The sequence below is a fragment of the Cellulophaga fucicola genome (genome assembly GCF_900119145.1).
In the GTDB taxonomy this organism is placed as follows: Bacteria; Bacteroidota; Bacteroidia; order Flavobacteriales; family Flavobacteriaceae; genus Cellulophaga; species Cellulophaga fucicola.
Genome location: NZ_FPIY01000003.1, coordinates 162,299 through 219,969, shown reverse-complemented (window position 1 = coordinate 219,969; position 57,671 = coordinate 162,299). Strand labels below are relative to the sequence as shown.

The 57,671-nt window shown below is 32.7% G+C and carries 44 protein-coding genes and 1 pseudogene (1 of these 45 cut by a window edge); 24 read left to right on the top strand and 21 right to left on the bottom strand.

Features of this window, described 5'->3' with window-relative positions; genetic code table 11:
- The 3 genes in view from BT107_RS11655 to BT107_RS11645 are tightly spaced (at most 45 nt apart) and all read left to right on the top strand, a layout consistent with a single transcriptional unit that may run on beyond the window.
- On the top strand, positions 1–699 hold the end of the coding sequence (locus BT107_RS11655) for a hypothetical protein (protein ID WP_072303987.1). It extends 705 nt beyond the left edge of the window; the window shows 699 of its 1,404 coding nt (coding positions 706–1,404); its start codon lies beyond the left edge, outside the window; it ends in the stop codon at positions 697–699.
- Positions 700–744: 45 nt separating this feature from the next.
- Positions 745–1,863 (top strand): NAD(P)/FAD-dependent oxidoreductase, encoded by a 1,119-nt coding sequence (locus tag BT107_RS11650; RefSeq protein WP_072303986.1) that lies wholly within the window; start codon positions 745–747, stop codon positions 1,861–1,863.
- A complete protein-coding gene (locus BT107_RS11645; protein ID WP_072303985.1) occupies positions 1,857–2,306 on the top strand; it encodes a 3-oxoacyl-ACP synthase in 450 nt (149 codons plus the stop codon). The genes BT107_RS11650 and BT107_RS11645 overlap by 7 nt, the downstream gene beginning before the upstream one ends.
- Positions 2,307–2,372: 66 nt before the next feature.
- On the opposite strand, the gene BT107_RS11640 is transcribed toward BT107_RS11645, so the two are convergent.
- The 9 genes from BT107_RS11640 to BT107_RS11605 form a co-directional block, all read right to left on the bottom strand.
- Entirely contained in the window at positions 2,373–2,771 is a 399-nt protein-coding gene (locus BT107_RS11640) for a plastocyanin/azurin family copper-binding protein (RefSeq protein ID WP_072303984.1), read from the bottom strand.
- Positions 2,772–2,814: 43 nt separating this feature from the next.
- The gene (locus tag BT107_RS11635; protein WP_072303983.1) at positions 2,815–3,351 is read right to left on the bottom strand and encodes a carboxymuconolactone decarboxylase family protein; all 537 of its coding nucleotides are present in this window, start codon (positions 3,349–3,351) and stop codon (positions 2,815–2,817) included.
- A gap of 48 nt (positions 3,352–3,399) precedes the next feature.
- Positions 3,400–3,561 carry a hypothetical protein gene (locus BT107_RS17535; RefSeq protein ID WP_170854732.1) on the bottom strand — a complete coding sequence of 54 codons (162 nt, stop codon included), beginning with the start codon at positions 3,559–3,561 and terminating at the stop codon, positions 3,400–3,402.
- A gap of 98 nt (positions 3,562–3,659) precedes the next feature.
- On the bottom strand, positions 3,660–4,502 hold the full coding sequence (locus tag BT107_RS11630) for a helix-turn-helix domain-containing protein (RefSeq protein WP_072303982.1): 843 nt from the start codon (positions 4,500–4,502) through the stop codon (positions 3,660–3,662).
- Between the two features lie 132 nt (positions 4,503–4,634).
- Complete coding sequence (gene pyk, locus BT107_RS11625; protein ID WP_072303981.1) at positions 4,635–6,080, bottom strand: pyruvate kinase; 1,446 nt, start codon at positions 6,078–6,080, stop codon at positions 4,635–4,637.
- Between the two features lie 2 nt (positions 6,081–6,082).
- Positions 6,083–6,547, bottom strand: a complete 465-nt coding sequence (locus tag BT107_RS11620) for an IPExxxVDY family protein (protein ID WP_072303980.1) — start codon at positions 6,545–6,547, stop codon at positions 6,083–6,085.
- A 110-nt stretch (positions 6,548–6,657) separates the two neighbouring features.
- A complete protein-coding gene (gene rnc, locus BT107_RS11615) occupies positions 6,658–7,398 on the bottom strand; it encodes a ribonuclease III (protein WP_072303979.1) in 741 nt (246 codons plus the stop codon).
- A gap of 4 nt (positions 7,399–7,402) precedes the next feature.
- Positions 7,403–8,653, bottom strand: coding sequence for a beta-ketoacyl-ACP synthase II (gene fabF, locus BT107_RS11610; protein WP_072303978.1), 1,251 nt, complete (start codon positions 8,651–8,653; stop codon positions 7,403–7,405).
- Between the two features lie 115 nt (positions 8,654–8,768).
- Positions 8,769–9,002, bottom strand: coding sequence for an acyl carrier protein (locus BT107_RS11605; protein WP_008269813.1), 234 nt, complete (start codon positions 9,000–9,002; stop codon positions 8,769–8,771).
- Positions 9,003–9,165: 163 nt separating this feature from the next.
- Between BT107_RS11605 and purN the strand changes: the two genes are divergently transcribed.
- The 5 genes from purN (at position 9,166) to BT107_RS11580 (ending at position 14,990) form a co-directional block, all read left to right on the top strand.
- Positions 9,166–9,732 (top strand): phosphoribosylglycinamide formyltransferase, encoded by a 567-nt coding sequence (gene purN / locus BT107_RS11600; RefSeq protein ID WP_072303977.1) that lies wholly within the window; start codon positions 9,166–9,168, stop codon positions 9,730–9,732.
- Complete coding sequence (locus BT107_RS11595) at positions 9,733–10,365, top strand: ribonuclease H1 domain-containing protein (RefSeq protein ID WP_072303976.1); 633 nt, start codon at positions 9,733–9,735, stop codon at positions 10,363–10,365.
- Between the two features lie 85 nt (positions 10,366–10,450).
- Positions 10,451–11,377, top strand: a complete 927-nt coding sequence (locus BT107_RS11590) for a PfkB family carbohydrate kinase (RefSeq protein ID WP_072303975.1) — start codon at positions 10,451–10,453, stop codon at positions 11,375–11,377.
- A 45-nt stretch (positions 11,378–11,422) separates the two neighbouring features.
- Entirely contained in the window at positions 11,423–13,321 is a 1,899-nt protein-coding gene (locus tag BT107_RS11585) for an amidophosphoribosyltransferase (protein WP_072303974.1), read from the top strand.
- A 778-nt stretch (positions 13,322–14,099) separates the two neighbouring features.
- Positions 14,100–14,990: a neutral zinc metallopeptidase gene (locus tag BT107_RS11580; RefSeq protein ID WP_072303973.1), complete on the top strand. Its 891-nt coding sequence runs from the start codon at positions 14,100–14,102 to the stop codon at positions 14,988–14,990.
- Between the two features lie 407 nt (positions 14,991–15,397).
- On the opposite strand, the gene BT107_RS11575 is transcribed toward BT107_RS11580, so the two are convergent.
- Positions 15,398–16,006 carry a superoxide dismutase gene (locus tag BT107_RS11575; RefSeq protein WP_072304249.1) on the bottom strand — a complete coding sequence of 203 codons (609 nt, stop codon included), beginning with the start codon at positions 16,004–16,006 and terminating at the stop codon, positions 15,398–15,400.
- Between the two features lie 122 nt (positions 16,007–16,128).
- Here BT107_RS11575 and BT107_RS11570 point away from each other — a divergent pair, with 122 nt between their 5' ends.
- The 11 genes from BT107_RS11570 to BT107_RS11520 all read left to right on the top strand — a co-directional run bounded on the left by BT107_RS11570 (position 16,129) and on the right by BT107_RS11520 (position 31,138).
- Positions 16,129–19,248, top strand: coding sequence for a UvrD-helicase domain-containing protein (locus tag BT107_RS11570; protein ID WP_072303972.1), 3,120 nt, complete (start codon positions 16,129–16,131; stop codon positions 19,246–19,248).
- Positions 19,249–19,252: 4 nt separating this feature from the next.
- Positions 19,253–20,446 (top strand): glycine C-acetyltransferase, encoded by a 1,194-nt coding sequence (gene kbl / locus BT107_RS11565; protein ID WP_072303971.1) that lies wholly within the window; start codon positions 19,253–19,255, stop codon positions 20,444–20,446.
- A gap of 114 nt (positions 20,447–20,560) precedes the next feature.
- Positions 20,561–21,919: an OmpA family protein gene (locus BT107_RS11560; RefSeq protein WP_072303970.1), complete on the top strand. Its 1,359-nt coding sequence runs from the start codon at positions 20,561–20,563 to the stop codon at positions 21,917–21,919.
- Between the two features lie 68 nt (positions 21,920–21,987).
- The gene (locus BT107_RS11555; protein WP_072303969.1) at positions 21,988–24,723 is read left to right on the top strand and encodes a PD-(D/E)XK nuclease family protein; all 2,736 of its coding nucleotides are present in this window, start codon (positions 21,988–21,990) and stop codon (positions 24,721–24,723) included.
- 180 nt (positions 24,724–24,903) lie between these two features.
- The gene (locus BT107_RS11550) at positions 24,904–25,305 is read left to right on the top strand and encodes a response regulator (RefSeq protein ID WP_072303968.1); all 402 of its coding nucleotides are present in this window, start codon (positions 24,904–24,906) and stop codon (positions 25,303–25,305) included.
- A 77-nt stretch (positions 25,306–25,382) separates the two neighbouring features.
- Entirely contained in the window at positions 25,383–25,925 is a 543-nt protein-coding gene (locus BT107_RS11545) for a heme NO-binding domain-containing protein (RefSeq protein WP_072303967.1), read from the top strand.
- On the top strand, positions 25,918–27,897 hold the full coding sequence (locus BT107_RS11540) for a PAS domain-containing sensor histidine kinase (protein WP_072303966.1): 1,980 nt from the start codon (positions 25,918–25,920) through the stop codon (positions 27,895–27,897). Before BT107_RS11545 ends, BT107_RS11540 begins: the two co-directional genes overlap by 8 nt.
- 4 nt (positions 27,898–27,901) lie before the next feature.
- A complete protein-coding gene (locus tag BT107_RS11535; RefSeq protein WP_072303965.1) occupies positions 27,902–29,035 on the top strand; it encodes an FIST signal transduction protein in 1,134 nt (377 codons plus the stop codon).
- Complete coding sequence (locus BT107_RS11530; RefSeq protein ID WP_072303964.1) at positions 29,035–30,111, top strand: sensor histidine kinase; 1,077 nt, start codon at positions 29,035–29,037, stop codon at positions 30,109–30,111. Before BT107_RS11535 ends, BT107_RS11530 begins: the two co-directional genes overlap by 1 nt.
- Complete coding sequence (locus tag BT107_RS11525) at positions 30,098–30,415, top strand: Hpt domain-containing protein (RefSeq protein WP_072303963.1); 318 nt, start codon at positions 30,098–30,100, stop codon at positions 30,413–30,415. The genes BT107_RS11530 and BT107_RS11525 overlap by 14 nt, the downstream gene beginning before the upstream one ends.
- A gap of 3 nt (positions 30,416–30,418) precedes the next feature.
- Positions 30,419–31,138 (top strand): LytR/AlgR family response regulator transcription factor, encoded by a 720-nt coding sequence (locus tag BT107_RS11520; protein ID WP_072303962.1) that lies wholly within the window; start codon positions 30,419–30,421, stop codon positions 31,136–31,138.
- 49 nt (positions 31,139–31,187) lie between these two features.
- Here the strand turns inward: BT107_RS11520 and BT107_RS11515 are convergent, their stop codons facing one another.
- Entirely contained in the window at positions 31,188–33,263 is a 2,076-nt protein-coding gene (locus tag BT107_RS11515) for a tetratricopeptide repeat protein (RefSeq protein ID WP_072303961.1), read from the bottom strand.
- Between the two features lie 271 nt (positions 33,264–33,534).
- Here BT107_RS11515 and BT107_RS11510 point away from each other — a divergent pair.
- From BT107_RS11510 to BT107_RS11500, 3 genes and pseudogenes are all read left to right on the top strand, one after another.
- Positions 33,535–33,792, top strand: a pseudogene (locus tag BT107_RS11510) (hypothetical protein); the annotation flags it as partial.
- Positions 33,779–35,014 (top strand): MATE family efflux transporter, encoded by a 1,236-nt coding sequence (locus BT107_RS11505; protein ID WP_072303959.1) that lies wholly within the window; start codon positions 33,779–33,781, stop codon positions 35,012–35,014. The pseudogene BT107_RS11510 and the gene BT107_RS11505, both read left to right, overlap by 14 nt.
- A gap of 302 nt (positions 35,015–35,316) precedes the next feature.
- Entirely contained in the window at positions 35,317–36,591 is a 1,275-nt protein-coding gene (locus tag BT107_RS11500; RefSeq protein WP_072303958.1) for a glycosyltransferase, read from the top strand.
- Between the two features lie 55 nt (positions 36,592–36,646).
- Here the strand turns inward: BT107_RS11500 and BT107_RS11495 are convergent, their stop codons facing one another.
- Genes BT107_RS11495 through BT107_RS11485 form a run of 3 tightly spaced genes read right to left on the bottom strand, consistent with a single transcriptional unit; the run spans position 36,647 to position 42,483 of the window.
- Positions 36,647–38,167 (bottom strand): glycoside hydrolase family 2 TIM barrel-domain containing protein, encoded by a 1,521-nt coding sequence (locus tag BT107_RS11495; RefSeq protein ID WP_072303957.1) that lies wholly within the window; start codon positions 38,165–38,167, stop codon positions 36,647–36,649.
- A complete protein-coding gene (locus tag BT107_RS11490; RefSeq protein WP_084639224.1) occupies positions 38,164–39,393 on the bottom strand; it encodes an Ig-like domain-containing protein in 1,230 nt (409 codons plus the stop codon). Before BT107_RS11490 ends, BT107_RS11495 begins: the two co-directional genes overlap by 4 nt.
- A 3-nt stretch (positions 39,394–39,396) precedes the next feature.
- The gene (locus BT107_RS11485; RefSeq protein WP_072303955.1) at positions 39,397–42,483 is read right to left on the bottom strand and encodes a hypothetical protein; all 3,087 of its coding nucleotides are present in this window, start codon (positions 42,481–42,483) and stop codon (positions 39,397–39,399) included.
- 217 nt (positions 42,484–42,700) lie between these two features.
- Between BT107_RS11485 and BT107_RS11480 the strand changes: the two genes are divergently transcribed.
- Positions 42,701–43,852 (top strand): response regulator, encoded by a 1,152-nt coding sequence (locus tag BT107_RS11480; protein WP_072303954.1) that lies wholly within the window; start codon positions 42,701–42,703, stop codon positions 43,850–43,852.
- 75 nt (positions 43,853–43,927) lie between these two features.
- Here the strand turns inward: BT107_RS11480 and BT107_RS11475 are convergent, their stop codons facing one another.
- The 7 genes from BT107_RS11475 to BT107_RS11445 form a co-directional block, all read right to left on the bottom strand.
- Positions 43,928–45,565: a sodium:solute symporter gene (locus tag BT107_RS11475; protein ID WP_072303953.1), complete on the bottom strand. Its 1,638-nt coding sequence runs from the start codon at positions 45,563–45,565 to the stop codon at positions 43,928–43,930.
- Between the two features lie 3 nt (positions 45,566–45,568).
- A complete protein-coding gene (locus BT107_RS11470) occupies positions 45,569–47,113 on the bottom strand; it encodes a hypothetical protein (protein WP_072303952.1) in 1,545 nt (514 codons plus the stop codon).
- The gene (locus BT107_RS11465) at positions 47,106–48,152 is read right to left on the bottom strand and encodes a glycoside hydrolase family 130 protein (protein ID WP_029450091.1); all 1,047 of its coding nucleotides are present in this window, start codon (positions 48,150–48,152) and stop codon (positions 47,106–47,108) included. The genes BT107_RS11470 and BT107_RS11465 overlap by 8 nt, the downstream gene beginning before the upstream one ends.
- Before the next feature lie 61 nt (positions 48,153–48,213).
- Positions 48,214–49,731 (bottom strand): glycoside hydrolase family protein, encoded by a 1,518-nt coding sequence (locus BT107_RS11460; RefSeq protein ID WP_072303951.1) that lies wholly within the window; start codon positions 49,729–49,731, stop codon positions 48,214–48,216.
- A gap of 73 nt (positions 49,732–49,804) precedes the next feature.
- A complete protein-coding gene (locus BT107_RS11455; RefSeq protein ID WP_072303950.1) occupies positions 49,805–51,472 on the bottom strand; it encodes a hypothetical protein in 1,668 nt (555 codons plus the stop codon).
- A gap of 11 nt (positions 51,473–51,483) precedes the next feature.
- The gene (locus BT107_RS11450; RefSeq protein ID WP_244543121.1) at positions 51,484–53,019 is read right to left on the bottom strand and encodes a RagB/SusD family nutrient uptake outer membrane protein; all 1,536 of its coding nucleotides are present in this window, start codon (positions 53,017–53,019) and stop codon (positions 51,484–51,486) included.
- A 16-nt stretch (positions 53,020–53,035) separates the two neighbouring features.
- Positions 53,036–56,119, bottom strand: a complete 3,084-nt coding sequence (locus BT107_RS11445) for a SusC/RagA family TonB-linked outer membrane protein (protein ID WP_072303948.1) — start codon at positions 56,117–56,119, stop codon at positions 53,036–53,038.
- Between the two features lie 221 nt (positions 56,120–56,340).
- Here BT107_RS11445 and BT107_RS11440 point away from each other — a divergent pair, with 221 nt between their 5' ends.
- A complete protein-coding gene (locus BT107_RS11440) occupies positions 56,341–57,252 on the top strand; it encodes an AraC family transcriptional regulator (RefSeq protein WP_244543120.1) in 912 nt (303 codons plus the stop codon).
- The last annotated feature ends 419 nt before the right edge of the window (positions 57,253–57,671 follow it).

Below are 57,671 nucleotides of genomic sequence, written 5' to 3'. Positions count from 1 at the left end.
ACAACTGGTTTTGCTAAAGAAATTTCGGTAAGTAGTATTACAGACGCGTCTTTTCAATTGTATATGGATTATAGTTTTACAGATCCAAAGCATACATCTAATTTTGTGTCGACCTTTAAAAACAGTTCTTTTTTAGAAAAAAGTAATTTAAAAATAGATTCTATAGTAGCCCATAGTAATGGCTTTTTTAGCTTAGCTATAAATGGTAAAACAATGCAACAAGATACTATTGTAAGTTATACTTATGATGACAATTTTAATAAGGTTGCAGCCAAGACGATTCAAGAAAAAGAAGTTCCAAAAATATACCTTAATATAGGATCTAAAAAGAAAGGTTTATCTACATATTTAAAAGAACAAGGGGCAATAGAACAAGATATCTTTACGGCATTCCCGTATTATAATCTTAAGGTGTCTAGCGCAAATAATACGACCTTGTTTTCTACTGATAAGAGTCTGCCTAAAACACAAACGTTTAAAACGGCTAATTTTTTTGAGTGTACCGCAGATTTTAAAAAATTAAACGAACAGTTAAGTTTTCCTAAGTCTGACTTAATATTTGGTCTTTTAAAAACCTTAGATGTTAATGCTAATTTGGTAGAAGAAGGTAAAGTTGGTTTAGAAGGTGTGCTAACGGCACAAAGAGAAGATGTAAATATAATTACACAATTATTTTTTGGTTTAGAAAACGCCAAATAGCAGACAAACATACAATAGCTTAGTTTTAGTTCTTATTTTAGTAGAATGAATTTTAGTTATTGGGAACATAAAACGTGGTTGTCTGCTGTAGATTTTACCATAATTGGTAGTGGTATTGTTGGACTAAACTGTGCTTTACATTTAAGGGCTCGTTTTCCTAAAGCAAAGATTTTAATTTTAGAAAAAGGAATGTTGCCCCAAGGCTCTAGTACTAAAAATGCTGGTTTTGCTTGCTTTGGTAGTATATCAGAAATACTTTCAGACTTAGAGCGGCATACAGAAACAGAAGTTGTTGCTTTGGTAAAAAAGAGGTTAGACGGTATTAATTTGTTGCGCACCAACTTGGGAGACTCAGCTATAGGTTATAAAAATTATGGCGGTCACGAACTGTTTTTAGAGACTAATGTCAATTTATATGAGCATTGCCTAGAGAAAATGACAAGTATAAATACGTTGCTTAAGTCAGTTTTTAAAGAGGAGCCATTTGTAGCAAGTCATAATAGTTTCAACTTTAAAAAAACACAAGAAAACTACATTACGCATAAGCACGAGTCTCAGATAGATACGGGTAAGATGATGCAAAGTTTACTGCAAAAAGTGTATCAACAAGGAATATTAATATTAAATAACACAACGGTAAAAACTTTTACTGCATTAGCTACTAGTGTAGCGGTACAAACAGATACATTTGCGCTACAAACAAAAAAGTTAATAGTAGCAACCAATGGTTTTGCTGCTCAGTTGTTAAATGAAAAAGTGAAGCCGGCTAGGGCGCAAGTATTAGTAACAGAGCCAATAGAGAATTTACATATAAGAGGAACTTTTCATTTGGATGAGGGTTACTATTATTTTAGAAATATAGATAATAGAATTTTATTTGGTGGTGGAAGAAACTTAGATTTTAAAGCAGAAGAAACCACAGAATTTGGACAAACACAATTAGTGCAACATCAACTTGAAAAAATACTTAAAGAAACTATTTTGCCTAATACACCTTTTAAAGTAGATCAAAGATGGAGTGGTGTTATGGGTGTTGGTAAACAGAAAAATCCTATTGTAAAGCAAGTCGCATCTAATGTCTATTGTGGCGTTCGTTTAGGTGGTATGGGTATAGCCATTGGTAGTTTAGTGGGTAAAGAATTAGCAGATTTAGTAGAATGGTAGATAAAGAAGAGCTTTTAAAATTTTGTGCTGGTTTTATAAACGATAGAGTTTCTAGAATACAAAAGAACATAGCGGGTGTGCAAGAATCGTTAACCTCTGAAACAAAAAGTAGTGCTGGCGATAAACACGAGACCGGTAGAGCTATGTTGCAGTTAGAGCGCGAAAAACTTGGTCAACAGTTATTAGAGGCAGAAAAAATGCAACAGTTGTTGTCTAAAGTAAAACCAACAAAGCAGGTAGCTGCCATTGGTTTAGGGAGTGTTGTTTTTACAGAGAAAAATAATTACTTTTTATCTATATCTGCAGGGGAGTATACGCTAAGTGCTAAAAATATATATTGCATATCTGCAAATACACCAATTGGTAAGTTGTTGTTTGGTAAAAGCAAAGGAGAAAATTTTATTTTTAATGGTGAAAGTATAGCTATAACAGACGTACTTTAAAATAAAAAAACCCTCTACCAGCATAGGTATGCCAGAAGAGGATTTTTACACAAAAAAAGATTACCCTTAATTTACTGTAATTGTATTGTCTGTAGCCGTTGGGTTTAAGGGGCAAAAGTATACGTACTCACCTTTTTCTAAAACCGTTGGGTTAGATTTTTCTTTTTTGCCATTAGCAACTGCTTTAGTAACGTAAGCTGTTTTAATGTGGTTTTCTGGCTTGCTAATATCTTGTCCTTTTTTTACGAGTACAAAACCAACATCATGACCAACATTGTTGTTTGCAATTTCAAAGACATAAGTACCTTGACTTAGAGTTAAGTTTTTCTTAGTAAACTCACCTTCAACTTGCTCTAAAGAAACTACTTTAGGAGCTTTTTTGTCCATTTTGTCCTGTGCGTTACTTGTAAATACAGAACCTACTGCTAGTGCTATTAATGCGATTGCGCTTTTTAAATTTTTCATCTTGTTTATTTAATTGTTTGTTATTTTTATTTTAAGCTTCTACTTAGTTTAATGGTTGTGCTAAAGGGAAATCTACAGGCACTTTTGTTGTGCTGTGTACATAGTTAGATATAGTTTTATCGCCAACTAAAACTATAGTGTCTATTAAGTTTTCTTTAGTGTAACCAGCGTTTAAAAAGTTATCTACAACAGTAGTGTTTGTTGCGCCTCTTTTTTCTGTAATGTTTTTAGCTAAAGCTGCTAAAGCATCTAGTTTAGAGTTAAAAGAAGCTTTGCCGGCTCTTAATTCTAATATTTCTGAATCTGTAAAACCATTCATTTTGCCAATTGCAGTATGTGCAGATAAACAGTAAATACATTTGTTAACCTCACTAACTGCTAAGTTTACTGCTTCTTTTTCTTTTGCAGACAAAGAGGTTTTTGCAGCACTTAAATTAAGGTAGTTTTCTAATGCGTTATTAGAATGTGCGTATGCTGCGTATAGGTTAGGTACAAAACCTACTTTTTTCTCTAGTGAATCAAAAATACCTTGATTTTTTTCACTTACTTCTGCTCTTGTTAATACGCTAAAATTGCTCATAATTATTTTTTTAATGTCATTTTTAAGAATGACGATTTGTGTTATTTTTTATTGAAAATTTTGGATAAAAGGTTTTTCTGCATCACAGTAGAAATCGTGATGGTATTTTTTTTCACAATGATCTGTTGCTAATACAGATTGTTGTTTACTTTTTTTCTCTGACCTAAATATTTCAATTAGGTTAAAAATAGATGTATGTATTAAGTTCATAATTGCGTTGTTTTATAATTACAATGCAAAGATGCGACCTATTAAAAGCTTTTTGTTAATAGCAATTTCCCGACGGCTTGTAGAAATTTCCCGAAAGGTTAGTTTTTGTGTAATTCGCGGTATTGAGTAGGAGAATGATTGGTCATTTTTTTAAAAAATGAACTGAAATGAGCTGGATCGTTAAAACCTAAATCGTATGCAATTTCTTGGTTTTGCTTATCTGTAAAATTCATAAGTCGTTTTGCTTCTAATGCAATTCTACTTAATATAATTTGTTGTGGAGTGTTTTGGTTGTAAAGCGCAAAAATATTAGAAAGGGTTTTGGGACTCTTAAAAAGTAGTTCTGCGTAGTCGCTTACTTTACGTTTGGTTTTATAATGCTCATCAACCAAGACATTAAATTTACGAACCAGGTCTATTTGCTCGTTATTTAATTTTTTTAGAGTAAGTTGATCTTTTGCTAAGCGTGTACAGATTATTATAAGCCTTTTTAAGAGCATCTGAAGCATATCTCCTTGTATCTTGTCAGATGTGCTAAATTCGTCTATAAAAATCTCGTATAGGGTGTTAAATTTACGTTGCTGCTCTTCTGGGATAGTTACAATAGGTAGTTCTTGAGTGCCAAAGAATAAGATTCCGTTACAAGACACTTCGCTATCATGGTCTCTAATACAATAAAAAGGTCTATTAAACATAAAAGCAGTTAAGGGCTGCTCTGCTTTTTGATAGGAGACGTAGTGTAAATAAGTAGTTGTTATTAATTGATTAGGCTGTAGTTCTATAGCTGTGTTGTCTATTTCTAAAGTTACGGCGGTGTTATTTTGGTTCCATAAAATGCTTATGGTGTCTTTATTGGTATTAAAATAAGTTAGATGTTTTTTAATGTCGTCTGTCATTCCAAAAACAGAATCAATTTTAGTATCAGTATATTTAAATTTCATAAAGACATTTTTAAGTCAACCTATATAATTAGTCTTTTGGTTGTTTGTATACTTACAATAATAAGGAAAACAATAAACAAAAAAATCCCAGACATTGCCTGGGATTTTTATATCTATTACTAGTTTTTTAAACTATTTCATTGTGCTAGCTTCTACTTCTGTAACGCGTAATGTGTTTACCATACCTTTATTTTTAATTGGCATAGCGGCAAGACTAATAAGCATATCCCCTACTTCTAAAAATCCTTTTTTACAAGCAATTGCATTTACATCGTCTATAGTTTCATCTGTAGACACGTACTTATCGTAATAAAAAGCTTTAACACCCCATAAAAGGTTTAGTTGTGTTAATATTCTTTTATTAGATGTAAATACTAATATGTGTGCACTTGGTCTCCATGCAGAAATCTGAAATGCGGTGTAACCACTATTTGTTAATGTAGAAATTGCTTTTGCTTTAATTTCATTAGCCATAATAGCCGCATGGTAACATACAGATTTTGTAATGTATCTGCTTGTTTTTACATGTGGTGGGTTATGTGGTACAGAAATTAAATCTGATCCTTCTACGCTTTTTAAAATGCTAGTCATTTTTTGTATTACTTGTACTGGGTAATTACCAACAGAAGTTTCTCCTGAAAGCATTACAGCATCTGCACCATCCATAACAGAGTTTGCAACGTCATTAACCTCTGCACGTGTTGGTGTAAGGCTTGTGATCATTGTTTCCATCATTTGTGTAGCAATAATTACAGGAATACGCGCTTTTTTAGCGGTAAGTACTAGTTGTTTCTGAATTAATGGTACCTCATGTGCAGGAACTTCTACTCCTAGATCTCCACGAGCAACCATTAGGCCATCGCAATAAGCAACAATTTTATCTATATTTTCTACAGCTTCAGGTTTTTCAATCTTAGCTATAATTGGAATTTTGTGATCTGTGTGCTTTTTAATTAGCGTTTGTAGGTCAATTAAATCTTGACTAAAACGTACAAAAGAAAGTGCTATCCAATCTACATTTTGTGATATGGCAAAAATTGCATCTTTAATATCTTTTTCTGTTAAAGCAGGTAAAGAGATGTTAGTGTTAGGTAAGTTTACTCCTTTTTTAGATTTTAAAGGGCCACCTTGTATAACTTCAGCTTTTACTTCGTCTTTTTTGTTTGTAGAAAGTACTTTAAACATTAATTTACCATCGTCTAAAAGAACTAATTCTCCTGGCTTAACATCTTTAGGGAAAGAAGCATAGTTCATGTATACTCTTTCTGCAGTACCTTCAAAAGGTTTACCTGTTATAAAAGATATTTTGTCTCCTGGTGAAACAACTACTTCGCCAGCCATTACACCAACTCTAAGTTTAGGTCCTTGTAAATCTCCTAATATAGAAGTGTTAGATCCTAATTCTTCACTTAGTTCACGTATCATTTTAACACGCTCAGTAACATCTGCATAATCTGCATGTGAAAAATTAATTCTAAAGACATCTACTCCAGAATTAATCATATCTCTTAAAACCTCTTTTGTGCTGGTAGCTGGTCCTAGTGTTGCTACTATTTTTGTTTTTTTGTTAGTTGGCATTCTTAAAAAATTAAGTTGTTTTTAGATTTTAGGTTATCAACATCAATACTATAAGCAGTTACAATTTTTGGTATACTTACAATTTGCTTTAAAATTGCAGCTACAATTTGTTTGTCTTCTTGCTCAATCTTTAAAAAATAATCTACGTCCTTATATTCGGGCACTAGATAATGTGTTGTGTATGATAGTTCACTACCAAACAGACCTCCTTGTTCCTCTTGTTCTTCTATTTTACTATGGTTGCTAATTAAAGTCCAGTTATTGTGATTGTCTACATCTTCCCATTCGAAAAAAGGAAATGAAATACGCTGGTTGACATCTAAATCTACTTTAGCTCTTTTAAAATTAGCTTTTAAAAATAAATTGAGATTATAGCCAATTGCATAATCTTCTAGACTGCTGTGTAGAGCAATTAATGAAAAAGAATCTTCAAAAAAATCTTCAGAAATTTTATGTATAGCTCCCATATTCTTTATGTCTGAAAGAGTAAATATAGGATTAAAACAAATACTAGCCTAGTATGTTTTAAGGTTTGAGCAAGGTATTTAGAGCGAAAACGTTTTAGTTAACAATTATTTTACTTAGACTTCTTAATTTTGTCTTGAAGTGCGAAAAAAGCACGCTTAGAAGCAAGCTCTTCTGCCTTCTTTTTAGATGTTGCTCTTGCTTTTGCTATAATATTATTGTCTATAGAAAGTTTTACGGCAAAGTGTTTTAGAGTATCATTACCTGTATCTTCATATACATTATAATTAAACTGCTTTTTTTGTTTTTGGCACCACTCAATAACCAAACTTTTGTAACTTATTACTTTACCTTCTAGTTGTTCTATATCTACATAAGGACCTATTACTCTTTCGCGAATAAATTTTTCGCAATAGTTATATCCTCTATCTAAATAAATAGCACCAACTAGAGCTTCAAAAACATTACCATGTATGTTTTCTCCAAAATGAGATTTGGAGATTCTGCTTTCTACGTATTTAATTAGGTTTAGATCTTTTCCTAATTCGTTTAAATGCTCTCTACTAACAATTTTGGAGCGCATTTTGGTTAGGTAACCTTCGTCTCCTAGAGGAACCTCGTTATATAAGTATTTAGAAATAATTGTGCCTAGCATAGAGTCTCCTAAAAATTCTAGACGCTCGTAGTTTAAAGGATTTCCGTCTTTGTCTTTTTTGTTTGCAGATCTATGCAAAAAAGCTTTCTGGTAAATACTTATATTTTTAGGTTTAAAACCTAAAATGTGTGTTATTCCTAAAAAAAAATCCCCATCTTTTTCTGGATGGGAATTAAATATTTTGGAGATAAAACTCATTATCTTAGTTTATTTTTTTAAAAATTACACAAGCATTGTGCCCTCCAAATCCAAACGTGTTGCTTAGTGCAACTTTCACGTCTCTTTTTTGAGCCTTATTAAGTGTAAGGTTTAACTTAGGATCTATATTCTCATCTACATTCTCATGATTAATAGTAGGCGGTACAATACCGTGTTCCATAGCTAGTATAGATGCAATTGCTTCTATTGCTCCGGCAGCACCAAGTAAGTGCCCTGTCATAGATTTAGTAGAGTTTATATTTATGTTATGTGCGTGCTCACCAAAAACTTTAGTAATAGCTTTTAATTCTGCAACGTCTCCTAATGGAGTAGAGGTACCATGTGTATTTATGGCATCTACATCTTCAGGGTTTAAGCCTGCATCTTTAAGACAGTTTTGCATAACACGTACAACACCAATACCCTCTGGATGTGGAGCTGTCATATGGTAAGCATCACTAGATAAACCGCCACCAGCAACTTCTGCATAAATTTTTGCACCTCTTGCTACTGCATGTTCGTATTCTTCTAATATAAGTGCGCCAGCTCCTTCTCCTAAAACAAAACCATCTCTGGTAGCGTCAAAAGGTCTAGATGCTGTTTTTGGGCTATCGTTTCTTGTAGATAATGCATGCATTGCTCCAAAACCACCCATACCAGCAATGGTTACGGCAGCTTCACTACCACCAGTAACAACAACGTCACAGTGACCTAAACGTATAGTGTTTAATGCATCTATAATTGCATTTGCAGAAGATGCACATGCAGATACAGTAGTATAGTTAGGTCCCATAAATCCATGTTTAATAGATATGTTACCTGGTGCTATATCAGCAATCATTTTTGGTATAAAGAAAGGGTTAAACCTTGGCGTGCCGTCACCAGCAGCAAAATTTAATACTTCGTTTTGGAATGTTTCTAAACCGCCAATACCAGCTCCCCAAATAACACCAACTCTAAATTTGTCTAATGTATCTAAGTCTAATTTAGAATCTGCGATAGCTTCATCTGCAGAAACCATAGCGTATTGAGCAAACTTATCTAGTTTACGTGCTTCTTTTCTGTCAAAAAAATCAGCTGGATTATAGTTTTTTAATTCGCAGGCAAATTTAGTTTTAAATTTTTCCGCGTCATAATAGGTAATAGGGGCGCATCCACTTCTTCCATTTATCAACCCATCCCAGTATTCTTCTATGTTATTGCCTATAGGCGTTAAAGCTCCAAGACCAGTAACTACAACTCGCTTTAATTGCATGAACTCAAATTTTGTTAAATCTATTTATTAGATACGTGTAAATTAAAAAAAAAAATCCATGCAGCAAGACTACCACATGGATATTTTTTTTAAATCTTGTTCAAGATATAATAAATTACTTTGCTTCTTCTATATAACTTATTGCTTGACCAACTGTTGCGATGTTCTCCGCTTGATCATCTGGAATTTGAATATCGAATTCTTTTTCGAACTCCATAATCAACTCAACAGTGTCCAATGAATCTGCTCCTAGGTCGTTTGTAAAGCTCGCTTCCGTAACAACTTCGTTCTCGTCAACTCCTAATTTGTCAACGATTATAGCTTTTACTCTTGATGCAATGTCTGACATAATAATTTTGTTTTAATAATTTTAATTGAAGGCAAAAATAAAAAACTTTGGTTTAAAAACACCAAATGTCGTTAAAATGTGTCAATTTTTAATTTAATTTAATATTGAAGTGTTAATTTTACGACCTTATTTTATCCTTTTATACTAACTTATTTGGCGCTTTATGAAACGTATTGTTCTGCTTGCTTCTGGTTCTGGTTCTAATGTAGAGAACATAGCAAATTATTTTAAAGACAACCCTTTGGTTACTATTGCCACTGTACTTACTAACAAAAGAGATGCCAAAGTTATTGACAGGTGTAATAGATTGAATGTTAATGCGTTGTATTTTAATAGGCAATCGTTTTCTAAGTCAGATTGCTTGCTAAATATTATAAAAGGTATGCAGCCAGACCTAATTATACTTGCTGGTTTTTTACTTAAAATACCTGAAAATTTTGTTGCTGCATTCCCTAATAAGATAGTTAATATACATCCTGCATTGTTGCCAAAATATGGAGGCAAAGGAATGTATGGAATGCATGTGCATAATGCAGTAAAAAATAATAATGAAACAGAAACTGGCATAACAATTCATTATGTAAATGAGAATTATGACGAAGGAGCAATAATTCATCAGGCAAAAACAGCAGTTATTAGCACAGATACGGCAGAAGATATTGCGCAAAAAATTCATGTATTAGAATACGAGCACTTTCCTAAAGTAATAGATCAACTTTTATCAAACTAAATGGGTAAAAAAGGAAAATTTTATACAGTTTGGAAAGGTAAAAAGCCAGGTATTTACGATTCTTGGTCTGCTTGCAAGGCTGCTATTAATAAGGAGAAAGGTGCGCAGTACAAATCTTTCTTAACTTTTGAAGCTGCAAAAAAAGCCTTTAATGGTAGTTATGATGACTATAAAGGTAAAAAGGTAAGCACAACCTTATCTAAAGAAGAGTTGCTTAAAATAGGGCAACCTAATTATAACTCTATATCTGTAGATGCAGCTTCTAGTGGTAATCCCGGTATTATGGAATATAGAGGAGTAGTTACCCAAGGAGCAAAAGAGCTTTTTAAACAAGGTCCGTTTAAACAAGGAACTAATAATATAGGTGAGTTTTTGGCCTTAGTACATGGTTTGGCATATTTAAAGAAAAACAATAGCGACAGAATTTTATATACAGACTCTAGAACCGCTATGAGTTGGGTTCGTAAAAAAAAGTGCAATAGTAAATTAACAGAGTCTGCTAAGAATAAAGATGTTTTTGATTTAATACGAAGGGCGGAAGATTGGCTAAAGAGTAATACTTACACAACTACTATAGTTAAGTGGGAAACCAAAGCTTGGGGAGAAATTCCGGCTGACTTTGGGCGTAAATAGGTGTTTTTCTTTTTTTATAAATTGATGTTCTAATGCTTCGGAATTGCTATTTCAAAAATGTATCTTTGCACCAAAATTAACTTATATGAGCAAATTGTTAATTGTGGGTACTGTAGCTTTTGATGCTATAGAGACTCCTTTTGGTAAAACTGATGTAATCCTTGGCGGTGCAGCAACCTATATAGCTTTAGCGGCTTCACAGTTTAAAGTAAACTCAGCAATAGTATCTATTGTTGGTGAAGATTTCCCTGAAGAACACTTAGATTTATTAAAGAGCAAAAACGTAGATTTATCTGCCTTAGAAATTGTAAAAGGTGGTAAAACATTTTTTTGGAAAGGTAAATATCATAACGATTTAAATTCTAGAGATACTTTAGCAACAGAACTAAACGTATTAGCAGATTTTAAACCAGTTGTTCCAGAGAGCTATAAAAATGCAGATGTTGTAATGTTAGGAAACTTACATCCATCCGTCCAAATGAGTGTTATAGAGCAAATGACAGAAAAACCAAAGCTAATTGTTTTGGATACAATGAATTTCTGGATGGATAATGCTTTAGACGAATTGTTAAACGTAATTAAGCATATAGATGTTATTACAATTAATGATGAAGAGGCAAGACAATTAACAGGAGAATATTCTTTAGTTAAGGCAGCAGCCAAAATACAAACAATGGGGCCAAAATTTGTGGTTATTAAAAAAGGAGAACACGGGGCTTTATTGTTTAAAGACGATAAGGTATTCTTTGCGCCAGCATTACCTTTAGAAGAGGTTTTTGATCCTACTGGAGCAGGTGATACTTTTGCCGGTGGTTTTTCTGGCTATTTAGCAGCGTCTGGTAATGTGTCTTTTGAGAATTTAAAAAGCGCAATTATTCACGGATCTAATTTAGCTTCTTTTTGTGTAGAACGTTTTGGTACAGAGCGTATGGAGAAATTAGAAAAAACAGAAGTAGATAAAAGGCTGCGCCAATTTGCAGAATTAACGCAGTTTAATATAGAATTACAATAACAACAAGCCCATTTATGGGCTTTTTTTAATATCAAATTATAAGAAATGAGTGACGCCATTAAGCACGAATGTGGAATTTCTATGATTAGGCTTTTAAAGCCCTTAGAGTATTACAAAGAAAAGTACGGTACAGCTTTTTACGGAGTAAATAAAATGTATTTAATGATGGAAAAGCAGCACAACCGTGGACAAGACGGCGCAGGTTTTGCTAGCATTAAGTTAGATATGGAACAAGGAGAACGCTACATGAGTAGAGTGCGTTCTGCAGAAAGCCAACCTATACAAGATATTTTTGCACAGATTAACGACCGTATTAACACTGCTATGTTAGAAAATCCAGAATATGTGGATGATGTGGCTGCGCAAAAAAAACACATACCTTATATAGGAGAAGTTTTATTAGGGCACGTACGTTACGGTACTTTTGGTAAAAACAGCATAGAAAGTGTGCACCCGTTTTTAAGACAAAACAATTGGATGCACAGAAACCTTATTGTTGCAGGTAACTTTAACATGACTAATGTTAATGAGCTTTTTGACAATCTAGTGCAAATTGGACAGCACCCAAAAGAAAAAGCAGATACAGTAACTGTTATGGAAAAGATAGGTCATTTTTTAGATGACGCCGTAGCAAAACTATATAAGCAAATAAAAAAAGAGGGTTTTACAAAACTAGAAGCTTCACCATTAATAGCAGAGCGTTTAAATCTTGGTAAAATTCTAAGAAAAGCAGCTAAGAACTGGGATGGTGGTTATGCAATGTCTGGACTTTTAGGTCATGGAGATAGTTTTGTTCTTAGAGATCCGGCTGGTATTAGACCAGTTTATTATTATAAAGATGATGAGGTTGTTGTTGTTGCATCAGAAAGACCAGCAATACAAACTGTATTTAATGTTCCTTTTGAAGAAATACATGAATTAGATCCTGGACACGCACTTATTGTTAAGAAGAGTGGTAAAATGGATTTAAAGCAAATATTAGAACCAACAGAACGTAAAGCTTGTTCTTTTGAGCGTATTTATTTCTCTAGAGGTAGTGATAAAGAAATATACCAAGAGCGTAAAGAGCTAGGTAAGTTGCTTTTTCCACAAATATTAGAATCTATAGAGGATGATATTAAAAATACCGTGTTTTCGTACATACCTAATACAGCAGAAACATCTTTCTATGGTATGGTAAAAGAGGCTCAGAACCACTTAAACCGAAAAAAGGAAGAGCAAATATTATCTATAGGAAGAAAAATTACTTCTGAAGAATTACATGAAATCTTAGAGGTAAGGCCACGTATAGAAAAAGTAGCAATTAAAGATGCTAAATTAAGAACATTTATTACACAAGATAGTAGTAGAGATGATCTTGTAGCGCATGTCTATGATATTTCTTACGGTTCTGTAAAAAAAGGAGATAATTTAGTTATAATAGATGATAGTATTGTTCGTGGTACAACACTTAAAAAGAGTATTTTAAAAATATTAGATAGGTTACTACCAAAGAAAATAGTAGTAGTTTCTTCTGCGCCACAAATTAGATATCCAGATTGTTATGGTATAGATATGGCTAAGTTAGAAGACTTTATTGCTTTTAGAGCTGCGTTGGACTTACATAAGGATAGAGGTACTATGGATATTGTTGAGGGCATTTATAAAAAATGTTTAACGCAAGTAGATTCTGCAGATAAAGATGTTATAAACTATGTAAAAGAATTTTACGAACCATTTACACCAGAAGAGGTTTCTGAGAAAATAGGAGAGTTACTTAGTTCATCTGAAATTAAAGCAGAAGTAGAGATTATATATCAAACAGTAGATAATTTACATAAAGCTTGTCCTAAAAATTTAGGAGACTGGTATTTTACAGGAGATTATCCAACTCCAGGAGGTAACAGAGTGGTAAACAGAGCTTTTATTAACTTTTATGAAGGTAAAAGTGAACGTGCATATTAATTAAAGTCGATAAAAGGTACAATTAGTGTATTTTATCGGTAAAATACGCATTTAGTCTTTTTTATGCAATACAATGGTGTTTCCGTAACTAATTTAGTGGCTACCATAGCATAAGTAGGTTAAGTTCATGGTAAAATTTGGGGAAAAGGTGGAGGAAACTCCGCCTTTTTATTTTTATATTATGCTGTACGTCGGATAATATGTAGTTTGACTGATGAAATGGACGTTAATCCGATAGATTATGTATGTGTGACTTGCATACTATATCTTTGGAGGACCATAGCATAAGTAGGTTAAGTTCATGGTAAGATTTGGGGAAAAAGGTGGAGGAAACTCTACCTTTTTATTTTTTACTACTTTCCCAAATGTAAGTTTTTCTTTTTTTTCAAACATCTTTAATAACACACTTAGTCTAGTAAACTCAATAGTTTAACTAATATTGTTTAACAGGGTTTATTTAAACAATATCTTTGGAGGACCATAGCATAAGTAGGTTAAGTTCATGGTAAGATTTGGGGAAAAAGGCGAGGGAAACTTCGCCTTTTTATTTTTAATTACTTTTCTAGATTTAGATTTTCTGTCTATCTAAAACAATTACACTTTTTCACTTTTATTTTTATTTTGACTCTATGCTGGTTAACAGCTGTAAATTTATTTTATAAAAGCCTAGTAATCCGATGGTTTCACAGTTATTGTTAAAAAAATATTAATATTTCATTATTTGTAAGATTTTATTTACTAATATTGTGAATATATAACTAATTTAAATTTTAAAGAAATGAAAAACTTAAATCGCAAAGTGGCCTATGTATTAGGAGTTACTTTTTTTTCGATGTTGCAATCTTGTAGTAAAGACACAGATGTTGCAGATGTAGAAAGTGCAGAAGAGTCTGTTTTGGCAATTTCAGATGCTTTTCCAGAAGAACTGCATAATTGTGGGTATGTAGACGGTAATTGGAGTAGTACTGCTTTTTTATCTAATTCTATAGGTTCTACATCAGAAACAAACTTTATGCAAACGCAGAATTCTAAGATAGCATCTGTTTGGGGAAGACCAGCAGTGCCGTTATCTTTTGTAAAAGATAACTCTAATCCAAATTCTACGTACAATGCTATATCTTATGGTAGTGGCAAAATTTACTATGGTCAGGCTATTTATAATGCTGCAAAGGCACAAGGGCAAATTGCTAACGTTATGATTTTAGCACATGAGTATGCGCACCAATTACAATTTACTTATGGTTACCCTTCTAAAAATGAAACTACTGCAAGAGCTGCAGAATTAGAGGCAGATGGTATGGCTGGTTATTACCTAAGAAGACCAAATGGGTATAATAAAACTAGTTTTTCTCAGATTGCAGCAGCTTATGAGTTTGCGGAATCTATCGGGGATAATAACACATCTAGTCCTGGACATCATGGTCGTAGTTACCAAAGACGTTCTGCAGTAAGATTAGGTTTTCTTTTAGGAGCTTATGACCTTAATGCAGCTAGTTTTGACTACAATTTCTTTTACTACTATAATGGTGTATTAAATGGTTCTTATAAGCAAGAAAAGTCAGAATTCTTTAATCCAGAAATGGACAAATACATTCGTTCTTATACTAAGGAATTAGAAAGAATTAAGAATGGTGAAATGACAGATGAGGAATATTTTGAGTTAGATTAAAAATTGTAATACAATCATTTTTGTACAAATTTTTAATTGTTACTATAATTTTAACAAAACTATAAGATTTGTGCACAAGTTTTGGTATTAGTTTTTGGATAAAAGGCGAGGGAAACTTCGCCTTTTTATTTGCTTGTAATCAAGCTATTAGGGTGTATTTCATCGATGTTTTTTGCATTTTTTGTTGTTTTTTGATTAATTTTTTTACATAATATTTTTTTTATTAGGCACAATACCAGTAATTTAGCAGAGCCATAGCATAAGTAGGTTAAGTTTATGGTAAGATTTGGGACGAAAAGGGTAGAGACTTCTCTACCCTTTTCTATTTTAAAGAAAGCATTTAAATAAAAGGTATAAAAAAAGCCACTCTAAACTAAGAGTGGCTTTTGTATTTGTAAGAATAATTCTTATTTGTTACTAGCGTAAAGCTCAGATACTTTATCCCAGTTAATTACATTAAAGAAACCTCCAATGTAGTCAGGTCTTCTGTTTTGGTAGTTTAAGTAGTATGCATGTTCCCAAACATCTAAACCTAAGATAGGAAAACCACCACAACCAACACCTGGCATTAATGGGTTATCTTGGTTAGGAGAAGAACAAACTTCTACTTTTCCACCTTTATGTACACATAACCAAGCCCAACCAGAACCAAATCTAGTTGCAGCAGCGTTAGAGAAAGCTTCTTTAAAAGCCTCAAAAGATCCGTAAGCAGCAGTAATAGCATCCGCTAATTCACCTGTTGGCTCGCCGCCTCCGTTTGGAGACATAACTTCCCAGAAAAGAGAATGGTTGTAAAAACCACCACCATTGTTACGTACAGCACCATTGCTCATATCTAAATTAGTTAAGATATCTTCAATAGATTTGTTTGCTAAATCTGTGCCTTCTATAGCGCCATTAAGTTTTGTTGTATATCCGTTATGATGTTTAGTATGGTGAATCTCCATAGTTCTAGCATCAATATGTGGTTCTAACGCATCGTATGCGTAAGGTAATTTTGGTAAATCAAAAGCCATAATTATATCTATTTTTAAGTTAAAAAAATGTCGTAGCTCAAATTTACAATATTCTAGAGCATTTTCCATAAGGTTTCTGTTAAGAACATTGTAATATTATGTAATTTGCAACTAAAAACTACTTGGAAACTTCTCCTTATAAAATATACAGTGCGTCTGCCGGTTCTGGTAAAACATATACCTTAGCCAAGGAATACCTTAAAATTATTTTGTCTTCAGAAACATCTAAAAGTTATAGGCAAATACTTGCTATTACATTTACAAATAAGGCTGTAAACGAAATGAAAGAGCGTATTTTGGATAATTTATACGCTTTTAGTAAAACAGATATAACTGTTACACCGTCAGATTTATTTTTAGATGTAGCTAAAGAGTTAAGTGTAAGTACAGAAGAATTACAGAAAAGAGCAAAACAAGTACATAAAAGTATATTACATAATTATGCTTTTTTTGATATATCTACGATTGATAAATTTACGCATAGACTTATTAGAACCTTCGCTAAAGATTTAAAAATACCTCAAAATTTTGAAGTTGTTTTAGATACCGAATTACTTTTGGCAGAAGCTGTAGAGCGTTTAATAGCAAAAGCGGGTACAGATAAATTGTTAACCAATACATTATTAGAATTTACTTTTGAGAAAATTGATGATGATAAAAGTTGGGATATATCTTTTGATTTAAATAAGGTGGGGAAAATGTTATTTAATGAAAATAACATAGAACATTTAAAGAGTTTTAAAACCAAAAGCATCACAGATTTTTTGGCGTTAAAAAAAACAATTACTACTGCTCTAAAAAATCTAGAAGATGCTAGTATAGAAAAAGCGAAGGCAGTACAAACTATTATAGACACAGAGGGTATAGATATAGCCGATTTTCCAAGGCAAACATTACCAAATCACTTTAAAAAAGTAATAGAGGGTGAGTTTAATCCGACCAAGCTGTATAATAACAAGTTAGAAGAAAATTTACGAGACGGTAAAATATTTAAAGCTAGTGTAAAAAATGCCCCAGAGCATATAGTACCATTACTTTTAGAAATTTATTTAAGTGTAAAGCAAAGTGTTTATCAAAGAGCGCTGTATAAAAATGTATACAATAATATTGTACCATTAACGGTCTTGAACGAAATACAAAAAGAAATTAATGCTATTTGTAAAGAAAGAGACCAATTAACATTAGCTTCTTTTAATGCAATTATTTCTAAAGAAATTAAGAATCAGCCTGCTCCATTTATATACGAACGTTTAGGAGAAAAATACAGACACTATTTTGTAGACGAATTTCAAGATACATCTGAACTTCAGTGGGAAAACTTAGTGCCACTAATAGGTAATGCTTTAGAGAGTTTAGACGATTATGGTAAAATGGGGTCGCTTTTATTAGTGGGTGATGCCAAACAAGCTATTTATAGATGGCGTGGTGGTAAGGCAGAACAGTTTATACAGCTTACCAATAAAGAGAAATTACCTTATGTATTAGAGCCAGTAACCGCAGAATTACCTAAAAACTATAGGAGCTACTCAGAAGTAATTAACTTTAATAATAACTTTTTTAGTCTGTCTAGCGACCTTTTAAATAACCCAACATATGCAGAGTTGTATGTTTCTGGCAATAAACAAGAGGTAAATACAAAAGAAGGTGGTTTGGTTACATTGTCTTTTATTCCTAATGAAAAGGAAGAAAATGATAACGATTTATATTGCACTACTGTTTTAGAAACAATAGAAGAACTTACCTTAGAAAAAAAATACAACTATAAGGATATTTGTATTTTAGTAAGGTCTAATAGTCATAGTTATGTATTAGCAGATTTTTTAACAGCGCAAAACATACCTATTATATCTTCAGAATCTTTACTGTTAAAGAGTAGTACTAAAGTAACTTTTCTTATCAATCTTTTAAAATACAGTACACAGCCAAAAGATAAAGATACTGCTTATGAAATCTTATATTTTTTAGCTGATGAGAAAGAAGGAACTCATAATTTTATACAAACACATTTAAACTCTTTAGAAGAGTTTTTGCATAGTGATTATGGTTTTGCAATAGAGAAATTAAAGCAATCATCTGTTTATGATGCTTTTGAAAAAGCAATTCATCAATTTAAATTAGCAGAAGCATCAGACGCATATCTAATAAGCCTAATGGATGAAGTGTTAGATGTAGAGCAAAAAGATGGTGTTAGTGCGCAAACTTTTTTATCATACTGGGAAAAGAAAAAAGATAAATTGTCTTTAAAAGCTCCCGATAATATTAATGCTGTCCAGATTATGACAGTGCATAAATCTAAGGGGTTAGAGTTTCCTATTGTTATATTTCCGTTTGCAAATTCGTTTATATATGGTAAAGACGAGAAAATTTGGCTTCCGGTAGATCCTGTGCACTTTAATGGCTTTACAGAAATGCTTGTTACTAAGAAACAAGAAATGGAAGAGTACGGTGAGTTAGCAGCACAGTTGTTTACAGAGGAGCATAGTAAAATGGAACTAGATGCTTTTAATGTATTGTATGTGGCACTTACAAGGGCAGTTAAAGCACTGTATGTAATAAGTAAAAAAGAGATTAGTACAAAAGGCGAACCTAATATAAATAAGTATTCTGGTTTGTTTATTAAGTACTTGCAGCAAATGGGAGTTTGGACAGACACGGAGCTTACCTATAGTTTTGGTAATTTAGATGATGCAAAAGCTTCGACTAAAGTAATTAGTGCTTTAAACCATATACCTTATCAATATTCTACAAAAGACAGGCCAAGTTTTAAAATATTAACTCAGTCTGGTATGTTGTGGGAGAGTGGTAGAAACGTAGCTATGGAAAAAGGAAACTTAATACATTTACTCCTTAGTTATATTAAAACAAAGAAAGATGTAGATAAGGCTATTGCTATTTTAATAAGAGATGGGCATTTAGCTCAGCAAGATAAAGAAGTAACTAAGCAAAAAGTACTTACAATAATAGAGCATCCAGATTTAGAGATATATTATAAGGAAGGAAATATTGTTAAGAACGAAAAGGATATAATTACAGCAGAAGGATTACTTTTGCGTCCAGATAGAGTTGTTATTAATATAAATAATGAAGCAACTATCATAGATTACAAAACAGGTGTGCCAAACAATACGTATCACCAACAAGTAAATACTTATGCTACCGCATTAGAAGCTATGAATTATAAAATAGCAACTAAAGTAATAGTATATATTAATGATAACATAACGCCAGAATTTATAATTTAAAATTATGTACGGAAAAATTAAAGAACACTTACAAAACGAAATAGACGCTATTAAAGAAGCAGGTCTTTACAAAACAGAACGTATAATAACTTCTCCGCAAGATGCAGTTATAAAAATATCTACAGGAGAAGAGGTAATTAACTTTTGTGCAAATAATTATTTAGGTTTATCATCTCATCCAGAAGTTATTCAAGCAGCAAAAGATGCTATGGATACACACGGTTTTGGTATGTCGTCTGTACGTTTTATATGTGGTACGCAAGATATACACAAAGAGTTAGAGCAAAAAGTAGCAGATTTTTATGGTACAGAAGATACTATATTATATGCAGCAGCTTTTGATGCTAACGGAGGTGTTTTTGAGCCGTTATTAACTGCAGAAGATGCAATAATATCAGATTCATTAAACCACGCATCTATTATAGATGGTGTTCGTTTGTGTAAAGCAAAGCGATATAGATATGCTAATAATGATATGGCAGATTTAGAAGAGCAGCTCAAGCAAGCCAATGCAGATGGTTCTAGATTTAAAATAATAGTTACCGATGGTGTTTTCTCTATGGATGGTTTATTAGCGCCATTAGATAAAATATGTGACTTAGCAGATAAGTATGATGCATTGGTAATGATTGATGAATGCCATTCTGCAGGTTTTATAGGAGAAACTGGTCGTGGTACATTAGAAGAAAAAGGAGTTTTAGACCGTATAGACATTATTACAGGTACCTTGGGTAAAGCTTTAGGTGGTGCAATGGGTGGTTATACTACAGGTAAAAAAGAAATTATAGAAATTCTAAGACAACGTTCTAGACCTTATTTATTTTCAAACTCTTTAGCCCCAGCAATTGTTGGTGCATCTATTAAAGTGTTTGAGATGTTAGATAAGGATACAACTTTAAGGGATAAGCTTGCAGAAAATACGGCATACTTTAAAAAAGGTATGAAAGCAGCAGGTTTAGATATTATAGATGGAGATTCTGCTATAGTACCCGTAATGCTTTATGATGCAAAACTTTCTCAGAAAATGGCTAATATGTTATTAGAAAGAGGCATATACGTAATAGGATTTTTCTTTCCGGTTGTACCAAAAGACAAGGCTAGAATAAGGGTACAGTTATCTGCGGCCCATGAAAAAGAGCATTTAGACCAAGCAATTAAAGCTTTTACCGAAGTAGGAAAAGAACTTGGAATCATATAATTAACATTTTTTTTTTACATATAATGTTAAAAAAAAGAGTTGTTTGATTTTGTTAATAAATCCTAACAACTTACATTTGCAGCTTACAAACACTTAAAACTTAAATTTTAAAGCATGAAAAATCTTAGCAAATTAATGGTTGTTGCCTTACTTCTAGTAGGTGTAAACAACATGCAAGCGCAAGACGAAAATAATCCTTGGCAGATTAATTTTGGTGTAAACGCAGTTGATATGTGGCCAACTAATGATGAGGATGCCGCTTACCCTACTGGAGAATTGTTTGATGAGTACTTCAATGCTACTGATCACTGGAACATTCTTCCTTCTATCTCTTATATTGGAGTTTCTAGATCTGTAGGTAATGGTTTCTCTGTAGGAGTTAGAGGTTCTTTAAATAGAATTGAAAACTTAGGAGATTGGGCAGCTGATGACCTTTCTTACTACGGTTTAGATGGTGCAATTAAATATGCATTCTTAAAAAATACAACAATTGATCCTTTCGTTGAAATCGGTGGTGGTTACACGTGGGTTGATGAAATCGGTTCTGGTACTGTAAACGGTGGTGTTGGTGTTAACATATGGTTCTCTGAGAACATAGGTTTAACATTACAAACTGGTTACAAGCACGGATTTGAAGATTACAGCGTTAAACATTTCCAACACTTAGCTGGTCTTGCTATCAAATTTGGTGGTGCTGATACAGATGGTGATGGTGTTTATGACAAAGATGATGCTTGTCCAGAAGTTGCTGGTTTAGAAGCTTTCAACGGTTGTCCAGATGCTGATGGTGATGGTATCGAAGACAGCAAAGATGCTTGTCCTAACGAAGCTGGATCTAAAGAAATGAACGGTTGTCCTGATGCTGACGGTGATGGTATCGCTGATAAAGATGATGCTTGTCCTAATGAAGCAGGTACTGCTGCATTAAACGGTTGTCCTGATGCTGATGGTGATGGTGTTGCTGATAAAGATGACAAATGTCCTTCTGAAGCTGGTCCTGCTGCAAACAACGGATGTCCTTGGGAAGATAAAGATAAAGATGGTGTATTAGACAAGGATGATAAATGTCCAGAAGTTGCTGGTACTGTTGCTAACAACGGTTGTCCTGAAGTAACTGAAGAAGTTCAGAAGCAATTAAACGATTACGCTAGAACTATCTTATTTGATACAGGTAAATCTTCTATCAAAGCTGAGTCTACTGCTGTTATGGTAGATATCATTACTATCTTAAAAGAGTACCCTAACGCTAAGTTTACAGTTGAAGGTCACACTGATAGTGTTGGTTCTGCTTCTTTAAACCAGAAATTATCTGAGTCTAGAGCTCTTTCAGTAAAAGAATTTTTAGTAGAAAAAGGAATTGGTGAATTTAGATTATCTGCTGTAGGTTACGGTGAAGATAAGCCAATGGCTACTAACAAAACTAGAGCTGGTAGAAAGCAAAACAGAAGAGTTGAAATCAACTTAGTAAAATAATAAGAGTTTTAAACTCTAATTTTATAGAAAAGGCTCCGCAATTGCGGAGCTTTTTTTATTTTTAACCTATGCAAAGCTTTTTAGAAGAAACACTACTTACCATTATAGAAAAAGAAGGTTCATTAGAGAACCTTATTTTTGTTTTACCAAGTAAACGTGCGGGCACGTTTCTTAAAAACGCAATCTCTCAACATACAGATACAACCATATTTGCTCCAGAAATACAAAGTATAGAAGACTTTGTAGAAACTATATCTGGCTTAGCATATGCGTCTAATACACAACAATTATTTGAGTTATACAAAGCATACGAATCTTCTGTAAAAGGAGAAAGAGATAATTTTTATGCATTTTCTAAATGGGGAACTACCCTATTGCAAGACTTTAATGAAATAGATAGGTATTTAGTAGATACCGCTAAAATCTTTTCTCACCTTAATGCAGTACAAGAAATTAACCATTGGTCTGTAGAAAAAGAGAATAGTACTATTATAACCAATTATATTGCTTTCTGGAACTCTTTAGAAGCTTTGTACACAGCTTTTAATAAAGGACTTAAGCAAGAAGGTCTTGGTCACCAAGGGTTAGTGTATAGGCAAGCCTGTGTTAACCTAGGTGATTACATAGAAGAAACAAAACATAGCAAACACTTATTTATAGGTTTTAATGCTTTAAATACAGCAGAAGAACTAATTCTAGAAACTATTTTAGAAAAAACTGAAGCTGAAATTTACTGGGATTTAGATGAGTATTTCTTTAATGATCCTGTGCATGATGCAGGTTTTTTTATTCGTCAGTTTAATAATAAATGGCGTTATTTTAAAGACAAACCTTTACAAATTACAAAAGGACAATACTTAACTGAGAAAAATATTACCATTACAGGTGTTCCTAAAAATGTATCTCAAGCCAAGTTTGTGGGCAATTTATTAGGAGAAATGCACTTAGAAAAAAAGAGTATGTTAACCAATACAGCAGTTGTTTTGGGAGACGAAACTCTTTTAAATCCTTTAATTAATGCTATACCAGAAGAAATTAATGGTATTAATATTACTATGGGTTTTCCGTTGCACAAATCGCCTTTAGAAAGTTTATTTACGCAATTGTTCGAGGCTTATATACGCCAAGATGTAAAGGGTTGGTACTATCAGCAAGTAATAACACTTTTAAATCACCCTTATATACAATTATTGTTTTCTGCTGAAGATTCAGATAATATTGCAGATACCATTTGTACAGAAATTAAATCTAGAAACTGGATTTATGTAGATGTACCTAAATTAAAGTTAGCTAGTCATAACAATACTACTCATTTAGACTTATTATTTTATACTTCTAATGTAACAGTGCCAGTATTTTTAAAGAAATGTTTAACTCTAATTACCGCAATAAAAGAGCACGTAACAGTAGAGGGTAACGGTTTAGAATTAGAATATTTATATAGATTTCATCAGTTATTTAATCAGTTGAATGATTTAGTGATTAAATACCCGTTTTTAGACGACTTACAATCACTTTTTGGACTGTATAAAGAGTTATTGTCTAGTGAAACATTAGACTTTAAAGGAGAGCCTTTAAAAGGTTTGCAAATTATGGGGATGTTAGAGAGTAGAAATCTAGATTTTGAAACGGTAGTATTAACATCTGTAAACGAGGGTATATTACCATCAGGAAAATCTAATAATTCTTTTATTCCTTTTGATATTAAAAAACTGTACGGTTTGCCTACGTATAAAGAGAAAGATGCAGTTTATACGTATCACTTTTACAGACTTCTTCAAAGAGCAAAAAATATTCATTTGGTATATAACACGGAACCAGATGTGTTAGAAGGTGGTGAGGTTAGTAGGTTAATTAGGCAGCTGGTTGCAGATGATAATATGTCAACTTATATTACTGAATCTATAGCTTTTCCAGAAATTAAATCTCCAGAGAAGAAAGAGGTTTTAATACAGAAAGATACACATTTAATGGAGTTAATTAAGGGCATTGCTGCGTATGGCTTTTCGCCAACATCTTTATCTAACTACATTAGAAATCCTTTAGATTTTTATAAAAAGAATATTTTAAAAATTAACGAACTAGAGGAGGTTGAAGAAACAGTAGCAGCAAATACATTTGGGACTATTGTGCATGAAACTTTAGATGAGCTTTATCAGCCATTTTTAGGCAAATTTTTAGATCCTGAAAAGTTAAACGCATTATTGCCATCTATTAATGCTGTTGTACGCAAACAATTTGCTAAGTTTTATAAGAATGTAAGCTTAGAAGAAGGTAAAAATTTAATAGCGTATAATGTTGTCTTAAAGTATGTGGAGAACTTTATAAAGCTAGAAATTGAGAGTGCTAAAAGGCATAAAATAAAAATAATAGGTTTAGAGTTAGCTCTAAAAACAGCTATAAATGTGCCAGGAATAAATTTTCCTATACATATAAAAGGTAAATTAGATAGGATAGATGAGATAGATGGTGTATTACGAGTAATAGATTATAAAACAGGTAAGGTAGAGCAAAGGAATCTTAATTTATCTTCATGGGAAGACATTGTAGAAGAGTACGATAAAAGTAAAGCTTTTCAGTTGCTTTGCTATGCGTATATGTATAACAGTGAGCACCCTATAGATAAAGTTGAGGCCGGTATTTTTTCGTTTAAAAATATAAAAGCTGGAATTTTAAAGTTTACAGATAATAAGAATACCATAATAACCCAAGATACACTGGAGTTATTTACAAAAGAACTGCAAAGCTTGGTATACGCTATTTGTGATCCAAATACGCCATTTGTAGAAAAAGAGATAAAATAGACTTGAAAGGCATTTCATCGATACTTTTTGTTTTTCATCGGAGTTAAATTTTTTTACAAAAAATACAACTTTATTCAACTACAAAAAACTACCATTCGTCTACACTAAATTACTATTGAACATTGCCCTACAAATTAATTAAAATAGTGCAGTTATATTTGCAATATAAAATTTAGAACTATGAATATTTTATTTATTGAAGACGACATGATAGAGACGATGAAGCTGAAAAGAACAGTTTCTAAGCTTCAATTAAAACATAAAATAACAGAGGCGAAGAATGGAGAGGAAGCTCTAGATATATTAAAATCTGGTAATACTTTACCAGACATTATTTTGTTAGATTTAAATATGCCAAGAATGAGTGGTATAGAGTTTTTGTCTATTTTAAAGGCAGATGATACTTTAAGATACTTGCCTACAATTATATTAACTACATCAGAAAATAGAGCAGATCTATTAGAGTGTTATAGAATTGGCATTGCCGGTTATGTTATTAAACCCCTTAAATATGAGGACTACGAGACTAAAATGCAAAGTGTTCTTAACTACTGGGACAACAACGAACTAGTAAAAGGCTAATGATTTAACGCGTTTCACAACAAAAATTACACTGCAGGTGTTATTTTTCTTACTTTTAATTACTTAAATGTCTAAGTATGAAAGGAGTTGTGTTTACAGAGTTTTTAGAAATGGTAGAATCTAAGTTTGGATTAGAAACTGTAGATAATATTATAGAAAATTCTAATTTACCATCAGAAGGAATTTATACCTCTGTTGGTACCTATAGTTTTAACGAAATGGTAAGTCTTATTACCAGTCTAAGCACAGAAGTTAAAACGCCAGTAGGAGATTTAATCTACGCATTTGGCTTATTTTTATTTAATGGTTTGGCAAGCGCACACCCAGAAGTAATAAAAAGCTATAATTCTCCTTTAAGTTTATTATACTCTATAGAAGACCACATTCATGTACATGTTAAAAAACTGTATCCTGATGCTGAGTTGCCTACATTTAAAATTTTAGAAAAAACAGATACATCTATTTCTATGGTTTATTCTTCGTCTAGAGGTTTATACCAGTTAGCACATGGTCTAATAGAAAAGTCTTTTGAGCATTTTAATAGTACAGCTACAGTAACGTATCAACTTTTAAACGATAACGGAACAGAAGTTAAATTTGATATAGTACAGAATGGATAGTGAGAAAGAAATACACTTGCTAAAAAGGGCATTAGAAAGACAAAAAAAAGCGAGAATACAGGCAGAGAAAATTTTAGAAGATAAATCTAAGGAGCTTTTTGATACTGCGCTACACCTTAAACAGGCAAACAACAAATTAGAAAATTTGTTAACAGAAACAACATCGCAATTAGATGGTGGTTTTGTTAATATTATAGACCCGTATGTTGTTATGGATCTAAATTTTAATGTTGTAAATATGAATAAGTCTGCCCGAGACTTTCTGGGCTATGACAACACTAAAGAAACCATTAGCCTACCCAAATTAGTACACAAAGATTTTATACAATACACTATAGAGTCTTTTCAGCGATTGCTAGAAATTGGGACGTTAAAAAATTACAGAGCTAAAATTATTTTAAAAGATGGTAGCTATAAGTGGATACAAATAAATACAAGTGTTATTTATGATAAAAACTTAAAGCCAATAGGAGCCCAAGGTATAATAAGAGATATTAGTCAGGAAACCGAAATTAAAGAATTACTTAACGAGCAAAAAAAGCAATTAGATATTATTGTAGAAAATTCTCCACTAGGTATTGTTTTAACTGTTGACGATAAAATAATAAAATCTAACACTGCATTTACAAACCTTTTAGGGTATGAAAATGCCGTATTGGAGGAAATAAAATTGTCAAATATTTCTGAACCCGAAGATGTGGAAGCTACAGAAAAGCAGGTTGCAGAAATGACTGCAGGGCTTTTAGATAACTTTTCAACTGTAAAAAAATACTTTAAAAAAGATGGCTCTATAATTTTAGCAAAAACCAATGTAAGTGTTGTTAAAAATGATAAAGGAGAGGTAGAATATCAGGTTTCTGTAATAGAAGATATTACAAAAGAGAGAAAAGCAGAAGAGCAAATTAAAGCAGAAAAAGATAAATACAGTGGTATTATAGCTAATATGAATCTTGGTTTAATAGAGATAACTATTGATGATGAAATTCAGATGGTTAATCAATGCTTTTGCTCTATGAGTGGTTTTACCAAAGAAGAACTTATTGGTAAAAATGCAGTAGATGTATTAAAGTTACAAAACAATAAAGCCGTAGAAGAAAAAACGCGTAAAAGGCTAGAAGGAATTTCAGATTCTTACGAGATTAAAATATCTAATAAAAACGGAGAAATAAGAGATTGGCTTGTTAGTGGCGCTCCAAGATATAACGTAGAAGGTAAGGTTGTTGGTTCTATTGGTATTCATTTAGATATTACAGATCAAAAAAAGTTAGAAGAACAAAAAGAACAATTACTTAAAGAATTAAAAATTAGTAATGATGGTTTGCAAGAGTATGCACATATAGTATCTCATGATCTTAAATCACCATTGCGTAGTATAAGTGCATTAGCAACTTGGACTTATGAAGATTATAAAGATGTGTTAGATGAAGCTGGCGTGCAAAACCTAACACTTATGCAAGAGAAGGTTGCTTTTATGGACAAGTTAATTCACGGTATTTTAGAGTATTCTACTGCCGGAAGCTCGCAAATGTCTAAAGCTAAAGTAGATTTAAATACTATTATTACAGATATAAAAGACAGTATTTATATACCAGAACACGTAACTGTAGTTGTACCAGAAAAACTTCCGTTGTTAAATGCAGACAGTACTAAAATTCATCAATTATTTCAGAATATAATTGGAAATGCTGTTGTGCATATAGAAAAAAAAGAAGGAGTTGTAAAAGTACTGTTTACAGAGCAAAAAGAACATTGGCAATTTTGTATAGAAGATAACGGTGTTGGTATACCAGAGAAATTTCATAAAAAGATATTCGAAATTTTTCAATCTATAGGAGACAACGAGCGTTCTACAGGAATAGGCTTATCAATAGTTAAAAAAATTGTAGATCGCTACCAAGGTAAAGTTTGGATAGAAAGTGAATTAGGAGAAGGAACAAAATTCTTTTTCACACTTAAAAAAAACATTAATTAGAGTTATGAAAATAGTACAAGCAAAAAAAAATAATGGCTCTAGTTTTAAATTTACAACCAAAAAGGTAGCTTTAAACAACCCTTTGGTATTGGTTTTTGGCAATAGATATATGTTAGAGGATGTAAACCTATATACAGAGATTAAACAAATGTTTCCTAACGGAAATATAGTATTTGGTAGTACTTCTGGTGAAATTTTAGGCGATAGTGTAACTGATAATTCAATTGTATTAACGGCTATAGAATTTGAAAAGTCGAGTTATATAGTTAAGAGTAAAAACGTAAAAGAATTTAATAATAATGAGCTTGATTTAGGATCGCAATTAATATCAGAATTTCCTAAAAAAGACCTTAAACATATATACGTAGTATCTGAGGGTAGTACAGTAAATGGCAGTGCTTTAATTGCCGGAATAGAAAAAGAAAAACATATATCTATAGGTTTGTCTGGTGGTTTATGCGGAGACGATGATCGTTTTGAAAGAACGTTAACAGCTTATAATGAGAGTCCTAAAGAAGGTGAAATTGTTGCCATTGGTTTTTATGGTAAAACATTAGAGATTACTAGTGCTAATTATGGAGGCTGGACAGGTTTTGGGCCAGAACGTATTATTACAAAGTCTAAAGGAAATATTTTATATGAGTTAGATGGCAAACCAGCATTAGACCTTTATAAAAAGTATTTAGGAGAAAAAGCAAATGAGTTGCCTAAATCGGCATTATTATACCCTTTAAGTGTAAAAACAGATGAAGATGCAGAGCCTATTGTGCGCACAATTTTAAATATTGATGAAACAGCAAATACAATGATTTTAGCTGGTGATGTGCCAGAAGGTTCTATTGTACAATTAATGATGTCTACTGTAGATGATATTGCAGAAGGCGCAAATAAAGCGGCTATATACGCATCTAGGAACAGAAAAAACAAACCAGAACTTACATTACTTGTAAGTTGCATTGGCCGTAAACTAGTTATGGACCAAAGAACAGAAGAAGAAGTAGAAGAGGTTTTAGATGTAATAGGTAGCCAATCTAAAATCATAGGATATTATTCTTACGGAGAAATGGCACCTTTTGAGGGTGACAATGCCTGTAAGCTGCACAACCAAACAATGACTTTAACTTTAATTAGCGAGTAATGCATTCACTACTAAAAAGACAAATCCGAAAAAATTTGCCAGAAAAGTTTAAAAATGATGCAGACTTAGCATTGCTATTTAGTGCGGTAGAAAAATCTTATGAAGATTATGACGATAAAATTGCTATGATACAACGTGCAACAACTATTAGTGCACAAGAATTAAAAGCAGCAAATTTAGAACTAGCAGCAGAGGCAAAAGAACAAAACAAAACATTAGAGGCACTAGAAAAAGCCATTAATAGCTTAAATATTAACTTAGGAAATACAGAAAATGTTGTTAATACTGGATCTAATATAGTAAGTGCTCAAATGCTAGCAAAGCATATTAGTAAACAGGCAGAACATATTGCAATGGTTACTGTAGAAAAAGATAAGCTTGTAAAGGATTTGGAGGAACAAAATAAGTCTTTAAATAACTATGCGCACGTAGTATCTCATGATTTAAAATCTCCAATGCGTAACATAAATACGCTAATGAGTTGGATTGTGGAAGAAGAAAAGCACAAGTTTGCAGAGGACAGTTTAAATAACTGCTCATTAATATCGCAGAACTTAATAAAAATGGACAATCTAATTAGTGGCATTTTAAAACATGCTACCATTGGGGCTAATGAAGAAACTAAAAGTAATGTAGATTTAACGCAACTTATAAATGATATAGAGAGTACTATATATGTGCCAGAAAACGTTACAATTACAATAGAAGATAAACTGCCAACAATACATATAGATAAGTATAGATTAGATCAGTTGTTTATGAACTTACTTACCAATGCCGTTAAAGCTACAGAGCATTTAAATAAAGGTATAATAAGTATTAGTTATAAAGAAGATGATAAATTTTGGAGGTTTGCTGTAAAAGATAATGGTAAAGGAATTCCGGCAAAGTACCAAAGCAAAATTTTTGAAATGTTTAAAAAGTTAGATAATGATGTAGAATCTAATGGAATAGGTCTGGCATTAGTAGAAAAAATTGTAAATTTCTATGAGGGTGAAATCTGTTTAGAATCAAAAGAAAACGAAGGAACTACATTTTACTTCACTATTAAAAAAGAACAGAATGGAACAGCCTAATCTTAATTACGTAAATACGTTAGCAGACGGTAACCAAGAATTTTTAAACGAATTTATAGCTATTATAAAAAAAGAATTCCCTGGAGAAGTACAGACGTACAGTACAGGAGTTAATACTAAAGACCATATTGCTACAGCAGATATTGTACATAAATTAAAACACAAGTTTAATATACTAGGACTAGAAAAAGCCTACGGATTGGCTGTTACTTATGAAGACGAGCTAAGAGAAGGTAATTTTAAATTAGACTCAGAATTTAAACAGATACTAGATAAAATAACTAGCTACCTAAAAACCATTTAGAATATGAATTGTATTATAGTAGATGACGAAGCAACAGCAAGGCTAATTGTATCTCAGCTATGCTCTAAAATAGATAACTTAGATGTTATAGATGATTTTAGTAGCGCAATAGAGGCTATAAAATTTTTAAATCAGAATACAGTAGATGTTATCTTTTTAGATATACATATGCCTGGTTTTAGTGGTTTCGATTTTGTGCAGACATTAAAAAATCCACCAAAAATAGTTTTAACTACTTCTGATACAAATTTTGCAATAGAAGCTTATGAGTACGAGGCTATTGTAGATTATTTGGTTAAGCCAGTTACATTAGAGCGTTTTGAAAAATCGATACAAAAAGTGAAGAAATCACTTTCTCAACAACCAAAAGTAGAGGCAGTGACGGAAAGTGCATCATCTAACTCAGAACTTGGCGAAGAGCTATATATTAATATAGATAGACGATTAATAAAAATAAATTTTAACGACATACAGTTAATAGAAGCCAAAGGAGATTATATAGAAGTTAAAACAGTAAAAGAAACTTATAGAGTGCGTAATACACTAAAGAAAATTAAAGATAAATTACCAGAAAAGCTGTTTTTACAAATACACAGATCTTACATTATAAACTTTACTAAGATTATAGATATAGAAGATAATAGTGTGTTAATAGAAAAAAATGTAGTGCCTATAAGCAGGTCTAATAGACCAGAACTAATGAGAAGATTAAACTTATTATAAGTTAAGTTTAACTAAAATATAAATAAAGCCTTAGCTATGTGTTAGGGCTTTATTTGTTTATACTGTATTTTTTCTTCAATCTATCTAAAAATAAAGGCTGCTTAGTTAAGTAGTATTTTAGTTTAATACCTACTTCTGTAAACTCAAAACCGGCAGCTGTAGCAGATGCTATATTACTATACTTAGCATATATATCACCTATTAATCTATCAGAAAATTGATGTGTTACTCCAGCTTCTGCTCTAAAGAGAGAACTAGCATCTTGTTCTTCTACATACTGTAGACCTGTAGCTGCACTTGCAAAATAATTAGTTTTAGAGTTTATTTTACCTCTAACGTCCCCAAATAGTTCTAAAGCTTTGTACTTATCTGGGCTAAAATATATTAATGGTAACTGATCTTTAAATGTTATGTATTGGTAGTTTACACCAAATTTTAAGGCAGGTTTGCGTAATACATTGTAATATAAAGAAGTAAATAAAAGGTTTCTTTCGTTGTTGTCTGTCTGTTTTGTGTGTATTAATTGGCTATACCAGCCTAAATTAAAGTTTGTGCTTAAGTTGTAGATTAAGCTATAATGGTTCATCACAATTTCTCTTTCTATTAACTCGGCATTAAAGTTTTGTACTTCTCTTTGGTATCCTAAATCTAGGTTTAAAAAAGACAAAGGCTTCATTTGTAATTTAGCCTGAATAATAGGTTGTGTGTACGCTGTGTTAGAAAACCTAGAGTTGTTAAGTCCAACAGAGGTTAATAAATTAGTTTGTGGCATCAACTTATATTCAATGTCTGCTTGTACAATATGCGAATTTGCCTTGTTGTTTGTTGTGGTATTTTCTGTGGTTCTATATTGATAAGATACCGTTGTTCTAAATTTAGTAGATAACGGAACCATAACAGCACTTCTTAAAGATATTGCCGTATTATCGCCATTATCAAACGTGTAGCTAACTTGTTGTTCTGCAAATGGCGTGTAGTTTGTATTTAATTTTTTAATTAAGCCAGAGGCATCTTTCTGTTTCGGAAAAATATCTAAGGTTTTATATGTAGTTATGTATGCAGGTACAATTTTATCAGACGCAAATAATGCATTTGCTTTACCTAAGTTACCATCAAAAGAAAGACTATCGTTGACTAATATTTTATCATAGTTTGTAATGCTGGTTTTAAATTTAGCAGTGTACATACCCAAGGTAGCTTTTAAAGCCAGAACCCAATTACGATTTGGATATTTTTCTTCTAAGACACTAATTTCTTTTTTCGCGGAGACAAATTTTCTATTCCAGATTAAGGCTTGTACATAACGTTCTTCACTTTTTTCTAAAAGTTCGGTATCTTTAAGTTTAATTGCTTTTTGTTTAGCGTTAATAGCCGTTTCTAGAGCTATTTTTTCTTTTTCTCCTATATGCTCTGCTAGAGCAACACCATTTAGAGCTGTAATAGAGTCTTTAGGTGTTTTAGCGTATTTATAATACGTTTCTTTAGCTTTTTTTACCTCCTTAGTAATTAAAAAGATATTAGCTAGGTTTAATAGTGCATCTTTATCATCCGGAAAATCTTCTAATATTTCGTTTAATAGGCTCTCTCCCTTTTTGTAATTCTGGTTATTTACATAGTAATTAGCATAGCCAAGTTTAATGTATTTTCTAGATACTTTAGCACTACCGTTATTAGGATCTATTTCTAGAGCTTTGTTAACCCATTTTAAAGCGTCTTTGTATTCCTTTAAATTACTTAATGTGTTTGCATACCCTAGTATTGCAGCAAAATTTTCAGGATTTTTAGCAACTAAGTCTGCGTATAAAGGTTTGGCTTCTTGGTATTGATTTGCCCATAAAAAAGATTCGTAATAATTTATCTGTACTTCAAAATCATTAGGGTGCTTTTTTAGTAGGTCTTTAAATATTGTATTAGCTACCTCTGGTTCACCGCTTAAACCAACTGCTCTACCATAACAAATTAAAACAGTTTTGTTTGTAGGTAAGCTTTTTGTAAAGGGTTCAAAAAATGTTTTTGCTTCTTTAAAATCTCCATTCTCTAACAATTTAAAACCAGGAGTAAAGTCTTCTTGTGCGGTTAAAGATATGGTAATAAGGAATATAAAAAAGGATGCAAATTTTCTCATTATAGAACAGGTAGGGTTATTACTACAGTAATATAACGAATACATTTTAGATTTATTAGTGCTTTGTTTTATTTAATTAATACAGAACTAATTTTTTATTTAAAGAGAAAACCTAACCATTCATCTACAGTAAACGTCTAGTCGTCTACAGACGCCAATTTAAGATAATAAGTTCCCTGATATTTGCTGTATCAATAAAACAAAACTTAACCTAAAATATAAAATTATGGCTTTACAAATTAATCATAACAGCTAGTTTTTAGAAGTAAAAGGAAATCTTAACACTCAGAATATGAAGACACTTAACAACCATATCGATTTTTATTTAAAGCGTAACGAAAAATTAATTTTGTCTCTAGAAAGAGTAAACGAAATAGTTTTTTCTAGCGCTAAACAATTAGAGCAATTATATATTAAGGTAGCCAAAAACAATAAAGTTTTAACTATTGTTGGCCAAGAGAATAAGCAAATTGCGCCAGTAATGATTTTGTCTAACACATCTTATATCTTTAGCAATGACCGCGTTTAGTTTTGTAAAAAAGAAGATTACTCCAGAGCAATTATTTATGACAAGTGTACTTGTTGTAAACGGAGGAAACTACCTATATAACTTAATATTAGGTCGTATGTTGGGACCTACTGCCTTTGCAGATGCTGCTTTACTAATAACATTATTATTAGTGTTATCGTTTGTAGGAATGACTTTTCAATTGGTAACTACAAAATTTAATATTTTGTTTTCTGGAGAACAATGGATTGCTTTTGAAAATTATATGCAGAAATACGCTGTTATTTTTGGATTCGCAATTGGAGCATTACTTTTCTTCTTTTCACAAGATTTACAACAATTATTTAATACGCAATCATCTACAATGTTTAAGGTTTTTGCAGTTGGTATTCCACTTTACTTTGTTATGTCTGTTAAAAGAGGAAAATTTCAAGGAAAGCAAGATTACGCAGGTTTATCTGTAACATATCAATCAGAAATGTGGAGTAGACTTTTAATAACGCTAGCATTATTGTTATTTGTTCCTATGAATCCGGCTTTTTTGGTAGCTGTGGGCATAGTTATCTCTTTTGTTTTTGGACTTGTACCAGTAAAATTCAAGAAAATATCTTTTTCGGCTTCTAAAGTTTTAACATCAGAAAACAAAAAGAAAGTAACAACATTTATACTATTAACTGCAGGTTACGAGCTTACACAGATTATAATAAACAATAGCGATGTACTATTAGTTAAGCATTACTTTAACTCTTTAGACGCTGGTCTTTATGCATCTTTAGCATTAATAGGTAGAGTAGTTTACTTTGTAGCCTGGATGTTTGTAATGTTATTATTACCTGCTGTTATAGAAAAAAGAAAAGAAGGAAAACGTACAGCGCCTATTTTATTTAAATATGTTGGTTATATAAGTTTACTATCTGTTGTTATAGTTGCTGCTTGTTATATTTTTCCAGAAACAATAATCTCTTTAATGTTTGGAGATGCTTATTTAGCAATGTCATCATTATTATGGCAATATGCATTGGCAACTTCCCTTTTTGCAATCTCTAACATATTTGCATACTATTTTTTATCTCTAGACTATTATGTGCCGGTTATACTATCTGGCGTATTAGGATTATCACAAATAGTATTAATAGTATTTTTTCATAGCAGTTTAGCTATGGTCGTTCAATTACAAATTATAGTAATGTTAGCATTGCTTTTTGCACAGCTACTTTACTTTTCATCAAAAAGAAATATATAAGACCTACTTATAATATGACTGTTCCCCCCGAGAAACGGCCTAAGACTTTTAATTAAGTTTTGGGCTTTTTTGTTTTTGAGAAACTCTTGTTTAATTACAATAATAAGGTTCTGTTTTTATTAACGCAATAGATAAAACCTTGTTTTTACGTTGTTGTTTTGCTACTAAAACCTCTAATCGCAACACTCTTTTCATTCGTCTATAGTAATAGTTGATTCGTCTCTAATCGCCTTTTAAATAAGGGTTTAAGATGGATATTTGTATAAGAAATTTAACCCAAATAACCTTAAAATCTTAACCTTATGAAATTAGCAATTGTAACAGCGTACCCACCAAGTAAAGTAACTTTAACAGAATACGGATACCACTTGGTAAAACATTTTAGATTACAAAAAGAAGTAACTGAAATTGTCTTAATTACAGACAAAACCAAAGAAGCCAAAGACCTTTCTTTTACTGAAGATGGTTGTAAAATTACAGTTAAAGAATGCTGGGATTTTAATAGCTACAAAAATGTTTTTGGTATTATGGGTGCAATTGCAGACACTAAACCAGACGCAGTTTTATTTAACCTTCAGTTTTTAAAATTTGGAGATAAAAAAGTCCCTGCTGCGTTAGGTTTAATGTTACCATTAATATGTAAATTAAAAGGTATACCAACAATTTCTTTATTACATAATATATTAGAGCAGGTAGATTTAGAAAATGCAGGTATCACTAAAAATAACTTTTTAAAGAAAGCTTATAACTTTATTGGTAGTACACTAACAAAAGTAGTTTTAGCTTCAGATGTTTTAGCCGTTACAATTAGTAAATACAAGAGTATATTAGAAGATAAATATAATTCTAGAAATGTTGCTTTAATACCACACGGTGCTTTTGAAACTCCACCAGAACCAACTTATGAGCTGCCTAAAGGACCTAAGCAAGTAATGGCTTTTGGAAAATTTGGAACTTATAAAAAAGTTGAGGTTTTAATAGAAGCAGTAGAAATTATTCGCCAACGTACAAAACAAGATATAGAAATAGTTATAGCAGGTACAGATAGCCCAAACACACCAGGTTATTTAAATGAAGTGAGCAAAAAATACAACCACGTAGACCAATTAAGGTTTACAGGTTATGTTGCAGAAGAGGATGTGCCTGTTATTTTTGGAGATAGTGCTGTAGTTGTTTTTCCTTACACATCTACAACAGGTAGCTCTGGTGTATTGCACCAAGCAGGTAGTTATGGTAAGGCAGTTGCTTTACCAGATTTAGGAGACTTAAGCATACTAGTTAAAGAAGAAGGTTATAGAGGTGAGTTTTTTGAGCCAGAAAGTGCTGAGTCTTTAGCAGATGCAATAGAAAACATATTAACGTACGACGATTATAGAGAAGAATTATCTAAAGCTAATTATAAAGCTGCTTGTTCTTTACCAATGTCTGATATTACACAGATGTATGTAGATTACTTTACGGCAATACAAATGGCTAAATCTGGTAACGTAAGTATTGATACTATTATAGCAGAAAGAGAAAAGGAAAGAGAAATGAAGAAAGAAGAAGAAGTTGCAAGTGAGCTTATAGCAAAATAATTTACGGTTAGGTTAAGCCCAAAGGGGGGAACAGTATGGTTAGCTGTTTCCCCCTTTATTTTTTTGTTTTTATAAAAGAAATAGCCTCTTTTTCTTTGCCTTCTGTAGTTAATAAACCAAAATATTGTTGTTGTTTTTTACGCCAAGGTAACCTACCAACCACAGCAGTTGGTATAGTTTCAAAGTCATATAAAGTCCACAATATAAAAGGTATATCTTCTTGTTTTACATAGCTTTGCATTTCTTTATAATACTGGGTTTGGTCATTGTTAGATCCGGTGTAAAAATTCCAAAAACCACTATAAGAAGAATAACCGTATTCTTGCAAAACCAAATCCTTGCCTTTACTCTTCTCTTTTAAAACTGCATAAGCATCTAAAAAGTCTTTTGGTTTTTTGTAATAATGAAAAGACACAAAATCTACTTCTTCAACTAAATTTTCTGCTCCTTCTGTACTAGACCAGCCAATAGTAACATTTGTTTTGCTGTCCCACTCTTTTATGTTTTTTATCATTTGTGTAAGCCACGCAGTTACCTTTTCTTTTCCACGAGATTCAAAATCTAAATCGGGTTCATTTTTAATGTCCCAAGCAAGTAACGCGTTATAATCTTTAAGTGCCGTTACAATTTGTTCTGCGTGCCTATGGGTTAAAGTCCAATCTTGAATGTCATAATTACCATAAAAATCAAATAAAGTAACTATTACTTTTAAATTATGCTGTTCTGCAATAGTTAGAGTTTGTTTTAGTTGGGCTAATTTTTTTGGGTCTACAGTGGCTTTGCCAAAGTCTTCATAAGGCACAAAAATCCGAATTGTATTTAGTCCCATTTGCTGTATTAGAGCAAAATCTTTTTGTAAAACAGTGCTATCGTATTTTTTGCCATACATATCCCAAGGTGTATTTTTGGGATAGTAATTAATACCTTTTATATTTTTTGTATCTATAGTTTCTCTTTGGTTTGTGTTGTTCTTTTTAGATTCAGACTCTATTTCAACCAAATGTCTAATTCGCCAAAAACCATCTTCTAAAAGCATCATAACTTTGTAGCTAGGAGCAATATGGTATGTGCCAACCAATTCTTTATTGCTATAAACTTCTTGGTATTGTTCTACATTACGATCTGTAAATACAATTAATTTACCATCTGTGCTGTAAAAATTTACAGTTGGGTTATGCTTTATGGTCGTAGTCTTTAAAGTTGTTCCGTTTTTGGTATTTAACTTTAGGGTGTTGTTTATTTTTTTTCTAGCACTTTCTGTATAGTAATCTTCAATACCATACATATCGTTTGTTGTATAGGCTAGGTTACGAACGTTCCAAGCACTTATATAATCTTTTTCTACAGCTTTTAAAGTCTGGTCTTCTATAGGCCTGCCTTCGTTAGTTGTATTACTCCATGTAATTTTAGGAGTATATGTTTCTTCAAAATTCTGTTCTATGTGTAAAATAGAAGCCCTGTCTGCACCAGTATTTAAATAAGATAAAATAGAGCTAATACCAAAAAGCAGCAATGCGTTTAACCCTATAAAGGATAAAAGCAATAGTATGCGGTATATGTTTCTGTTTCTTTTCATCTTAAATGTAGAGTCTTATTTTTTTTAATGCCAGCGGCTTCAATTGTTATATTGTAGTCGTTAGATTTGTAAAAATCACTGTCAAGATTAAATGTTGCAAACCCTTTTAAAGTGGTTGTTTCTTTAGTGTTTAGGACTATTTTATTAGCATCGTAAATAGTAGCTTTAACGGCAAGTCCGTCTGGCACCAATTGTTGCATAAAACTCTCTATTGGCCCAATAGTTATAGTTCTATTATCTTTAGAAAGAGTAATTGTGTAGTCTACTATTGCAGCATCAAAATCTACAGGCAAATTATTGCTTTTTGCTGCACCAGTAACATATGCTGTAACTACCCAAGACTCTTTTTTTGTTGGGTGTAATAATTTTGCTTTTGCAACACCATTAATAGTGGTGCCATTAGTTTGTAATTGTATGCCATTACTGTTTTTTACCGAGAATAAAACCAAAGTACCATCACTAACTATGTTGCCGTGATTGTCTTTTATGGTAGACGATGTAAACGTAATAATTTGGTTGCCATCTGCGTATTTATGATTTCTAGTATAACCTATGGTAAAGTCAGATGCATTGTCTGGCAAAATAACAGAAGTTAATTCTTTAGATTTGGTACCGCTAGATAAAGAGGTAATTAAAATACGCCCTGTTTTTTTAGGAGAATAAATAGTTGTCCAGGCAACTAAATTTTTTACTCTTAAAGTGTCTATTGTAATCTCTTTTTTAAATTGATGTTTTATGGCCACTTTAGTATCATCTAACATTGGGTTATCTAACCAATCTGTAGGAACATTAACAAGCATAGAAAAATCATTACCGCCAGCAATAATACTTCTTGGTCCTAAATATGTTTCTAGCTTGGTTTTTTTAGTTGTGTCCGTTGTAATTTGTATGCTACCTGTTGCTAGTTTATTAGAATTTAAGATTAATTCCCAATGTATTTTGTTGGCAATACTACTAAAGCTATTAGGGATTTTATAGGTCGATATTTCTTTGTCTGTCTTTGGGCGCAATACCGTAGTTCCGTATACATTTTTTATTATTAAAACAGCTTCATTTTCTTTGGTTGAAGAAAACTTTAATACAATAGAGTCACCAGCTGTAAAAGAATCTTTTTTAGTTATTAGTGTAGATGTTATAGTACTTGTATCCTGTTTTTTTGGAGCATCACTTTTACTGCAGCTAAAGCTGCATATAAGTATAACGAGTATGTATATATAGTGCTTCAAAATTTATTTTGGATTTCCTATGTAACTATTAATCTCTAGTTTAATAAAACTAAAACCTTTTCCTGTTTGCCCCTGTAATTGTTCTGCTATATGTTCTGTTTTTCTATTGGGAAATACTTTTTTTGCAATTTCAATATTTGGAGAACCATTTACAAAACAGTTTGTCATATCATCATTAATAATATGTAAATTCTCTAAGTCTAACAAGTCATAGTTAAAAGACTGTTTTCGTTGTATGCGTACGCCTTCGGTTAAAAAATTATGATCTACCCAGACTAATTTTTTATCGTCATCATAATAAGATATTAATAGCTGTGGTATGGTAACTTCTTGCACACCAGAATTAAATAACGCGCCAGACATTGTGCCATTAGAAAAGTTTAACTCTTGTAAAGACAATTTTTTATATAAATCTGTATTGGCAACATTACCTGCGCATTGCAAGTTAAATTTAGTTGGTATTTCTTCTAAATTAATAGGTGTAAACTCATCTGGGTTAAATGTTGGCGGCAATGTGTCTTTTGTTGATGACCAGGCTATACCTTCAAAATTTATTTTAAAAGAGGTAATCTCCTTTGGCATAAGTTTGTGCTTAATATTGTCTTTAGCATTGTAGTTGGCTAGTTCTTTATTTTTTTGATTGTAAAGTGTGCCTTTTATAACAACATCACAAGGAACATTATCTACGTTTTGTAGTTGACCAATAATGCTATATCTACCATTATATTCTACCAACTTTGCAGTTAAAATTTCTAAAATAGGTTGTTTTAACACATCTTCATGGTGCGTTTGTTCTGTTGTAATTTTACGCCTACCATGATTAAAAAAGGTAGTATTGTTATCTATAAATAATTGGTCTGGTGGTAGGTCATTATCAATTTTAGACGGACTTATATACCACTTGTTTTTTCTTTTCTTTACGGTATGGTAATAGGTTTTGTTAACTGCTTCTAATGGTGTTATCCACCTAGTGTCAACTTTTACTCTAGCACTAGTTTTGGTTCTGCTTACAAAAGAAATGCCTATAGAATCTAACTTGGCATACGAACTTAAAATACCATCTGTTACAGATACCTCTAGCATATATTGAGATAGGCTTACATCATCATCGGGATTTAAATAAGAAAAAGCTCTTTCAAACTCTTTAAAATCTATAGCATCGTAATACGCTGTAACTACATTTTTAGCATTTAACTGAGTGGTATTTTTAGCGTAAAATAAATATCCGCCGTAGGCCAAACAAACCAATACAATTACTGCCCAGATATGATTTACGGTAACTAATTTTCTAGAAAACTTATTGTACACAAGTTTGTACTTTAGATAAGACGGTTCTGGTAATTTTTTAGATTTTAAAACACGTATCCAAACCAATTGTATGTTTATAATAAAAGCAAACAAAATAGTTAATATAGGTATGGTGCTCCACATTATTTTTAAAGTGGTAGAGACATCTTCTTTAGGTATAATGGCAGGTATGGGTGGTACATTTAGTTTTTCCCAAACCATAATACCGTTTTCTAGTTGCTGCAACCTTTGCCATCCGCAGTAATATAAAATAGGGTCGTAAAACTTATCGTTAGAAAATATATACTTTAAATTGTATTTTTCCGGCACGGTTAAAAATTGTTGTAAAGAGCCAATGCCTTCTACTCCCCTAAATTTAGAATTTTCTAATCGTTCTATAGCTCGTGTTGTAAGCTCTGGTAAGCGTCTTGCAGAATGGTAATTACCATCTACCGTCATTGCTTTTGTTTGTGCAGACAGCCACGCCATTTGGTCTCCAAAGCCAAGAGTTAAGTAGCGCCAATGATCATGCTGATCTTGATTTAAGAAGTTTACAATGGGCAACATTTTTATTTTGTCTGGTTGCGATGGTCTAAAATATCCTAAGCTCATTGTAAAAATTACCATAAAGAGAATGCCACCCATAAAAAAGCCGCCAAGAATTCTATGGTAAACAGCTCCAAAACGTTTTTGTAAATTCTGTTTTAAATCTCCTTCTACCATTCGGTAGGCAAATTCTCCAAAAATGGGCAAAGCCATAATAGTAGCCCAAAGGGTAAAGCGGTCTAAGGTTAAAATGTTAAAAGCTGTTTCTCCTAATAATTTTAATGGAATAGGTGTTGTGCCACCAGTTCCTAAAACAAGAAGCATAGAAAAAGAGAGTCCAAAAAATAAATATCTTTTGCTATAAAATCTATAAAAAATGTACGGAAGTATAAACAAGAGAATCCCCCAAGGAATCATAAAAAATACAAGCCCAGAAGAAAGCACCTCTAAAAAGTTATCTCTAGATCCATGCGGTATAGGAACCTGCGTAATTGGATTTTTTTTAGAGTTTATCCAGTACGGTAAAATGCAAAATATAATTAGTAAGAGCGATGAAAAGCCAAAGATTACAATGCGCCAAAAAAGCTTTTTAAAGGCCGCTAAAAATACTTTAAAATTAATGTCTTTAGATTTGTCTACCGTATCTCTTGCGGTATCCATAACCACCATACCAATAAGCGGAAAAATAAAGAATACCATTCCGAAAATTGGTGTAACATGATGAGATGTTACTGTAACAGCAATTAAAGAAAGACTGGTTACTAAGTATCTAATTTTACCCTCTTTTATCCATAAATAAATCTCAGGGATGCTATGTAGTAAAAGGGAGAGCCCCATAATACTAGGTAATTGTCCAAAAATATGTAGTGTCTCTATAAAGGTAGATGAAAATACAGCGAGTAATGCAGTGTAGCCAGCAACACGCCTATTGGCAGTCATTAGTAATCCAAACCTGTATGCACCGGTAATAAATAAGATAATGGCGAGTAGGGCAACGGAAAACATTCCAAATTTTAAACCACCTATGTATGATAAAATTGCAATTAGTTGATGAACCAGTGGCGGGTATGCTTGTACCGTAAAGCCAGTATACCAACGAAAATCCCAAGGCTCAAACCAACTATTAGCGTAATGATCAGCAAAAAATAAATGAATAAGGGCATCATAAGTATTCTCTAGGGTAAAGAAAATACTTGAACCGTGAAAAGCGATGCCTATAATAAGAGCTAATATTAATAAAATATTGGTTCTCTTCATAAATTAAATCCTGTAAGAATATATAACAAGATAAAGATAGGCATATTGTAGCATAATATATAATGTGTGTTGTCCCGGCTTAAAAACCATTCATCTACAGTAAATGGTTACCGACCTTAAAGTCAAGTTTTTAAATAGTATTACGTTATATATTTGCAGAAGAAAAATGACAGTAATAAAAGACTTTTTCTAACCCAAATTAAAAAAACCTTAACCTATGAAAATTTTAGCAATCGACGATCAACAATTAATTTTACTTTCTGTTGAAAAAAAATTAACTGATTTAGGATATCAAGTAGAAACTGCAAGTTCTGGCGCAACCGGAATAGAGATTTTTAACTCTTTTAGTCCAGACCTTGTTATAGTAGATATTAATATGCCAGATATGAGTGGTCTAGATGTGGTAAAACATATTAGAGAAACATCTAAAACTGCTATAATGGTAATGTCTGGTAATACTAATGAGGATACTATTTTAGACGGATTTAATCTTGGTATAGATGATTATATGAAAAAGCCTGTAAGCTTAGATGAGGTTGCCGCTCGTGTAAAACGTATTGTAGGTGTGCCAAGACAACCAAAGGAAACGGTTAAGGTTCAAGGCGGACAAATGCTACAGAAAAACTGTGTGGGTGTTGTAATACCTTGTTATAATGAAGCAGATAGATTATCTAGTGATGCTTTTAAAGATTTTGCGAGCAAAAACCTAGGATACCATTTATGTTTTGTAAACGATGGTAGTACAGATAACACTTTAGAGGTTTTAGAAGAGTTAAGAAAAGGACACGAGAATACAATAAGCATCTACAATTGTGAAAAAAATGGAGGTAAGGCAGAAGCTGTACGCCAGGGAGTATTGCATTTAACTAAAGATTCACAGTTTGATTATATAGGATATTTAGATGCAGATTTATCTACAGATTTTAGAGATTTTGATGAGTTGGTAAAAACATTAGAAAACTCTGAGTATAAAATAGTAAGCGGATCTAGGATTAGTAGAATGGGAGCAGATATTACTAAAGAATCAGCTCGTAAAATAATAAGTAAAACAATAAATCTTATTATTCAGAATATATTAAAAATGCCATTTAAAGATACACAATGTGGTGCTAAAATAATGGACAGAGAAATAGCAACTACAATGTTTAATAAAAAATTTATAACACGTTGGTTGTTTGATGTTGAGATCTTTATGCGTATGAAAAAGAAGTACGGAAAAGATAACGTACAACAATTAATATGTGAGCAGCCACTAAAAAGATGGATACACGCAGATGGATCTAAACTATCTATGAAAGACTCTATAAAAATTGTTGGTCAATTAGCACAAATTAAAATGCATTACGGAAATAAAAGTTATGAAGTTTAGGTTAAGGTTTACTTCTAACTAAAAAAAACCACACTGTAATAGTGTGGTTTTTTCAATTAACTAAACTCAGCTTTTTTAATAAAATAGGCCGTACATAACAAAACAGGCTATAACTAACAAAATAGCTTGTACTCTAAAATTCTTATACCAAACTATACCTTTTAATTCTTTGGTTTCGTCTATCCAAATTTGCTTTGTCCACGTATTTTCTGCAACCTTATCTGCAGGTGGTGGCGCAGTTGCTAAACTAACAACTACAGAAACAACCAAACTTATAATTAGTAACACAGGTGCTAATAGCAAAAAGTGAATAGCTATTTTAACGCCTAATATATATTTTAACGTCATAATTGTTGCGGCAACAGCTAAACCCGCCATAAGACCGCTAAAAGCACCTTTAGCATTGGCTCTCTTCCAGAACAAACCAATAAAAAATGTACCTACAATGGGCGGTGCTAAATAAGAAACTATTTCTTGGTAATACGCAATAAGCGAATCAAACCTTTGAATATATGGAGCCCAAATTACAGCAATTATTAAAGTCACTATTGCTGTAATTTTACCTACTCTTACTTTTTTAGTGCTACTTGCTGTCTTATCTATTTTACTATAAAAATCCATAGTAAATAGGGTAGACACAGAACTAAGTGTTGCACTTAGTGTAGATGTTAATGCAGAAATCATTGCCGACAAAATAATACCAATAAGGCCAACGGGCAATAACTTAACAATAAGCCTTGGGTACACCTGATCTGTATTTATACCGTATTTTTCTTTTAAATCGATGCCACTTATTAATTCATGCGGCAAATTCTCTACTCCAAAAAGGTTTATGCCACGAGCGATTAATCCCGGAATTATAAAAATAAACAACGTAAATAGATACAAAAACCCCACTAACAACACACCTTTTCTTCCGTGGTCTATAGATTTTGCAGACAACACACGTTGTACCATAACTTGATTGTTAGCCCAAAAGTAAAAACCTAGAATAGGTATACCAACCCACATTCCTAGCCAAGGCACTGTTGGGTCATCTAGAGGTCTGGTTAATTTTAACCAAACGCCATCGTTAAATTTATCTACGAAAGATTCCCATCCGCCAATACTACTAATAGCGTAGAACGATAAAATTGAAGAACCAATAATTAAAACAGCGGCTTGTATCATATCTGCATTAATGGCAGATGATAACCCGCCAATAATAGTATAACTACCAGCAACGGCAGCCATCCCTATAATAATCCAGATAATTTCTACTTCCGGAAAAATCATTTTAATAATTAGCGCGCCAGTATATAATGTTGCGGCTGCATCTAAAAAAACATTTCCTATAATGGTAATAAAAGAGAAGTAGGTTCTGGACTTGCCATCAAACCTACGCTCTAAAAATTCTGGCATTGTAAAAATTCCAGATTTTATATAGAACGGAAGAAAGAACATTGCAAAAAAGACCATTATTAAAACCGATATCCAGTTGTAATTAAATACTGCAATACCACTTATGAATCCTTCTCCAGAATGCCCCATTAGGGTAGAACTAGATACACTAGCAGCAAATAATGACAACCCAACCATTGGCCAAGTTAAATTTCTGCCAGCTAAAAAATAGTCGTCAGAATTATTACTTTTTCCGTTTTTTAAAGCCCACCAAATAATAAAAACAATGTAGAGAACTAGAACGGTAAGGTCTATATAACTTAAGTTACTCATAATTTAATAGTTGTAGGTTGTGTAAAGTAATACGCTTTTTGCAGGAATAGTAATTTGTTCTGATCTTGACATAAAACTTAAATTATTTTGTACCGCTTTAGGAAAATTGTTGCTATCTACAGGTCTATTGTTTTCACTGTATATAAATTTTTTAAAGCTTTTGTTTTTTAAGTTTTCTGTGTCTAAAGCAAAAGTTGCTTCTTTATCACTATTATTAACCACAGAAAAAGTAACGTGATTTGTTGTAGACCAGCCAGAAACCATACGTACTTTATGTATATCTAATCCGGTAGTTTTTACAATTTTCATATCGTTTGTAAAGTACCTTGTTAAAATAGACCACGTATAAAACCAAGGCCTTATGTTTTCTTCTTTGGCATCACCAGTTAGTTCTTTGCCAAGAATATTCCACATTCCCCATTTCTTAAGCTGATTTTTTTCTCCGGTATCACCATTGGTATGCATAGCATCATCTAATCCCCAAGCAATAACAGCATCAAAACCACTATTCATAGACTGTATTAGAACATCTGCCATATCTACACCATAGTCATAATCATAAATTGATAATTGACTATCTGGACTTGCAAACGGATCTGCTTCGTACCTTTTTATATTATCGTCTACGTATTTTTCAAACCCTATTTCTCCTAAAATAAAAGGCTTTCTAGCAACGCTATCAGCAAAAGATATCATAGCTGTATAGTGTTTTTCAAAATCACCAGAACGCACAAATTCTTTAGTAGGGTAATCATGCACATCGTAAGCTGCTAAAACATCGTTTAATTGCAAAACAGATTCCTTTGCCCACTCTGCACCAGTATACTTAGATTTATCATTGTTAAAAGGCGTAGCGTCTGGACCTATTACGTGCACTGGTGTTTTAAGCTTTTTAGATACAAAAGCACTATCTAACTTTTTAACTCCAAGTTTCCACTCGTCCCAATTACCATCTATAGAAGACCAATAACCATTAGGTTCGTTTACTAAATTGTAATATTTAATACAGCTATAGCCCTTTTTGTTTATTAGATAATCTACGTGTTGTGCAATGCTATTTAGCCATTTTGGATCTGTAGCACCAGTAAAGGTATTTTGCATTTTTAAATGCGTATCATGTACTTTGTATGGTTGTCCCCATTCACCAAGTATAACTTTTATGTCGTTTTTTTGACAATAGTCTAGCAGCTTGTATAAAGCGTACATTTCCTGATTTTCAAAATTTAGTATAGGTTCTCCTTTTGTATCTATGCCTTCTAGATACCTCCAATTTGCTTGGTCTAGAACACGTACTATTTGGGGTTTCATATAATCTAACCTTTTAAAAACGGTTTCCCATTTTTTATCAGTCATTAGTAAGCCCCATTCTGCGTCATCTGCATCTGCGTGTGGGTACGCAGACCACTCCACTCCGTTGCCAATAAATTCATCAGAAATAATGGTATTGGCTTCAATTTTAACTAATTCCTCCTTTTTTACCGTTTGGCAAGATGCTAGCGGTAAAAAAAGAAGAAGTAAAATGTAGTTAAATAGTTGCTTATTAAGCATTCTTTAATTCGTTTAATAATTCATCAATATTACAAGTTGCAAGACCTACATACCTGTCTGCAGCACCATAATATACATATAAAGTATCATCAATAATCATATTTCCTGTTGGAAAAACACAACCCTTGTAAAAGCCATCAATTTCATAATCGTGCTCTGGTTCCATAATCCAATTGGTTAATCTAGATTTTACAATTGTTGGGTCTTCTAAATCTAAAAGAGCCGCACCAACACGGTAATATCCTAGTCCGCCATTTTCTACACCATGGTATATAATTAGCCACCCATCTTTGGTTTTTAAAGGAGGAGTACTACCTCCAATTTTTTCTTCCCAAGTGCCATTTATACCTGCTAACAATAATGTGCTTGGTTCTTCCCAAACCATTAAGTCATCAGAAAAACGAAGCCAGATAGAAGGCTTGTCGCAACCGTATTCTTCACCAATCCATTCTTTTGGTCTGTGTAGCATTGCGAATTTCCCATTTATTTTTTCAGGAAAAATAATAACATCTCTATCGTCTAAGTTACTCTGTGTAATTCTACCTAAACGTCTGTATTCTTTAAAGTCTTTGGTTAAAAGTAAGCCCGAGTTTGCAATGTTATTTTTTAAAACCAAAGGTGCATCTTTATCACAATCTGGCAATAAAATTTCATCGTGGTCAAAGTTCCAGTATTGTCCTGGGGGATGAGGTCTGTAGGCGTAAGTAATGTAAAATTCGTCTCCAAATTTTACAATTCTAGGGTCTTCTACTGCGCCCATATCAGGACCATCTATACTTGGACTAAAAGCTGGTTTGTTAGAAGTACGTGTAAAATTAATACCATCTGTACTAGTGGCTAAACCAAAACGTATTTGATGTTCTTTGTCGTTACCAGCAGCTCTATATAGCATATAAAAAGTACCTTCTTCATACCAAACTCCAGGGTTGCATACTACTAAGCTTTCCCAGTCGTTTTCTGGATTTGGACTTAAAACTGGGTTGTTTTCGTTTTTTATTAGGCGTAATAATCCTGTTTTGTTTTCTTCTACAGTATTCATTCTAATTTTTATTTCCTTATTTGTAAATTATGTTGATTGATTTAATGCTTGAATTTATAGATTACTCCATATTCGTAAATAATACAAAAGACTCACCTTCTAGCGTCATTTTTACACCGTCTTTAAAGTTTAGTTCTAGGTTATTTTCCATTGGTGTAGCAAAACCATTTTCGTCTACTTCGCCAACAAAAGAGCCATCTGCATTGGACTTGTAACTGTATTTATTTGCTGTAATACTGCCTATAAAACCAGATTTTAAATTAAGCTCATAAGTACTGTAATGAGAGTTTACAATAGCAATTGTTTGTTTGCCATTGTATGTACCTACTACGGCACGTAATCCTTTTTTATTAGGTAGTTCTACGTTATAAATATCACTGCCAGCAGGAAAAAAACGTGTTAATAAAGAAACAGGGTAGAAGTATGGTCTTATAGCTTCATCTGCAGCATTACCCGTGTGCTCTTCTCCTAAGATGTTCCAGAATCCCCAACGTTTTAATTTATCAGATTGGTAATCTCCATTGTCTGGACTGTTGTACATAGCGTCATCCATATTCCAAACTAAAGAGCCAGAGTAGCCTTCTCTCATTGCTTGTATTAAAGCATCGGCCATATCTATACCGTAAAATGCTTTGTAAATCATCATATTAGAATCTTCTCCAGCATAGGGGTCGTTTGCAATTGCTTCTTCGTTTTCTAACTTTAATTGCGCATCTACTTCTGTGTATTTAAAACCTATTTCACCTAACACAATACGCTTGTCTGCAGGAGTTTCTTTTTTATAAGCTCTAAGCATTTGAGCAAATTCTCCATTACGAATTAATTGCTGTTGCGGGTATACGTGAATGTCATATAAACCAACATTATCTCCTAAATCTGCTTCCGTTTTTGTAAACCAATCTGTTTGGCTAGCGGTATTAAAAACTGCAATATCTGGCCCCATAACTTTTAGATCTGCCAAGCTGTACTTTTTCATTTCTTCTAAATACGCTAGTTGTACATTTTTCCAAATGTTGTAATCTCCTTTAGTACTAGACCAGTCGCCATTAGGCTCATTAATAATGTTTATTGTTTTAATGTTTGTATAGCCTTTTTCGTTTACCAAATGATTTAAAAATTTTACAGAGTTTTCAATCCAACCCATATCTATAGTGCTAATATCATCAGTAGAACTATGTCCCCATTCGCCAAACGTAATTTCTATATCGCGGTCTTTTGCGTAGTCCAACATTTTAAAAAGCGAAACCGTTTTTGTTGTCTCGTCATACGTACCATTATTGTCATAAGACCAAGCAGGATTTGTCACAATTCTTAAAAACGGAGGGCGCATAAAATCTATACGATTAAATAAAGTATTCCAATCCGCATCACTAAGTGTTTCTGTTCCTAGCCAAGTTGGTGTTATTTCATAACCTCCCCATTGTGCACCGTTACCCACAAAGTTTGTAGAAACTAGTTCTTCTGTAATTGTTACTTCTCTATTTTTTTCTAGGGAAGTAAATGCTGGTTCATCATCATCGCAACTTGCTGCAATAAGTAACATTGGTAATACAGTGGCAAAAATATTTTTTAGTTTCATATTATATTTTTTTGATTGTGAGCCACTTGTGATATCAGATTTTTCACAAGTGACTGCACTATTATTTAGCGATCTATTGCTTGTCTAAATTAATTTCGTATTGGTAGGTCCAACACATATAATTATCATAATTACCGTAGTTCCAATTGGGCTCTAGCTCTCTGTAAGCAAGTGTAAACTGAAGTGTAATTCCTGTGTCTGTAGCCAACATTTTAGCTTCTGAGGTAAGGTCGTCTTTAGAAGAGCCTATGTACATTGTATTTGTAACTAAATCTATCTCAAAGTAAGATTCGCCAGCAGGTAACAAATGTCTAAGCTTAGAATTTAAGTCTACATCCGCATCTACGTGGTTGTAATCTCCGTACACGCCATCCGCGCCAGCGTTATTTGTTATTTTTCCGTTAGGTCTGTCGCCATTGTAGCCTTCGCTTACAATAACAATTTCGTTATCAAATTCTAAATTAGCGCTTGTAAAATCATCGCTAATATTTTTACTGTAATCACTACCGTACTCTTGGTTTACATAGATTAAAGATGATGGGTTAGAATAGGTGCCATCTAAATCAGATTTAACTACAATTTTTACGGTCCAGCTTGCACTTTCTCCAGTTTCTGAAGTAACATTTATTGTAGTAGTATTTGCCGTTGAAAAATCTAAAGTGCTACCAACACTACTATCTGTAGTTGCAGCGTAAGACAGGTTTAAACTAGTAAGTTCTATGGCTGCTAAATTTGCGCCATTATCTAAAATAGTAACTGTAATTTCTTTAGTGTCGCCATCTATTTGCGTATCACCATCTTGATCTTTAACCGTTAGGCCTGTAATACTATTACCTGTTTGTAACACACGCTCTTTAGTCAACGTATACCAAGTTAATTTAGACATATGCGCTAGTTCTTCATAACTCCAATCCGTATCTGTCCAACTAAAGTTTTCAGCTAGGTAAGGAACTTCAGTTTTTAAATTAACCTCGTTAGTTGCAGTAAGTAGTTCTAAATCTAGTTCGTGTTCAACTTTATTAGCATCAGTAATAATTACCTTATTACGTTCAAAGTCGCGCAGCCAAGTACCATTCCCTGTTGGTATTTTTCTGAATCTAGAATTAAAGTCCCATCCTTTGTTAGCATCTGTATAGCTGCCATAAGCACCATCATCACCAACGTTATGTTCATACTTGCCAAAAGGATTTCCTTTAGCATCTGCACCTTCCACAGTAAAAGTAATTTTGTTGTCTAACTCAGGGTTTAATTCTGCTAAGTAACTAAACATACTTTCATTCTTTTCCCAGCCCCAACTTTCGTTAGTAAACATATCACAATACATACGCACATCACCAATATACCAAGTACCTTCTAAGTCAGATTTAAAAGGTAATAAAGAAACCTCCCAGTTTAAGCTTTCTCCTGCGCCAGATGCAACAGCAATTGTAGCTGTACCGCTGCTTAAATCTAAGGTTGTGCCTTTCTCATTTGCAGAGCTAGCTCCGTATGAAAACGCGATGTTTTTAATTTCTACATTTGCTAAGTCAGCTATGTTCTCAACTTTAGCATATATTTTAATTTTTGCATCATCAAAATTACGCTCTATAATAGCTGTACCTATTTGACCTTCGACTAAAATAGAAACCACATTACGTTCTTTTTGCCAATCTGTGCCCTCTACATCTTCAAGAGGGTTTTCTGTACAAGCAACAAAAAACAATGCCAGTACTATAAAGTATATGTTATATAATTTTTTCATTACGCTTTAGTTTAGTTGATGTTAGGATTTAAATCGATCTCACGTTGTGGAATAGGATAAAAAGCAACTGCTTCTGGAGATAAACCAGCGGCATTGGTTACATTGCTTTGCACTGTATTTGTGCGTCTAAGGTCCCATAGGCGGTCTCCTTCATAAGCAAGTTCTCTTTGGCGTTCTTCTACAATTAGTTTTCTAAAATCTACTTTAGATAAACCACCAATACTAGCTAACTCTGTAGCATTGGCCCTATTTCTAATTTGGTTGTATTGTGCTAAACCATCTGCATTGGCAGTAGCTTCTGCATATACCAACTGTATGTCTGAATAACGAATTAAGTATGGTCTTGTACTTGTTTTATCACCCTCAAATAAAGGATCTATGTATTTTCTTGTAAAAGGATAAATTACAGTGCCATCTGCAACAGAACCTATAGCTACCTCATCTTGATCGTATATTTCTGAAACAAATAAATCGGTTTTACGTTTGTCATCTGCAGCATAAGAAGAGAACAATTTATCTGAGGTTTGAAAAACACTCCACCCATCATGTGTTGGAGAAAATGTACCATCTGTGTTTTTTAGATATACTGTTGCACCATCTATATAAGGAATAAAGTATTTAGATAGTTTAGAGTAATCTCCTTCTTGCGTACCAGACCTGTCTAACGATAATATAAAAATATGCTCAGGTCCGTTAGGAGAGTCAATATTATAAATGTTTTGAAGATCCGTATCGTGACTATATTCCCCTTGATTATTTAGAACCATACCTGCATACTCAGCAGCTTTAGCATATAAATTATCTACACTTTCTGTAATAGCATTGTACTTAGGGACACCACTTTCTTTGGCAGAAGCAGCAAATAAGTACACTTTAGAAAGTAATGCCTGTGCAGCAACTTTATCTGCACGACCAGTAACTCTGTTTACCTCTAAATTGTCTATAGCTCTAGTTAAATCGTCTATTAAAAAGGCATAAACCTCTTGCATATCTGCAGGTAGTGTAGCTGTTGTTTCGTCTAGCTTATCTATAAGAGATTTTTGTAATGGCGCTAAACCAAATGCTTTTACGGCATTAAAATGGTTATAAGCCCTTAAGAATAAGGCCTCACCTAAAATGCGTTTTTCGTCTTCTGGATTAAACCCTTTGCCTTCTATGTTTTCTATAACAGCATTGGCACGATTTACAGCAATGTAAATAGATCTGTAATATTGTGTTAATAATTGGTTTTGAGCCGTAATCTCCCAGTTTACAAATGCTTGCGCATCTGCACCTTCGTCTGCTTTTACATTACAGTTGTCTGATGCTAATTCTGTAAAGTAATACGTTACAGGAGCATAACTTACAAGTGTAAGTGCATCATAAGCATATAAAATAGATGCTTCTGCGTCTTCTATTGTTTTATAGAAGTTTTCATCAGAATAAAAACCAGTAGGTTCTACATCTAGACTTTCGCAAGAAGTAACACCTGCAGCAAGAGCGAGCGCTACTATTAATTTTTTAAAGTGCTTCATTTTCAATTCGTTTATTATTGTAAATGTTTTCATTGTAGCTGAATTTTTTTTAAAAGGTTAATTCTACACCTAAAGTCCAGTTTCTTAACTTAGGGTAACCACCCCAGTAAATACCATCTCCGCCTAATTCAGGATCATAACCCTTAAAATCTGTTATGGTGAATAGGTTGGTTCCGTTCATAAAAATTCTACCTTTTTTAAACCAAGCCGTTTTTAAATCTTTTATGTTATAACCAATAGATACGTTTTGTAGGCGTACAAAGCTTCCTTTTTCTATAAAGTAGTCAGACATATAAAGTGTGCGTCCATCTCTTAAACTAGGATAGTTGTTGGTATTATTATCCTGTGTCCAACGTAAAGGTGTGTTGCTAGGCTCACTAAATGCTTTGGTGTTAAAAATATCTTGACCAAAACTACCGTTAAAGAAAAGAGATACATCAAAATTCTTATAACGACCATTAAGATTTAAACTTGCAGTAAAATCTGGATTAGGATTACCAATTATTGCACGGTCATCTTCATCTATAACTCCGTCTTCATTTAAATCTACATATTTAAATTCTCCTGGTTGTGCTAAATCTCCGTTTAAGCCGGCAGCTAAACCTTCGGCTTCAGACTGTACAATACCATCTACTTTATAACCGTAGAACACATTTATTGGTTGCCCAACAGCTAAGATGTTTGGTATAGAACGGAAAGCTTCAACTTGGTTTCCAGAGAACTCATATTTAATACCTGTTAAAGCATCAGTATTTAGGCCAGATGATACTGCATCTCCTAGGCTAACCACTTTGTTTTTGTTTCTAGAGAAAATAAACATACCGTTTAATCCCCAATCTTCTTTATTAACCATAGTACCATCTAGAGTTACTTCTGCTCCTTGGTTTTCTATTTCACCATCGTTAACCCACATTTTATCGTAAGAAGAAGAAGGAGAAAGCAAACGTTCTCTTAATAAATCTGATGTATGTTTTTTGTAGTAATCTGCAGTAACTTTTAATCTGTTATTAAAAAAGGCAAAATCTGCACCAATGTTAAACTGCTCTGTAGTTTCCCATTTTAAATCTGGATTAGGAATACCTCCCCACGTTTTTTTACCACTTTGACTATCTTGACCAACTACGTAGCCAGGGCCAATTGTTGTTTGCCAACGACCGTTTACATAGTATTGGTCTTGTCCGTACCTACTATTAATTAGGTATGGAGAAATACCTTGATTACCAGATATACCATAACTAGCACGTAACTTAAGCTCGTCAAAAACATTTAGGTTGTCTATAAAACTTTCTTTGTGTAGTTTCCAAGCTAATGCGCCAGAAGGGAACATAGCCCATTGGTTGTTTTCTCCAAATTTAGAAGAACCGTCTGTACGCACAGTAAATGTTGCTAGGTATTTATCATCATACCCATAGTTTAAACGACCAATACCCGAGTACATTACGGTTTCAGATAAGCTATTGGCAACAGATTGCTTTTCTGGGTTGCCAGCACCAAGGTTACCATTGCCTAGAGATTCGTTTAAAAAATCATACGCTTTTAAGTCAGACGTCCTAGCCTCGTACCCTTGGTAAGAGAAACCAGCCATTGCAGTAAAGTTGTGCTTTTCTTTATACGTATCATTATAGGTTAAAAAAGTTTCTGCAACAGTTTCACTATTTTCCCAGTTGTTTATACCTCCAGAACCATTGTTAAAGGTACCGTCTTCTGTATAAATTTTTGGATTGTAATAATCTGTTATAGAACGCCCGTATTTATGGTTAACCTGAGTTTTTAATTTTAAAGTCTTTGTAAAATCAATCTCTATAAAAGCAGAACCTATAAAGTCTAAAAATTTATTTTTATTAGTCCTGTTTTCTATTAAAGCAATAGGGTGAGAGTAATCTTGAGAGCCAGCTAAAAAGTAGTCGTTAATTGGGTTGCCATCTTGGTAAATAGGAAAAATAGGATTACGCCAATATGCTAAATCATTATTATTGTTCTGGTTTCCTTTAGAGTATATAACATTACCGCCAACAGTAACTTTGTCATTAAATATTTTATGAATTACATTTAAGTTAATGTTTAGTTTTTCATAATCGTTATTAATGTAAACACCTTCGTTAGTATAATATGTAGTACTTAAACTAAACTGTGTGCGGTCTGTTTGGCTACGTATAGCAACGTTAGTGTTGTTAGATACAGGGTCGCGAAAAACAACATCGTCCCAGCGAGTGTTGTATTTCCAATCTCCGCTTTTAAGTTCGCTTACAGATGGGTAATACACACCATTTGCATCTTTAGCCCCAATGTAAATTGGAGTAAAACCACCGTTAGTTCTGCTCTCGTTGCTTAATTCTGCCATTAATACAGGATCTCTCCATAAATTCAAATCAGATGTAAAGCTAGAGTAGGTATTTTGCTGAGAAACGGTAACCTCTGTAGTATGTTTAGCGCCTTTTTTTGTTGTAATCATAATTACACCATTGGCACCTCTAGAGCCATATATTGCAGAAGCCGAAGCATCTTTAAGCACTTCCATAGAAGCAATATCTTGCGGAGATATTTGTTTTAAATCACCTGCGTACCCAATAGGAAAGCCATCTACCACAACAAGCGGATCATTACCACCGCGTAAAGAACTACCACCTCTAATTCTTATAACTGCACCGGCTCCAGGATTATCAGACGGTGTTGTTACTTGCACACCAGCAACCTGTCCTTGTAACAAACCATCAATAGAATTGGCCGGTTTAGAGGGTATGTTGTCCATTTCTACCGAAGTAACAGAACCGGTAATATCACTCTTTTTAACAGATCCATAACCAACCACAACAACTTCTGATAATTGTTGCAGGTCTTCTTCTAGGAGGACAGTTACAACCTTGTTTTCTGGTATCGAAATCGTTTTAGTAACAAAGCCAATGTAAGAAACTACAAGTAGGTCTTTAGTGCTATTAACGTCAATAGAAAAGTTTCCGTCAAAATCTGTTGTTACACCGTTTGTGGCAGAACCTTTTTCCATAATGGTGACACCAAGTAAAGGAACTCCGTCGTTAGATTTTACTGTTCCGGTTACATTAATTTGCGCAACTCCTGAGAAGCTTAAAATTAAGAAAACAATAAAAATTATGCTTTTTTGAAATTTATATTTCATTAGTTCATAAGTTTAATTAGTTAGTAATTAAGTTGTTTACAAAAGAATAACATATCGTTAACAATGATTTTGTAAATGATGTTAAATAATGATACTTATATGAATTTAGGTGGTAAAATGTGATATTTTTACGAAATATTAGTGTCCGTTGTAGTGTTTTTTTAAGTTATTTTTATTTAATTTGATAATAATTGTAGCTTTTTATTTACAATTTAATATAATTGAGACGTAATTTTGATGAAACACCTTATGATACTATTATGAATAAAGAAGCGCGTATTTTAAGGGAATTAGTGCCTATATCTGAAGATGATTTCTTCATTGTATTAAACCATCACTCGGCTAAGTTCGATTTTCCCATACATTTTCATCCCGAGCTAGAGCTTAACTTGGTATTAAATTCATCTGGAAAAAGAATTATAGGAGACTCTATACAGGAGTATGAAAATTGCGATTTGGTATTGGTAGGTTCTAATACACCACACGCGTGGACAGGAGTAGATGAAAACACAGAAGCACATGTTGTAACAGTGCAGTTTCATGAGAAGTTTTTATCAGAATTGGCATTAAAAAGAAAGCTAATGTTGCCTATTAGGGACTTGTTAGAAAAATCTAAAAGAGGTATTTTGTTTTCTAAAGAAACTTTAGCTGTATTAAAACCTAAAATATTGCGTTTATCCGAGTCTCAGGATTTTGATTCACTTCTTAATTTTTTATCAATCTTGTACGATTTGTCTATTGCTCGCAACACTAAAATGTTAGCATCTCATTCTTATGTAGATTATTATACCATACATAAAAGCCGTAGAATAGAAAAAGTAAACAATTATATTAAAGAGAATTTGCATCAGAAAATACTTTTAAAAGATGTTGCTAGTTTGGTTAATATGTCTGAATCTGCCTTTAGTCACTTTTTTAAAAAAAGCACAAACTCTTCATTCTCTGACTATGTTAGTGATTTGCGTTTAGGGCACGCGGCAAGGTTGCTTATAGAAACAGAACGCTCTATAAACGAAATTTGTTTTGATAGTGGGTTTAATAACATATCTAACTTTAATAGAACTTTTAAACGTAAAATGGGGTATACCCCTAGTTACTTTAGAGATCAACAGAAGTTAATAACAAAGCATTAGTTTTTTATAAGCCGACTAGTTGTCCTACCTTTTAATTTTATAGGTGTTTTCAGTAAAAAAAAATACTATTGGTAGCTGTTACAAGTTGTGAAAGCGAAGAATGAGCTTCACGAACACATTTAAAAAAATAGATGTAAAGTGAGTAATTGCTTTATTCATATATTTGTTATTGTTTTTTATAGGAATTCATCGGTTGCTCCGCTCGGTCAGTTTATTGATTTATTGATGTTTTTTAGTAAATTATAGTATTGTTTTACGTTTAGTAGTTGTGAAAGCGAAGAATGAGCTTCATGAACACCAAAAAAAATAACTATGGCGTGAGTAATTGCTTTATTCATATATTTACTATTGTTTTTTTATAGGAATTCATCGGTCGCTCCGCTCGGTCAGTTCATTAATTTTATTGATGATTCGCAGTA

Bases quoted from the DNA above. Each gene is read 5' to 3' on its own strand.
- BT107_RS11465 (WP_029450091.1), bottom strand. From the start codon at position 48,152: ATGAATACTGTAGAAGAAAACAAAACAGGATTATTACGCCTAATAAAA.
- BT107_RS11645 (WP_072303985.1), top strand. From the start codon at position 1,857: ATGGTAGATAAAGAAGAGCTTTTAAAATTTTGTGCTGGTTTTATAAAC.
- BT107_RS11475 (WP_072303953.1), bottom strand. From the start codon at position 45,565: ATGAGTAACTTAAGTTATATAGACCTTACCGTTCTAGTTCTCTACATT.
- BT107_RS11515 (WP_072303961.1), bottom strand. From the start codon at position 33,263: ATGAGAAAATTTGCATCCTTTTTTATATTCCTTATTACCATATCTTTA.
- BT107_RS11650 (WP_072303986.1), top strand. From the start codon at position 745: ATGAATTTTAGTTATTGGGAACATAAAACGTGGTTGTCTGCTGTAGAT.
- BT107_RS11555 (WP_072303969.1), top strand. From the start codon at position 21,988: ATGCAAAGCTTTTTAGAAGAAACACTACTTACCATTATAGAAAAAGAA.
- BT107_RS11445 (WP_072303948.1), bottom strand. From the start codon at position 56,119: ATGAAATATAAATTTCAAAAAAGCATAATTTTTATTGTTTTCTTAATT.
- BT107_RS11580 (WP_072303973.1), top strand. From the start codon at position 14,100: ATGAAAAACTTAAATCGCAAAGTGGCCTATGTATTAGGAGTTACTTTT.
- BT107_RS11525 (WP_072303963.1), top strand. From the start codon at position 30,098: ATGGAACAGCCTAATCTTAATTACGTAAATACGTTAGCAGACGGTAAC.
- BT107_RS11500 (WP_072303958.1), top strand. From the start codon at position 35,317: ATGAAATTAGCAATTGTAACAGCGTACCCACCAAGTAAAGTAACTTTA.
- BT107_RS11455 (WP_072303950.1), bottom strand. From the start codon at position 51,472: ATGAAAAAATTATATAACATATACTTTATAGTACTGGCATTGTTTTTT.
- BT107_RS11620 (WP_072303980.1), bottom strand. From the start codon at position 6,547: ATGGGAGCTATACATAAAATTTCTGAAGATTTTTTTGAAGATTCTTTT.
- BT107_RS11480 (WP_072303954.1), top strand. From the start codon at position 42,701: ATGAAAATTTTAGCAATCGACGATCAACAATTAATTTTACTTTCTGTT.
- purN (WP_072303977.1), top strand. From the start codon at position 9,166: ATGAAACGTATTGTTCTGCTTGCTTCTGGTTCTGGTTCTAATGTAGAG.
- BT107_RS11545 (WP_072303967.1), top strand. From the start codon at position 25,383: ATGAAAGGAGTTGTGTTTACAGAGTTTTTAGAAATGGTAGAATCTAAG.
- BT107_RS11485 (WP_072303955.1), bottom strand. From the start codon at position 42,483: ATGAAGAGAACCAATATTTTATTAATATTAGCTCTTATTATAGGCATC.
- BT107_RS17535 (WP_170854732.1), bottom strand. From the start codon at position 3,561: ATGAACTTAATACATACATCTATTTTTAACCTAATTGAAATATTTAGG.
- BT107_RS11470 (WP_072303952.1), bottom strand. From the start codon at position 47,113: ATGCTTAATAAGCAACTATTTAACTACATTTTACTTCTTCTTTTTTTA.
- BT107_RS11605 (WP_008269813.1), bottom strand. From the start codon at position 9,002: ATGTCAGACATTGCATCAAGAGTAAAAGCTATAATCGTTGACAAATTA.
- BT107_RS11520 (WP_072303962.1), top strand. From the start codon at position 30,419: ATGAATTGTATTATAGTAGATGACGAAGCAACAGCAAGGCTAATTGTA.
- BT107_RS11505 (WP_072303959.1), top strand. From the start codon at position 33,779: ATGACCGCGTTTAGTTTTGTAAAAAAGAAGATTACTCCAGAGCAATTA.
- BT107_RS11460 (WP_072303951.1), bottom strand. From the start codon at position 49,731: ATGAAACTAAAAAATATTTTTGCCACTGTATTACCAATGTTACTTATT.
- BT107_RS11595 (WP_072303976.1), top strand. From the start codon at position 9,733: ATGGGTAAAAAAGGAAAATTTTATACAGTTTGGAAAGGTAAAAAGCCA.
- BT107_RS11530 (WP_072303964.1), top strand. From the start codon at position 29,035: ATGCATTCACTACTAAAAAGACAAATCCGAAAAAATTTGCCAGAAAAG.
- BT107_RS11590 (WP_072303975.1), top strand. From the start codon at position 10,451: ATGAGCAAATTGTTAATTGTGGGTACTGTAGCTTTTGATGCTATAGAG.
- BT107_RS11575 (WP_072304249.1), bottom strand. From the start codon at position 16,006: ATGGCTTTTGATTTACCAAAATTACCTTACGCATACGATGCGTTAGAA.
- pyk (WP_072303981.1), bottom strand. From the start codon at position 6,080: ATGCCAACTAACAAAAAAACAAAAATAGTAGCAACACTAGGACCAGCT.
- BT107_RS11495 (WP_072303957.1), bottom strand. From the start codon at position 38,167: ATGAAAAGAAACAGAAACATATACCGCATACTATTGCTTTTATCCTTT.
- BT107_RS11635 (WP_072303983.1), bottom strand. From the start codon at position 3,351: ATGAGCAATTTTAGCGTATTAACAAGAGCAGAAGTAAGTGAAAAAAAT.
- rnc (WP_072303979.1), bottom strand. From the start codon at position 7,398: ATGAGTTTTATCTCCAAAATATTTAATTCCCATCCAGAAAAAGATGGG.
- fabF (WP_072303978.1), bottom strand. From the start codon at position 8,653: ATGCAATTAAAGCGAGTTGTAGTTACTGGTCTTGGAGCTTTAACGCCT.
- BT107_RS11560 (WP_072303970.1), top strand. From the start codon at position 20,561: ATGAAAAATCTTAGCAAATTAATGGTTGTTGCCTTACTTCTAGTAGGT.
- BT107_RS11450 (WP_244543121.1), bottom strand. From the start codon at position 53,019: ATGAAAACATTTACAATAATAAACGAATTGAAAATGAAGCACTTTAAA.
- BT107_RS11585 (WP_072303974.1), top strand. From the start codon at position 11,423: ATGAGTGACGCCATTAAGCACGAATGTGGAATTTCTATGATTAGGCTT.
- BT107_RS11640 (WP_072303984.1), bottom strand. From the start codon at position 2,771: ATGAAAAATTTAAAAAGCGCAATCGCATTAATAGCACTAGCAGTAGGT.
- BT107_RS11540 (WP_072303966.1), top strand. From the start codon at position 25,918: ATGGATAGTGAGAAAGAAATACACTTGCTAAAAAGGGCATTAGAAAGA.
- BT107_RS11630 (WP_072303982.1), bottom strand. From the start codon at position 4,502: ATGAAATTTAAATATACTGATACTAAAATTGATTCTGTTTTTGGAATG.
- BT107_RS11535 (WP_072303965.1), top strand. From the start codon at position 27,902: ATGAAAATAGTACAAGCAAAAAAAAATAATGGCTCTAGTTTTAAATTT.
- kbl (WP_072303971.1), top strand. From the start codon at position 19,253: ATGTACGGAAAAATTAAAGAACACTTACAAAACGAAATAGACGCTATT.
- BT107_RS11550 (WP_072303968.1), top strand. From the start codon at position 24,904: ATGAATATTTTATTTATTGAAGACGACATGATAGAGACGATGAAGCTG.